General features: G+C 69.6%; 61 protein-coding genes (1 of these 61 cut by a window edge). 29 read left to right on the top strand and 32 right to left on the bottom strand.

Annotated elements, in window-relative coordinates; all coding sequences use genetic code 11:
- From ACTMTF_RS34965 to ACTMTF_RS34930, 8 genes are all read left to right on the top strand, one after another.
- Nucleotides 1–462, top strand: the end of a protein-coding gene (locus ACTMTF_RS34965; protein ID WP_441114512.1) for an ATP-binding protein. Its footprint begins 747 nt before the window's first position; the window shows 462 of its 1209 coding nt (coding positions 748–1209); the start codon falls outside the window, past its left edge; the stop codon is at nt 460–462.
- Nucleotides 459–1091, top strand: coding sequence for a response regulator (locus ACTMTF_RS34960; RefSeq protein WP_397008060.1), 633 nt, complete (start codon nt 459–461; stop codon nt 1089–1091). The genes ACTMTF_RS34965 and ACTMTF_RS34960 overlap by 4 nt, the downstream gene beginning before the upstream one ends.
- Before the next feature lie 130 nt (nt 1092–1221).
- A complete protein-coding gene (locus tag ACTMTF_RS34955) occupies nt 1222–2613 on the top strand; it encodes a hypothetical protein (RefSeq protein WP_441114511.1) in 1392 nt (463 codons plus the stop codon).
- 348 nt (nt 2614–2961) lie between these two features.
- A complete protein-coding gene (locus tag ACTMTF_RS34950) occupies nt 2962–4332 on the top strand; it encodes a glutamate--cysteine ligase (protein WP_441114510.1) in 1371 nt (456 codons plus the stop codon).
- A gap of 73 nt (nt 4333–4405) precedes the next feature.
- A complete protein-coding gene (locus ACTMTF_RS34945) occupies nt 4406–5059 on the top strand; it encodes a neutral zinc metallopeptidase (RefSeq protein WP_441114509.1) in 654 nt (217 codons plus the stop codon).
- A gap of 227 nt (nt 5060–5286) precedes the next feature.
- Nucleotides 5287–5544 carry a WhiB family transcriptional regulator gene (locus ACTMTF_RS34940; protein ID WP_397008068.1) on the top strand — a complete coding sequence of 86 codons (258 nt, stop codon included), beginning with the start codon at nt 5287–5289 and terminating at the stop codon, nt 5542–5544.
- Between the two features lie 47 nt (nt 5545–5591).
- Complete coding sequence (locus ACTMTF_RS34935) at nt 5592–6365, top strand: CPBP family glutamic-type intramembrane protease (protein WP_441114508.1); 774 nt, start codon at nt 5592–5594, stop codon at nt 6363–6365.
- A 15-nt stretch (nt 6366–6380) separates the two neighbouring features.
- Nucleotides 6381–7370, top strand: a complete 990-nt coding sequence (locus ACTMTF_RS34930) for a DUF2804 domain-containing protein (RefSeq protein WP_441114507.1) — start codon at nt 6381–6383, stop codon at nt 7368–7370.
- Here the strand turns inward: ACTMTF_RS34930 and ACTMTF_RS34925 are convergent.
- Entirely contained in the window at nt 7277–7669 is a 393-nt protein-coding gene (locus ACTMTF_RS34925) for a hypothetical protein (RefSeq protein WP_441114506.1), read from the bottom strand. The two genes, ACTMTF_RS34930 and ACTMTF_RS34925, sit on opposite strands and share 94 nt — an antisense overlap.
- 294 nt (nt 7670–7963) lie before the next feature.
- On the opposite strand from ACTMTF_RS34925, the gene ACTMTF_RS34920 reads away from it, so the two are divergent.
- Both ACTMTF_RS34920 and ACTMTF_RS34915 read left to right on the top strand, forming a co-directional pair.
- The gene (locus ACTMTF_RS34920; protein WP_441114505.1) at nt 7964–8164 is read left to right on the top strand and encodes a type II toxin-antitoxin system VapB family antitoxin; all 201 of its coding nucleotides are present in this window, start codon (nt 7964–7966) and stop codon (nt 8162–8164) included.
- An 8-nt stretch (nt 8165–8172) separates the two neighbouring features.
- Nucleotides 8173–8586 (top strand): PIN domain nuclease, encoded by a 414-nt coding sequence (locus tag ACTMTF_RS34915; protein ID WP_397008078.1) that lies wholly within the window; start codon nt 8173–8175, stop codon nt 8584–8586.
- Between the two features lie 9 nt (nt 8587–8595).
- Here ACTMTF_RS34915 and ACTMTF_RS34910 read toward each other — a convergent pair whose 3' ends face one another.
- On the bottom strand, nt 8596–9315 hold the full coding sequence (locus ACTMTF_RS34910; RefSeq protein ID WP_441114504.1) for a PIG-L deacetylase family protein: 720 nt from the start codon (nt 9313–9315) through the stop codon (nt 8596–8598).
- Nucleotides 9316–9447: 132 nt separating this feature from the next.
- Here ACTMTF_RS34910 and pcrA point away from each other — a divergent pair, with 132 nt between their 5' ends.
- A complete protein-coding gene (gene pcrA / locus ACTMTF_RS34905) occupies nt 9448–11670 on the top strand; it encodes a DNA helicase PcrA (RefSeq protein WP_441114586.1) in 2223 nt (740 codons plus the stop codon).
- Nucleotides 11671–11722: 52 nt separating this feature from the next.
- On the opposite strand, the gene ACTMTF_RS34900 is transcribed toward pcrA, so the two are convergent.
- Nucleotides 11723–12709 carry a L,D-transpeptidase gene (locus tag ACTMTF_RS34900; protein WP_441114503.1) on the bottom strand — a complete coding sequence of 329 codons (987 nt, stop codon included), beginning with the start codon at nt 12707–12709 and terminating at the stop codon, nt 11723–11725.
- 196 nt (nt 12710–12905) lie between these two features.
- Between ACTMTF_RS34900 and galE the strand changes: the two genes are divergently transcribed.
- The gene (galE, locus tag ACTMTF_RS34895; protein WP_441114502.1) at nt 12906–13892 is read left to right on the top strand and encodes a UDP-glucose 4-epimerase GalE; all 987 of its coding nucleotides are present in this window, start codon (nt 12906–12908) and stop codon (nt 13890–13892) included.
- Between the two features lie 165 nt (nt 13893–14057).
- Here the strand turns inward: galE and ACTMTF_RS34890 are convergent, their stop codons facing one another.
- Complete coding sequence (locus ACTMTF_RS34890; RefSeq protein WP_441114501.1) at nt 14058–14936, bottom strand: hypothetical protein; 879 nt, start codon at nt 14934–14936, stop codon at nt 14058–14060.
- A 161-nt stretch (nt 14937–15097) separates the two neighbouring features.
- Nucleotides 15098–15910 carry a hypothetical protein gene (locus tag ACTMTF_RS34885; protein ID WP_441114500.1) on the bottom strand — a complete coding sequence of 271 codons (813 nt, stop codon included), beginning with the start codon at nt 15908–15910 and terminating at the stop codon, nt 15098–15100.
- Between the two features lie 278 nt (nt 15911–16188).
- Here ACTMTF_RS34885 and sucC point away from each other — a divergent pair, with 278 nt between their 5' ends.
- From sucC to ACTMTF_RS34870, 3 genes are all read left to right on the top strand, one after another.
- On the top strand, nt 16189–17370 hold the full coding sequence (gene sucC, locus ACTMTF_RS34880) for an ADP-forming succinate--CoA ligase subunit beta (RefSeq protein ID WP_397008090.1): 1182 nt from the start codon (nt 16189–16191) through the stop codon (nt 17368–17370).
- A 3-nt stretch (nt 17371–17373) separates the two neighbouring features.
- Nucleotides 17374–18249 carry a succinate--CoA ligase subunit alpha gene (gene sucD / locus ACTMTF_RS34875; protein WP_441114499.1) on the top strand — a complete coding sequence of 292 codons (876 nt, stop codon included), beginning with the start codon at nt 17374–17376 and terminating at the stop codon, nt 18247–18249.
- A 217-nt stretch (nt 18250–18466) separates the two neighbouring features.
- The gene (locus ACTMTF_RS34870) at nt 18467–20095 is read left to right on the top strand and encodes a cell division protein PerM (RefSeq protein WP_397008094.1); all 1629 of its coding nucleotides are present in this window, start codon (nt 18467–18469) and stop codon (nt 20093–20095) included.
- 28 nt (nt 20096–20123) lie between these two features.
- On the opposite strand, the gene ACTMTF_RS34865 is transcribed toward ACTMTF_RS34870, so the two are convergent.
- The gene (locus ACTMTF_RS34865; protein ID WP_397008096.1) at nt 20124–20543 is read right to left on the bottom strand and encodes a hypothetical protein; all 420 of its coding nucleotides are present in this window, start codon (nt 20541–20543) and stop codon (nt 20124–20126) included.
- 74 nt (nt 20544–20617) lie between these two features.
- On the opposite strand from ACTMTF_RS34865, the gene purN reads away from it, so the two are divergent.
- From purN to ACTMTF_RS34850, 3 genes are all read left to right on the top strand, one after another.
- On the top strand, nt 20618–21247 hold the full coding sequence (gene purN, locus ACTMTF_RS34860; protein WP_397008098.1) for a phosphoribosylglycinamide formyltransferase: 630 nt from the start codon (nt 20618–20620) through the stop codon (nt 21245–21247).
- Nucleotides 21244–22785: a bifunctional phosphoribosylaminoimidazolecarboxamide formyltransferase/IMP cyclohydrolase gene (gene purH / locus ACTMTF_RS34855; protein ID WP_441114498.1), complete on the top strand. Its 1542-nt coding sequence runs from the start codon at nt 21244–21246 to the stop codon at nt 22783–22785. Before purN ends, purH begins: the two co-directional genes overlap by 4 nt.
- A 120-nt stretch (nt 22786–22905) precedes the next feature.
- A complete protein-coding gene (locus ACTMTF_RS34850) occupies nt 22906–23088 on the top strand; it encodes a hypothetical protein (RefSeq protein WP_441114497.1) in 183 nt (60 codons plus the stop codon).
- Here ACTMTF_RS34850 and ACTMTF_RS34845 read toward each other — a convergent pair.
- Nucleotides 23067–23990: an ROK family protein gene (locus ACTMTF_RS34845; protein WP_441114496.1), complete on the bottom strand. Its 924-nt coding sequence runs from the start codon at nt 23988–23990 to the stop codon at nt 23067–23069. The genes ACTMTF_RS34850 and ACTMTF_RS34845 overlap by 22 nt on opposite strands.
- Nucleotides 23991–24487: 497 nt before the next feature.
- On the opposite strand from ACTMTF_RS34845, the gene ACTMTF_RS34840 reads away from it, so the two are divergent.
- Nucleotides 24488–25342 carry a bifunctional methylenetetrahydrofolate dehydrogenase/methenyltetrahydrofolate cyclohydrolase gene (locus ACTMTF_RS34840; protein WP_441114495.1) on the top strand — a complete coding sequence of 285 codons (855 nt, stop codon included), beginning with the start codon at nt 24488–24490 and terminating at the stop codon, nt 25340–25342.
- On the opposite strand, the gene ACTMTF_RS34835 is transcribed toward ACTMTF_RS34840, so the two are convergent.
- Entirely contained in the window at nt 25333–26988 is a 1656-nt protein-coding gene (locus ACTMTF_RS34835) for a thiamine pyrophosphate-dependent enzyme (RefSeq protein WP_441114494.1), read from the bottom strand. The genes ACTMTF_RS34840 and ACTMTF_RS34835 overlap by 10 nt on opposite strands.
- 101 nt (nt 26989–27089) lie before the next feature.
- Here ACTMTF_RS34835 and ACTMTF_RS34830 point away from each other — a divergent pair, with 101 nt between their 5' ends.
- Entirely contained in the window at nt 27090–27854 is a 765-nt protein-coding gene (locus ACTMTF_RS34830) for an IclR family transcriptional regulator domain-containing protein (RefSeq protein ID WP_441114493.1), read from the top strand.
- 131 nt (nt 27855–27985) lie between these two features.
- Here the strand turns inward: ACTMTF_RS34830 and ACTMTF_RS34825 are convergent, their stop codons facing one another.
- The gene (locus tag ACTMTF_RS34825) at nt 27986–28663 is read right to left on the bottom strand and encodes a DUF6461 domain-containing protein (protein ID WP_441114492.1); all 678 of its coding nucleotides are present in this window, start codon (nt 28661–28663) and stop codon (nt 27986–27988) included.
- 345 nt (nt 28664–29008) lie between these two features.
- Here ACTMTF_RS34825 and ACTMTF_RS34820 point away from each other — a divergent pair, with 345 nt between their 5' ends.
- Both ACTMTF_RS34820 and ACTMTF_RS34815 read left to right on the top strand, forming a co-directional pair.
- Nucleotides 29009–29185 (top strand): hypothetical protein, encoded by a 177-nt coding sequence (locus ACTMTF_RS34820; RefSeq protein ID WP_441114585.1) that lies wholly within the window; start codon nt 29009–29011, stop codon nt 29183–29185.
- Nucleotides 29185–29493 carry a helix-turn-helix domain-containing protein gene (locus ACTMTF_RS34815; RefSeq protein ID WP_441114491.1) on the top strand — a complete coding sequence of 103 codons (309 nt, stop codon included), beginning with the start codon at nt 29185–29187 and terminating at the stop codon, nt 29491–29493. The genes ACTMTF_RS34820 and ACTMTF_RS34815 overlap by 1 nt, the downstream gene beginning before the upstream one ends.
- 339 nt (nt 29494–29832) lie before the next feature.
- On the opposite strand, the gene ACTMTF_RS34810 is transcribed toward ACTMTF_RS34815, so the two are convergent.
- Nucleotides 29833–30462: a TetR/AcrR family transcriptional regulator gene (locus ACTMTF_RS34810; RefSeq protein WP_441114490.1), complete on the bottom strand. Its 630-nt coding sequence runs from the start codon at nt 30460–30462 to the stop codon at nt 29833–29835.
- Between the two features lie 86 nt (nt 30463–30548).
- Here ACTMTF_RS34810 and ACTMTF_RS34805 point away from each other — a divergent pair, with 86 nt between their 5' ends.
- Nucleotides 30549–31322 (top strand): SDR family oxidoreductase, encoded by a 774-nt coding sequence (locus tag ACTMTF_RS34805; protein ID WP_441114489.1) that lies wholly within the window; start codon nt 30549–30551, stop codon nt 31320–31322.
- 28 nt (nt 31323–31350) lie between these two features.
- On the opposite strand, the gene ACTMTF_RS34800 is transcribed toward ACTMTF_RS34805, so the two are convergent.
- Entirely contained in the window at nt 31351–32223 is an 873-nt protein-coding gene (locus ACTMTF_RS34800) for a MurR/RpiR family transcriptional regulator (protein ID WP_441114488.1), read from the bottom strand.
- A complete protein-coding gene (locus tag ACTMTF_RS34795; protein WP_441114487.1) occupies nt 32208–33677 on the bottom strand; it encodes a glycoside hydrolase family 3 protein in 1470 nt (489 codons plus the stop codon). The genes ACTMTF_RS34800 and ACTMTF_RS34795 overlap by 16 nt, the downstream gene beginning before the upstream one ends.
- An 88-nt stretch (nt 33678–33765) precedes the next feature.
- Here ACTMTF_RS34795 and ACTMTF_RS34790 point away from each other — a divergent pair, with 88 nt between their 5' ends.
- Nucleotides 33766–35295, top strand: a complete 1530-nt coding sequence (locus ACTMTF_RS34790; protein WP_441114486.1) for a glycoside hydrolase family 10 protein — start codon at nt 33766–33768, stop codon at nt 35293–35295.
- Between the two features lie 10 nt (nt 35296–35305).
- Nucleotides 35306–36427, top strand: coding sequence for an anhydro-N-acetylmuramic acid kinase (locus ACTMTF_RS34785; RefSeq protein ID WP_441114485.1), 1122 nt, complete (start codon nt 35306–35308; stop codon nt 36425–36427).
- Here the strand turns inward: ACTMTF_RS34785 and ACTMTF_RS34780 are convergent.
- On the bottom strand, nt 36401–37042 hold the full coding sequence (locus ACTMTF_RS34780; RefSeq protein WP_189141119.1) for an FHA domain-containing protein: 642 nt from the start codon (nt 37040–37042) through the stop codon (nt 36401–36403). The genes ACTMTF_RS34785 and ACTMTF_RS34780 overlap by 27 nt on opposite strands.
- A 181-nt stretch (nt 37043–37223) precedes the next feature.
- On the opposite strand from ACTMTF_RS34780, the gene ACTMTF_RS34775 reads away from it, so the two are divergent.
- From ACTMTF_RS34775 to ACTMTF_RS34765, 3 genes are read left to right on the top strand one after another with little or no spacing between them, the layout of a single operon-like run.
- On the top strand, nt 37224–38345 hold the full coding sequence (locus ACTMTF_RS34775; protein ID WP_441114484.1) for a citrate/2-methylcitrate synthase: 1122 nt from the start codon (nt 37224–37226) through the stop codon (nt 38343–38345).
- A gap of 19 nt (nt 38346–38364) precedes the next feature.
- Complete coding sequence (locus tag ACTMTF_RS34770; protein WP_397008135.1) at nt 38365–38664, top strand: DUF3017 domain-containing protein; 300 nt, start codon at nt 38365–38367, stop codon at nt 38662–38664.
- Between the two features lie 51 nt (nt 38665–38715).
- Complete coding sequence (locus tag ACTMTF_RS34765; protein WP_441114483.1) at nt 38716–39933, top strand: NADP-dependent isocitrate dehydrogenase; 1218 nt, start codon at nt 38716–38718, stop codon at nt 39931–39933.
- Nucleotides 39934–40017: 84 nt separating this feature from the next.
- Here ACTMTF_RS34765 and ACTMTF_RS34760 read toward each other — a convergent pair whose 3' ends face one another.
- From ACTMTF_RS34760 to ACTMTF_RS34670, 19 genes are all read right to left on the bottom strand, one after another.
- Nucleotides 40018–41244, bottom strand: coding sequence for a tyrosine-type recombinase/integrase (locus ACTMTF_RS34760; protein ID WP_441114482.1), 1227 nt, complete (start codon nt 41242–41244; stop codon nt 40018–40020).
- A 1-nt stretch (nt 41245) separates the two neighbouring features.
- Nucleotides 41246–41443: a helix-turn-helix domain-containing protein gene (locus ACTMTF_RS34755; RefSeq protein WP_132507766.1), complete on the bottom strand. Its 198-nt coding sequence runs from the start codon at nt 41441–41443 to the stop codon at nt 41246–41248.
- A gap of 183 nt (nt 41444–41626) precedes the next feature.
- Nucleotides 41627–42814, bottom strand: coding sequence for a DUF3631 domain-containing protein (locus ACTMTF_RS34750; RefSeq protein WP_441114481.1), 1188 nt, complete (start codon nt 42812–42814; stop codon nt 41627–41629).
- A 32-nt stretch (nt 42815–42846) separates the two neighbouring features.
- Nucleotides 42847–43743: a bifunctional DNA primase/polymerase gene (locus tag ACTMTF_RS34745; RefSeq protein ID WP_441114480.1), complete on the bottom strand. Its 897-nt coding sequence runs from the start codon at nt 43741–43743 to the stop codon at nt 42847–42849.
- Complete coding sequence (locus ACTMTF_RS34740) at nt 43740–44621, bottom strand: deazapurine DNA modification protein DpdA family protein (protein ID WP_441114479.1); 882 nt, start codon at nt 44619–44621, stop codon at nt 43740–43742. The genes ACTMTF_RS34745 and ACTMTF_RS34740 overlap by 4 nt, the downstream gene beginning before the upstream one ends.
- Nucleotides 44608–45414 (bottom strand): MazG-like family protein, encoded by an 807-nt coding sequence (locus ACTMTF_RS34735; RefSeq protein ID WP_441114478.1) that lies wholly within the window; start codon nt 45412–45414, stop codon nt 44608–44610. Before ACTMTF_RS34735 ends, ACTMTF_RS34740 begins: the two co-directional genes overlap by 14 nt.
- A 172-nt stretch (nt 45415–45586) precedes the next feature.
- Nucleotides 45587–45979: a hypothetical protein gene (locus ACTMTF_RS34730; protein ID WP_441114477.1), complete on the bottom strand. Its 393-nt coding sequence runs from the start codon at nt 45977–45979 to the stop codon at nt 45587–45589.
- Nucleotides 45980–46081: 102 nt separating this feature from the next.
- The gene (locus ACTMTF_RS34725) at nt 46082–46336 is read right to left on the bottom strand and encodes a hypothetical protein (RefSeq protein ID WP_441114476.1); all 255 of its coding nucleotides are present in this window, start codon (nt 46334–46336) and stop codon (nt 46082–46084) included.
- Entirely contained in the window at nt 46333–47124 is a 792-nt protein-coding gene (locus ACTMTF_RS34720; protein WP_441114475.1) for a hypothetical protein, read from the bottom strand. Before ACTMTF_RS34720 ends, ACTMTF_RS34725 begins: the two co-directional genes overlap by 4 nt.
- On the bottom strand, nt 47121–47477 hold the full coding sequence (locus ACTMTF_RS34715) for a hypothetical protein (protein ID WP_441114474.1): 357 nt from the start codon (nt 47475–47477) through the stop codon (nt 47121–47123). Before ACTMTF_RS34715 ends, ACTMTF_RS34720 begins: the two co-directional genes overlap by 4 nt.
- Nucleotides 47478–47733: 256 nt before the next feature.
- Nucleotides 47734–49782, bottom strand: a complete 2049-nt coding sequence (locus ACTMTF_RS34710) for a hypothetical protein (protein ID WP_441114473.1) — start codon at nt 49780–49782, stop codon at nt 47734–47736.
- On the bottom strand, nt 49782–50186 hold the full coding sequence (locus tag ACTMTF_RS34705) for a hypothetical protein (protein ID WP_441114472.1): 405 nt from the start codon (nt 50184–50186) through the stop codon (nt 49782–49784). Before ACTMTF_RS34705 ends, ACTMTF_RS34710 begins: the two co-directional genes overlap by 1 nt.
- Entirely contained in the window at nt 50183–50605 is a 423-nt protein-coding gene (locus ACTMTF_RS34700) for a hypothetical protein (protein WP_441114471.1), read from the bottom strand. Before ACTMTF_RS34700 ends, ACTMTF_RS34705 begins: the two co-directional genes overlap by 4 nt.
- 5 nt (nt 50606–50610) lie before the next feature.
- Nucleotides 50611–50892: a hypothetical protein gene (locus ACTMTF_RS34695; protein WP_441114470.1), complete on the bottom strand. Its 282-nt coding sequence runs from the start codon at nt 50890–50892 to the stop codon at nt 50611–50613.
- Entirely contained in the window at nt 50889–51875 is a 987-nt protein-coding gene (locus ACTMTF_RS34690; RefSeq protein ID WP_441114469.1) for a DUF2637 domain-containing protein, read from the bottom strand. The genes ACTMTF_RS34695 and ACTMTF_RS34690 overlap by 4 nt, the downstream gene beginning before the upstream one ends.
- Complete coding sequence (locus tag ACTMTF_RS34685) at nt 51872–52135, bottom strand: hypothetical protein (protein ID WP_441114468.1); 264 nt, start codon at nt 52133–52135, stop codon at nt 51872–51874. Before ACTMTF_RS34685 ends, ACTMTF_RS34690 begins: the two co-directional genes overlap by 4 nt.
- A 1-nt stretch (nt 52136) precedes the next feature.
- Nucleotides 52137–52283 (bottom strand): hypothetical protein, encoded by a 147-nt coding sequence (locus tag ACTMTF_RS34680; RefSeq protein WP_441114467.1) that lies wholly within the window; start codon nt 52281–52283, stop codon nt 52137–52139.
- Nucleotides 52280–52996, bottom strand: coding sequence for an RRQRL motif-containing zinc-binding protein (locus ACTMTF_RS34675; RefSeq protein ID WP_441114466.1), 717 nt, complete (start codon nt 52994–52996; stop codon nt 52280–52282). Before ACTMTF_RS34675 ends, ACTMTF_RS34680 begins: the two co-directional genes overlap by 4 nt.
- Nucleotides 52993–53136, bottom strand: a complete 144-nt coding sequence (locus tag ACTMTF_RS34670) for a hypothetical protein (protein ID WP_441114465.1) — start codon at nt 53134–53136, stop codon at nt 52993–52995. The genes ACTMTF_RS34675 and ACTMTF_RS34670 overlap by 4 nt, the downstream gene beginning before the upstream one ends.
- A 437-nt stretch (nt 53137–53573) precedes the next feature.
- Here ACTMTF_RS34670 and ACTMTF_RS34665 point away from each other — a divergent pair.
- On the top strand, nt 53574–54337 hold a 764-nt coding region (locus ACTMTF_RS34665; RefSeq protein WP_441114464.1), incomplete at its 3' end, for a GntR family transcriptional regulator.

The raw sequence follows: 54337 nt of genomic DNA, 5'->3' as shown, positions 1-54337 counted from the left end.
CGCCTGGCCCGCGCCCAGGAGCGCGACCTGCGCAACTGGCTCTACCAGCCCGCCCAGGACGCCGACGCCACCCTCGCGGCAGCCGTACGCAGGATCGCCGCGGAGGAAGAGGACGCGCACGGCGTGCCGATCGAGGTGGTCTGCGTGGGCGACATCGACCTCGACGCCCAGGGCCGGCTCGCGGCGGCGCTCAAGGCGTCCAGGCAGGCGATGGTCAACGCCGCCAAATACTCTGGGAGTCCGTCCATCTCTGTGTACGCGGAGGTAGAGGGTGAAACCATCACGATTTTCGTGAAGGATCGGGGCAAGGGGTTCGACCCCGATGCGGTGCCGCTCGACAGGATGGGCATCCGGGAGTCCATCATCGGAAGGATGGAACGCCACGGAGGCACCGCCAGACTTCGCACCGAACCGGGTGAGGGCACAGAAGTGATGTTGACCATGAAGGTGGACAAGCAATGACGCGGGTGCTGATCGTCGACGACCATCGGCTGTTCCGGTCCGGCGTACGGGCCGAGCTCGGCGACTCGATCCAGGTGGTGGGCGAGGCCGAGGACGTCGACACGGCCGTCAAGGCGATCGCCGAGCTGCAGCCCGACGTGGTGCTGCTCGACGTGCACATGCCGGGCGGCGGCGGCCAGGAGGTGCTGCGCAGGGTGCTCGGCGCGGGCTCCCAGGTGCGTTTCCTCGCCCTGTCGGTCTCCGACGCGGCCGAGGACGTCATCGGCGTCATCCGGGGCGGAGCCCGCGGCTACGTCACCAAGAACATCAGCGGCAAGGAGCTCACCGACGCCATCCGCCGGGTGGCCGACGGCGACGCGGTGTTCTCGCCGCGGCTGGCGGGGTTCGTGCTCGACGCGTTCGCCTCGTCCGAGGCGCCCTCCATCGACCCCGAGCTCGATTCGCTGACGCAGCGCGAGCGCGAGGTGCTCAGGCTGATCGCGCGCGGCTACGCGTACAAGGAGATCGCGAAGGAGCTGTTCATCTCGGTCAAGACGGTCGAGACGCACGTGTCCTCGGTGCTGCGCAAGCTGCAGCTGTCCAACCGGCACGAGCTGTCCCGCTGGGCCACGGCCCGCAGGCTGGTGTGAAGCGCTGGGAACGGCTCCTGAGGACCGAGGCGCGAAGGGGCCCGATCCAGGCCGTCGCCGATGATCATTTTGAGGCTGTCGGCCGCTAGGCTACTTCTTCCCTCTCCCAAGAGTCCGGGAAGTCCCCTCGATGCGCGTCATGAAGGTCTTCTGGTCGGCAGCGGTGGCGCTGTCGCTGTGGGAACTGCTGGTCGAGCCGCTGTTCGCCGAGACGGTGATGATCACCTGCAGCAGTGCCGGGCCGCTGGACTGGCCGCAGCCCGTTCCGGCGGCCCAGGTGGCGGGCTTCCTCGGCGACTGGCTCGCCCGGCTCCAGCCCGTCCTGCTGGCGCTGGCCGCCTTCTGGGCGATCCGGTCGCGGCCCGGGGGCGGTTCCTCGCTCCCCGCCACGCTGGGACTGACGGTGGCCCTGCTCCCGGCCGCGGTGGCCGAGGCCGAGGAGCGGCTGTCTCCCGACATGCCCTTCATGTGGCAGGAGTGCATGCACGCGCAGGTGGCGCCGCCGTCCTTCGTGGTGCCGCGCGTCATCCTGGCCTGGCTGCTCTCCCCGGCCACCATGGTCCTGCTGGCCGGGATCGCGGGCGCGGGGATCCGGCCGCGCCCGGCTGAGCTGCGTGCGGCCGGGCTGGCCGTGGCGGGCGTCCTCCTGGCCGTGTTCCTGCCCGCCGCGCTGATCGGGCTGCCGGTCAACGCCGATGGCACCCCGCGTTACGCGGTGGCCGGCATGGGCCGGCCGTACGTGCTCGACCTGCAGTCCGGAGAGCCGATGAGCCTGCTGCCACAGGCGACGCGCACCTACGCGCAGTACGATCTCATCGTCCGCGACACCGAACCCGGCCACTACGTGGCGGCGCTCACCGACCCGTCAGGCCGTCACTTCCGCCTCTACCGGCTGTCCATGGGCGAAGACGGGCGGATCACCGTCGGCGAGCGGCTCACCCCCACTCTCAAGGGCATGGTCAACGGCCTGGCCGTCTCCGCCGAGGGTCGGATCGCCTACGGGCGGATGACCGACGAAGGCCGCTTCGCGGGAACCCTGGAACGCGAATGGCCGGTCAGCGGATTTCGTCTCCAGTGGCTGGACGACCGGAGTCTCGCGCTCCCCGAGCACAGCGTCGCGGCCGGCGCCCTGGCCACCCTCGACGTGGCCACGGGCGCGATCGGTGAGCTCGCCGCCCCCGCCGAGCACGAGTTCGCCGGCCCGGTCCTGACCCTGCCCGGTGGGCGGCAACTGCGCGCGCTCGGCCGGCCGACCCGCACGCTCGTCCTGCACGAGGGGACACGGCTGGTCAGGAAGGTCCTGGCGTTGGACTGCGGCCACATCGAATCGCTGGCGCTCGACCCCACCGGCCGCTACGTGCTGGCCGGCGTCGACCGGGAGGCCGCCGAGATGGACCGCTCGCCCCTGGCCGGGCTGCCTCCGTGCGGCGGCGCCCGCGCAGAGCTGCTGCGCGTCGACCTTGGGACCGGGCACCGCCAGGTGGTGCCCGGCGAGCAGGACTCCCTGGTCCAGGCTTGGTGACAGCGTGCGCGGCCGGGTCCGGGCGGGGAGGCGGACCGTCGGCGCCGCACACACGGAGAAGCTGGGTCGGCTGTGCCGGAGACCTGGTCGTACCGGGCGGACCGGCGCGGACCGACGAGGCCCGACGTGGACCGGCGCGGACCCGGCGCGGACCGGCGTGGACCGGTTATGTGGGCGGTCAGGAGCGGGCAAGGATCGGGCTCGGGGCGGGTTTTGGGCTGGTCTTGGGGAGCTTGGCGTGCGACATTTCCTGGTATGGGCAGGGATGTGCCAGTCGTCGCGTTCAGTCGGGATGATCGCCGGAAATATCGGGAAAAAGTACGACGGTGCCTGGATGTCTTCGCCCAGATGCTGCGGGAGTCCCGATTCGAGGATGACCGGTCGCTGGCGGGACTGGAGATCGAGCTCAACATCGTGGACTCGGACGGCGAGGCGTGCATGCGCAACGCCGAGGTGCTGGCCGCCATCGCGCGCCCCGACTGGGCCACCGAGCTCGGCCAGTTCAACGTCGAGATCAACGTCGAGCCCAAGGATCTCAGCGACCACGGCGCCCTCCACCTGGAGAACGACGTCCGCGCCCGGCTCAACTACGCCGAGGAGCGGGCCAGGTCCCAAGGCGGCCACCTGGTCATGATCGGCATCCTGCCCACGCTGCGCGAGCAGGACATCGGCGAGGGCACGCTCTCGGCCAACCCCCGCTACCGCCTGCTCAACGAGCAGATCTTCGCCGCCAGGGGCGAGGATCTGCACCTGTCGATCGAGGGGGTCGAACGCCTCGACACGCACGCCGACAGCCTCGCCCCGGAGGCCGCCTGCACCAGCCTCCAGCTCCACCTCCAGGTCAGCCCGCCGGCGTTCGCCGCGCACTGGAACGCGGCCCAGGCCATCGCCGGCCCCCAGGTCGCCGTCTCGGCGAACGCGCCGTACCTCTTCGGCAAGGAGCTGCACCGGGAGACCAGGATCACCCTGTTCGAGCAGGCCACCGACACCCGCCCGCACGAGCTGAAGGCGCAGGGCGTGCGCCCGCGCGTGTGGTTCGGGGAGCGCTGGATCACCAGCGTCTTCGACCTGTTCGAGGAGAACGTCCGCTACTTCCCGGCGCTGCTGCCCCTGTGCGAGGAGGAGGACCCCCGGGCCGAGCTGGAGCGCGGGCGCACCCCGGAGCTTCCCGAGCTGACCCTGCACAACGGCACCATCTACCGCTGGAACCGCCCGGTCTACGCGGTGGTGGACGGCAGCCCGCACCTGCGCGTGGAGAACCGGGTGCTCCCCGCCGGCCCGTCGGTGCTGGACGTCGCCGCCAACGCCGCCTTCTACTACGGCCTGATGAGCGTCCTGCCGCACGCCGAGCGGCCGATCTGGAGCCAGATGTCGTTCGCCGCAGCCGAGGAGAACCTCGCCACCGCGGCCCGCCACGGCCTGGACGCCCGCCTGTACTGGCCGGGCCTGGGGGAGGTCCCCGCCGCCGAGCTGATCCTGCGCCGCCTGCTGCCCATGGCCCACGAGGGTCTCGCCCGCTGGGGCGTGGACGGGGCCGTCGCCGACAGGCTGCTCGGCGTCATCGAGGGCCGCTGCCTGACCGGCCGCACCGGGGCGACCTGGCAGGTGGACAAGGTCCGCGCGCTCGGCGGCGACCGGCACGAGGCGCTGCGCGCGATGACGCTGGAGTACATCGAACGCATGCACACGAATGAGCCGGTGCACACGTGGGCAGTCTGAACTCGTGACCCGACCCCCGGCGCCCCCGTCAGACGTGCCGTCCTCTCCTCGCTCCGCCACGCCGTTTCCGCGCGTGACGCTGCTCGTCGCGGTGCTCCCGGTCCTTGCCGCGCTGCTCGTGGTGCTGCTCGGCGGGTGCGGGATCGTCCAGGCGCCGTCCAGGGACGTGCGCGGCGCCGACTCGTTCGAGGACGACGTCCAGGGGGCCAGGACCCTGACGGAGGAGTTCTGGAAGCAGCAGTTCGCTGCACTGGGCCGGACTTATCAGCCTATTTCCCGCTTCGTCCCCTACTCGGGAGACTCCGGCCCCAGCTGCGGCGGCGAGCCCGCCGTCCCTAACAACGCCTTCTACTGTCCCGTCGGCCACTTCATCGCCTACGACCGGACCTGGATGGAAGGGCTGTGGAGCGAGATGGGTGACGGCTCCGTCTACCTGATCATCCCCCACGAGTTCGGCCACGCCGTGCAGTCCCAACTCCAGACCAGCTTCCGGTTCAACGTCCAGATCGAACTCCAGGCCGACTGCTATGCGGGCGGCACCCTCAAGGCCCTGATCGACTCCGGCGCCCTGACCGCCGAGCCGGGGGACGAGGACGAACTCCTGCTCAACCTGGCAGCCGCCGGCGACCCCACGGACGACTGGCTGAACCCCGCCGCCCACGGCACCGCCGACCAACGCCAGCGTTCGTTCGCCATGGGCTACACCCGCGGCGTGACCGCCTGCTGACCCGGCTCTGCTGATCTGACCTGCTGATCCGACCGTCGGCCTGCGCGCGTGCGTCCGGCCGCCGACGGTGTCGAACCTCCTCCTGTCGTCCATACGCCGCCATGACGGTGTACGAGTGCCTGCCGAGGATGACGTACGGACGCCGCTCGCCTCCCCGCAGGGGATGTATATGCGTGTCAACCCACAGGATGATGCGACTGATCATGTGCGCGTCGTAGCGTTGGCGCATGCCTTTGGAGGAGATCGGTTGGCTGCGGAGGGGCGCCTGCAAGTCCAGCGACCCCGAGCTTTTCTTCCCGCTCGCGCCCTCGCCCGTCCAGGAAGCCCAGGCCAAGGCCGTCTGCGCCACCTGCCAGGTCCTGACCGAATGCCGCTCCTATGCGTTGAAGGCCGGTGAGACAGACGGCATCTGGGGCGGCCTGACAGCGGAGGAGCGCCGCCGCTCCCGCTTTCCAGCAGGCTGGCGTAACTCCGCTGCCTCATGACCGGGCTCGGGGCGCCGGTTGGCGGCAGGGCGACGTAGCGTGCAGGCATGCTGCTCCGCTCGATCGCCGTGCTCGTCGCGGCCAACGTGCTCAACAACAAGGTCGCGCCGAGGCTCGGGCCGCTCACGTCCGCCGCCGCGACTGCGGCCCTGGTCGCGATGGCCCGGCGGTCGGGGCTGTCGTGGGAGGAGCTGGGGTTCGAGCATGGGCGTAAGGGCGCGGTGGTCGGTGGGGCGCTGGTCGCAGGGGTGGCGGCGGTCTACACCGTGGGCATCAACATGTCACGCACCCGGCCCCTGTTCCAGGATGAGCGGGCGCTGTCGCTGACGCGGGCACGGGTGCTGGAGGAGGCGCTGGTCCAGGTGCCGTTCGGGACGGTGCTGCTGGAGGAGGTCGGTTTCCGGGGGGCGCTGTACGGCATGGTGCGTCAGACCCACGGCACCGCCGCCGCCACGGCCGTGTCGTCGGCGCTGTTCGGACTGTGGCACATCCTGCCCGCCATCGACATGGCCCGCGCCAACCCGGCGCTCGGGGCACTCACGGCGGGGGAGTCACCGGCGCACCTGGACACCGCACGGGTGGTGGCGGGCAGCGTGGTGTCCACGGCGGTGGCCGGCGTGCTGTTCTGTGAGCTCCGCCGTCACCGCGGCCTCCTGGCGCCCTCCATGCTCCACCTGGCGACCAACTCCCTGGGCTACCTGTTCGCCCGCCTCGCGGCAACGAAGCCCAATGAAGCCCCCGTCCGGGGCGACGAACTGATGAAGCCCCGTCCGGGGGCGGATCGAGCGAGTTGCCGTCCCCGGTGCGGTGGCGAGGACTGATGGGGGCCGTGCCCAGTGAGTTGCCGAACGTCTGAGCCCGAGGTCACCGCGCCCGTCGATCTGTGCCTGCCCGACGGGCGGCTCAATCCGGAGGCGGTCGGGTGGACGCGGCGGCCGCTGCATCGGGCCAACCTGCGTGGCTGGGGGCGGACCAAGCGGTGGGAGTACTGGGGTGTCGTCACCCCCGCGCACGTGATCGGCATCGTGGCGTCCTCCATCGACTACGCGGGCGTGCACGGCGTCTACGTGCTCGACCGCGCCACCGGGGCGGAGGTGTCGCAGGACGCCGTGGTGCCGCTGGCGCGGGGCACGGTGATGCCGGACCGCAGTGGCGAGGGCACGGTCCGCGCGCGCGGCGGCAGGCTGGCCGTCGACATCCGGCAGAGCCCCGGCGGCACTTCCCTGCGGGCGGTGGCGCCGGGTGTCGAGGTGGACCTGGAGATCCCGCTGCCTGAGGGGCACGAGTCGCTGGGGGTGGTGGTGCCGTGGGGGCCGCGCCTGTTCCAGTACACGGTCAAGGATGTCGGGCGGCCGGTGCACGGGCGGCTGGTGCTGGGGTCGGGGGAGCACCTGGTGCGCGAGGAGGACTCGTTCGCGGTGCTCGACCACGGCCGGGGGCGCTGGCCGTACAGGATGGTGTGGAACTGGGCGGCGGGCAGCGCGCCCGGGAGAGCGATCCAGCTCGGCGGGAAGTGGACCGACGGGACCGGCATGACGGAGAACGCGCTCTTCGTCGACGGGCGGCTGCACAAGATCGGCGAAGAGCTGGCGTGGCACTACGACCGCGCGGACTGGCTGCGGCCGTGGCGGATCACCGGGGAGCGGGTGGAGGCGGAGTTCACCCCGTTCCACGAGAAGATCTCACGCACCGAGCTGGGCGTCGTGGGGTCCGAGACGCACCAGTGCTTCGGTCACTTCAGCGGCCGGGCGCGGGCCGACGACGGCGCCTGGATCGAGCTCGACGGCCTGACCGGGTGGGCCGAGGAGGCCCGGCAGCGCTGGTGATGAGGGGTCCGGTAGCGCTGGAGACGGCGAGGCGCGGCGGCGCTGGTAACGGCGAGGCGCGGCGGGGCCGGACGCGAACACCCGCCGCCGGCCCACCCGTCCGACAGCGCCCCGACCAGCAGCATCGCCGGCGTCGCGCTCGCCGCGCTGAGGGCGACCATGGTGGCGACGGCGACGGCGACGGCGACGGCGCCGGGGCCGTCGGTGATCGGGTCGTAGACGAAGACGTTGGGGCACATGTTCTCGACGGCCCAGGCGACCTGGCCGGCGAAGGCCAGCACGATCAGCGCTGTCCACACGCGCGAGCCAGCCAAGGGCGTGCTGCCGTTGTCACCCGCCGGAGCCTATAAGGCGAGCACGCCTCATATTAAGTCCCGATTGTCGGGCTTGACCGGCGCGAAATCCCCCGCGACATGGATGATGTCTACCTGGGGTAGAGATCGTCCCCACCCTCCTGGAGATACCCGTCTTTACGGGCTTCCGGCTGCCTCTAGCGTCTTCCCTGCGCCTCTTCGTGGTGAGAAGATTACGAAGAGTGCGTATATCAAGATCACGACTGGTGATATACGCTGAAGGTACGGAGGTGGTGTCCCATGCGGACCGTTATCGACATCGACAAGGAGCTCTTGCAGGTGGCCCAGGAGGAGTTGGGGACGAGCAACATGAAGGAGACGGTCCACGTCGCTCTGACGGAGGTCGCCGAGCGGGCAAGGCGTCGAGAAGCGTTCGAGTACTGGACCTCGCGGGACAATACGGATCTGCTGGATCCGGACCGTATGAAGGACGCGTACTAGCAGCGGGCGTGGTCTACCTCATCGACAAGAGCGCTCTGGCGCGGATGCCCCATCCCAGCGTCGCTCGGGCGCTCGAGCCACTCATGCTCGACAAGATGCTGGCCATCTGCACGATGACGCGCCTCGAAGTCCTCTACAGCGCGCGTGACCCGGAAGGGTATGAGCTCGATGCTCACCACCTGCGACAGGACTTCCGCCAACTGCCGGTGAACGCCGAGGCCCAAGAGCGGGCGCTCGATGTTCAGGCGCTGCTGGCAGGCAAGTCGCAGCATCGTGGCATCGGCGGTTTTGATCTGCTGATCGCCGCCTGCGCCGAAGTGCACGGCGCCACGGTCCTCCACTACGACCGGGACTTCGACCGCATCTCCGAGGTCACCGGGCAGCCGTCGCTGTGGGTGGTGCCGCCAGGATCCGTGCCCTGACCGGCGGCGTCAGGCCGTGGGGACGACCTGGAAGCCCTCGGCGTAGCGGCCCTCGTCGAAGCCCGCCTGCTCGGCCCAGGCGGCCGAGCGGCCCCTGACGAACTCGGCGAACCCCTCAACATGCGCCACCTGACTGACGTGCGACCGCAGCGCCGCCAGCTTGCGGTCGATGGCGTCGGTGATGTCCACATAGTGGTTCGGCGTCGAGCCGCCCGTCAGCCAGACCTCGCGTACGGTCCATTCCGCAAGACTCTCCTCCCGCAGCAGCTCGGGGAAGGCGTAGGGGTTGCGGGCGTCGGGGTAGACGGCGTCCAGGGCGGAGCCGCCGACCGCGCGGTGGTCGGGGTGGCTGGGGGCGACGAACTGGTAGTTGCGGTCGGGGTGGTGGGTGATGACCACGTCCGGCCGTACCTGCCTGATGACCCTCGCGATCGCCTTGCGCAGGTCGAGCGAGGGGACCACGGTGCCGTCGGAATAGCCGAGGAAGCGCAGGTCGGTGACGCCGACGCACTTGGCCGCCGCGGTCTGCTCCGCCCTGCGGAGCTCGGCCATGCCGGAGTGGTCGAGCGTGCGTTCGTTGCCGCCCGCGTCGCCGTCCGTGACCACCAGGTACGTCACCTCGACGCCTCTGTCGCCGAAGAGCGCGACGCTGCCCGCGGCTCCGAAGTCGGCGTCGTCCGGGTGCGCGGTCACGACGAGGACCCTGTTGATCTCATTCTCGGGCAGCATGGGCAGCAGGCCTTCCCTTCTTGATGTTCGATGGGCACAACCAGCGGGCCGCTGTCGGCATTCCGGGCGCCGTTTGTCGGTGGGGGGTCATAACCTAGGGACGTGCCGACCCGAGTCTCTGTTGACCACCCCTTGCTCGATGGCCTCAACCCGCAGCAGCGCGAGGCCGTGATCCACCATGGCAGCCCGTTGCTGATCGTGGCGGGGGCGGGCTCGGGAAAGACGCGGGTGCTCACCCACCGCATCGCCTACCTCCTGGCCGAGCGGGAGGTGCATCCGGGCGAGATCCTGGCGATCACGTTCACCAACAAGGCCGCCCGCGAGATGAAGGACCGCATCGACAGGCTCGTCGGGCCGCGCTCCAAGGCGATGTGGGTGATGACGTTCCACAGCGCCTGCATGCGGATCCTGCGGCGCGAGGCCAAGCGGCTCGGCTTCCCCTCCAGCTTCTCCATCTACGACCAGGCCGACTCGCAGCGGCTGATGGCGATGGTCTGCCGCGAGATGGAGCTCGACCCGAAGCGCTATCCGCCCAGGTCGTTCTCCGCCCAGGTGAGCAATTTCAAGAATGAGCTGATCGACTACGAAACCGCCATGGACCGGGCGGGCTCCCACCTGGAGAAGACGCTCGCCCAGGCCTACAAGAGCTACCAGCTCAAGCTCACCGAGGCCGGCGCGATGGACTTCGACGACATCATCATGAACACGGTGACGTTGTTCCAGCTCTTCCCCGAGGTGGCCGAGCACTACCGGCTGCGCTTCAGGCACGTCCTCGTCGACGAATACCAGGACACCAACCACGCCCAGTACATCCTGATCAGGGAGCTGGTGGGCCGTCCCGAGCTGCGCACCTCCGACGGCGAGCTGGTCCGCTCCGGCGCCGACCAGTCGCAGCTGTGCGTGGTCGGCGACGCCGACCAGTCGATCTACGCCTTCCGTGGCGCGACGATCCGCAACATCCTGGAGTTCGAGCGCGACTACCCCGACGCGCGCACCATCCTGCTGGAGCAGAACTACCGCTCCACCCAGAACATCCTGGCCGCCGCCAACGCGGTCATCTCGCGCAACGAGTCGCGCAAGCCGAAGAACCTCTGGTCCGACCAGGGCGACGGGCCCAAGATCATCGGGTACGTGGCCGACAACGAGCACGACGAGGCCATGTTCGTCGCGCAGGAGGTCGACCGGCTCAGCGACGAGGAGGACGTCAAGGCGGGCGACGTCGCGGTCTTCTACCGCACCAACGCCGCCTCCCGGGTGTTCGAGGAGATCTTCATCCGCACCGGTCTGCCCTACAAGGTGGTCGGGGGCGTGCGCTTCTACGAGCGCAAGGAGGTTAAGGACCTGCTGGCCTACCTGCGGCTGCTGGCCAACCCGCTCGACGTGGTGTCGCTGCGGCGCATCCTCAATGTGCCCAAGCGCGGCATCGGCGACCGGGCCGAGGCGATGGTCGAGGCGTTCGCGACCCGCGAGCGGATCCCGTTCTGGGAGGGGCTGCGGCGCGCCGACGAGGCGCACGGCATGGCGACCCGCTCGCTCAACGCGATCAAGGAGTTCGTCGCGCTGGTCGAGGAGTTGATCGCCAAGGGCGAGGGCATGCCGCCGTCCGCGCTGGCCGAGGAGGTGCTGATCGCCACCGGCTACCGCGCCGAGCTGGAGGCGTCGGAGGACCCGCAGGACGAGTCGCGGCTGGAAAACCTCAACGAGCTGATCTCGGTGGCCTCGGAGTTCGAGGACGCCAACCCCGAGGGCACGCTGGTGGAGTTCCTGGAGCAGGTGTCGCTGGTGGCCGACGCCGACCAGATCCCCGACGCCGACGGCGGCCAGGGCGTGGTGACGCTGATGACCCTGCACACCGCCAAGGGCCTGGAGTTCCCGGTCGTCTTCCTGACGGCCATGGAGGACGGCGTCTTCCCGCACGTCCGCTCGCTGGGCGAGCCGAAGGAGCTGGAGGAGGAGCGCCGCCTGGCCTACGTCGGCATCACCAGGGCCCAGAAGCGCCTCTACCTCACCCGCGCGGCGGTGCGCAGCTCCTGGGGCTCCCCGTCGTTCAACCCCGCCTCAAGGTTCGTCAGCGAGGTGCCGGGGTCACTCATCGACTGGCGTACGGACCCGAGCAAGTCCGCCTGGAGCGCCGCCACGCGCCGTGAGCCCGCGCCCGCGGCGGCGGCCAGGAAGAGCGGCGGCCGGACCATCCCCACGCTCAATCCAGGGGATCGGGTCTCGCACGACGCGTTCGGCCTGGGCACGGTGGTGTCGGTGGACGGGGTGGCGGAGAAGACCAAGGTCAAGATCGACTTCGGGTCCGGGGGAGAGAAGGTCCTGCTGCTGGCGTACGCGCCGGTGGAGAAGCTCTGACCCTGAGGGGGCGGCGCACTCCGGTGTGCGGGAGTGCGCCCGCCGCGGGGCGTCAGGTCTGGGGGGTGCGCAGGGCGCTGCCCTTCTTCCACTGGGTCCAGTTGAGCTGCCAGTAGCTCCAGCCGTTGCGCCAGTCGAGCTTGCGCTTGGTCCCTACGATCTTGACCACGTCACCGCGCTGGGCGATGTTGTAGAACCACTTGGCGCCGGCCGGGGTGGCGCGGACGCAGCCGTGGCTCTGGTTGGAGCGGCCGAGATACTGGTAGTCGCCGTAGCTCTGGTGGACGTACTCACCGCTGTCGGAGATGCGGACCGCCCACGGGATCTGCTCCTTGTAGTAGCGCGGGTCCTTGGGGTCGGTGACGCCCATCCACGACGAGGTCATGGTCTCCACGGCCTTCTTGCCCATCGTCAGGTGGACGCCGCTGGTGGTCAGATAGACGTCGACGCCGTTCCTGACGAAACCGCCGCGACCGGCGCTGATCGCGATCTTCTTGGCCAGCTTGCCGTTCCGGTAGACCTTCATCACGTGCTTACGGGTGTCGACGAGCGAGATGTTGGCCGGGCCGACGGCGAAGCGGCGACTGACGTTCTTGGCGGCCTCGTTGCCGGGGATCTCGTTGAGCAGGGCCTTGAACAGCACCTTCTGGTTCGGCTTCCAATAGGTCTTGGTGCGGTAGACGACCTTGCGCGCCGACACCCACCGCCAGGCTCCCTCGACGGGCTTGTCGGCCTCGACGCGCAGCACCGCCTCGGCGGCCGCCCGGTGGCGCACGTCGCGGTCGAAGGTCACGATGATCGGGAAGCCGACGCCCACCTTCTCGGTCTTCTCCCCCATGGGGGTGATGTCGGCGATGCCCAGCTTGGGCTTCTTCGGGGCGGTACGGAATGTCGCCGACGCGGCTCCGGCGGCCCGGCCGTCCGGCGCCTCAACGGTCTGGGGCTGAGCGGGGTTCAGCGTTACGGAGGTGCCTTCCGCCGTACAGGCCGTCACGGTGATCAGGGCGGCCATGGTCAGTAGCCGGGGGAAGCGGTTCACGGGTGGTACTCCTGGACTGGGTGTTCATGCGACGCGTTCTGCACAGATGGGACAGGTGAGTCAGGAGTTTCGTGTACGTGGACCGCGTCACGATGGCGTAACGGTCCAATTCATGAAATGTCCTGCATGGCGGGGGTGCCGGGCCGGTTTCGCGCCGTACGAGATCTCCTTGGTGTGAGGTGGATAAGGTGCTCGGGTGCGTGTACTGATCTCGGGTGGGGCGGGTTATATCGGCAGCACGATCGCGTCGGCGTGCCTGGACGCGGGGATCACTCCGGTGATCCTCGACAGCCTGGTGACCGGGCGGCGGGAGTTCGTCGAAGGGCGGGTGTTCTACGAGGGGGGCATCGGGGACGGGGCACTGATTGACCAGATATATACCGAAAATCCGGATATCGCGGCTGTTGTGCACTGTGCGGCGTTGATCGTGGTGCCCGACTCCGTGGCCGACCCGGTCCGCTACTACCGGGCGAACGTGGCCAAGAGCCTGGAGTTCGTCGGCCATCTGCTGCGTAACGGGTGCACGCGGATGATCTTCAGCTCCTCCGCGTCCATCTACCGGGCCGGCGACGACCACACCGTGGACGAGGAGTCACCGGTCGACCCGCAGAGCCCGTACGCCCGGACCAAGGCGGTGTGCGAGGCGATGTTCGCCGACATCGCCGCGACCCAGCCGATTGACGTGCTGTCGCTGCGCTACTTCAACCCGATCGGCGCGGACCCCCGGATGCGCACCGGGTTGCAGCTCAGGCGGCCCAGCCACGCGCTCGGCAAGATGATCGAGGCGTCCGAGGAGGGCGTGTCGTTCCAGGTCACCGGCACTGACTACCCGACCCGCGACGGGTCGGGCATCCGCGACTACGTGCACGTATGGGACCTGGCCACGGCGCATGTGGCGGCGCTGGAGCGGTTCGACTCGCTGGTCCCGGAGACGTCCGTGATCAACCTCGGCACCGGCTCGGGCACCACCGTCCGCGAGCTGGCCGACGCGTTCAACCGGGTCGTGGACCGGCCGATCTCGGTCGTGGAGACCGGGCCACGGCCTGGCGACGTGGTCGGGGCCTACACCCGCAGCGACCGCGCCGAACGGCTGCTGGGCTGGCGGGCGCGGTACTCGGTCGAGGAAGGGATCGGGCACTCCCTGGAATGGGCCCGTCTCCGGGACTCCCGCCTGAAGGGGTGATCGTCTTCCCGAACGACCGATCCCCCTGCCGCTTCACGAAGGCAAGGGGACCGGGTGATCGTCGATCAGGCCGGGTGGCCGTCACGGTGACTGTCGGTCGGGCCAGGTAACCGCCGCGGTGACCCTTGGGCAGGTCACCGCGGCGGCGGCCGGAAATATCCGGTTTTACTTGAGCAGGTTGAACAGATCCAGGTTCTCGACGCTCTCCTGCTCGGTGCCGCCGTCACCCTCCAGCTTGGTCGTGACCTCGTCGGCGGGCGGAGCCTTGATGGAGACCTTGTTGCCCCAGCCGCTGTAGCGGGTGTCGACGATCATCTTCTCGCGACTGCTCTCGCTTATGGCCATGACGCTTCCGGGGACGGTGGTCACCAGCCGCGTCGGCAGCCCCTTGGCGTCCACGCTGAGCTTCCAGGTGAGCTGGGCCTTCAGCGCCTTGGCGGAGGTGGTGGCGGGCGACGAGGCGCGGTAGTACGCGGAGACCTTCCGCAGGTCACGGACGGAGATCTTGCCCGTGTAGCCACCGGTGGCCGGCTTGGCGTTCTTGAACAGGGTCTTGAGGGTGGCCGGCTCGATGATGTTCAGCGGCTGACCCAACATGCCGGTGAAGCCGGCGGGAGGGCCGTGGGGCGCCTTGTACCAGTACTTGCCGCTGGGCAGCAGCTCGGACCAGATGCTGCCCGAAAGGTAGGAGGTGGTGCCGATCCTGACCGTGCGCTCGGGCTTGGTGAGCGACTTGAACAGCGACCCTTCGCTGAGCTCGCCCAGGTCGCTGGCCTTGATGTTGAGCTTGCCCGTGATGGCCGACGCGGCGATTCCGGACTTGCTGAACTGGAAGGTGCCGCTGCTCCGGACGAAGATCGCGCGCATCCGGCCGTTGTCGATGGTGGTGCGCTCCGTGAACGTCACTCCCTTACCGGGGACGAGCTGCTTCTTCACGGCGGTCACCGGCTTGGCCGGCGCCTGTGTGATGGCGGCCTGCGCGGGGGTGGCCGCCATGAGCGCGGCGGCCGAAGCCAGGGCCAGGCCGGCGAGCATGCGATTCATTGGGTGGTTTCTCATTTCAGGAGGGGTGGTGAGGTCGCGGCCCGAACGGGCTGGGGGAAATATGGTCATATTTCCCCCAAAAGTTGACCTCGGGGGAAACCGGCATCGGGTGAACGCCGGCGTTACCGCCTGAGCCTTCACACTGATGACGGGAGAAAGATCTACCGGTTCTGGCCGAGCAAGTCGATCGGGTTATTCGCCGGGTCCTGCGGGGCGTCCGCGAGATCCTTGGCGTCGATCCACTGGGATTCGGGCGGTGCCTTGATCTTGACCTTGGCGCCCCAGCCGGTGAAACGCGTTTCCATGTGATTCCTCGACGAGCCGAGCACGCCGTAGTTCAGGGTGTACTCGCTGACCGTCCGGCTCACCAGGCCTTTGGAGTCGGTGTCCAGGAGGTAGCCGACCTTGACCTTGGCCACACGATCGTCGACCTTCTGTCCCCGCGACTTGGCCAGGTCCTTGATGGTGATCGTGCCCCGGTAGTCGCCGTTGACCTGTTTCGCGCCCGCCACCAGTTTCTTCAGCAGTTCGGCGTCGAAGATGTCGATCAACGGGTAGAGATCGGCGGCGTGACGAGCGGGGGAGCGAAGCCACTTCTTGCCCTCGGGCAGGTACTCGGAGTGGAGGCCCCCTCGGACGTAGGCCTGCTCGCCGATGACGATGGTGCGGGAGGAGTGCAGTGAGGCGATGAGGTCCTTGTCTGACTTCTTCGTGCCTTTTCCGGACGTGTAGCGCACCGACAAGTCGGAGGCGACGACCCCGGATCGCCCGAACGCCATTGACCCGGTGACCCGGGTGACGACGTTGGGTTTGCCGTCGGTGAACGAGCGGCTGATCATGGAGATTCGCACTCCGTGTCCGGGCGCTAACTGCTTTTTCACGGATTCGACCGGGCTGATGGGCGCGGCCTGCGCTGGTGCCACCGTGACCAGCGTCGACGCGCCCAACGCCAGCCCGGCGATGATTCGCTTCATGCGGATCCTTTTACGATGAAAGACGACGAACCTGGATCATGCCAATCGAAGATCACGACCATATATCGGGAGTCGCCGTATTTTTCGGCAAATAGGTGCACTTTCCGTGCAGACGGCACCTCCCCGAAGTGAGATCACCGTCACATCGCGGCATATCGGCTACCCGATGACCTGGGAGGGTCAAGCTTGGGGCTAGGCTTCACTGGCGGAAACGCCCGGCACGCGCGGGGTTGCCCGGGCCGTCGAACATCAGTCGGATTAAGCAAGGACGGACCCTCGTGGACCTGTTCGAACATCAGGCGAAGGAGCTCTTCGCGGACTACGGCATTCCGGTGCCACGCGGCATCGTCGCCCACACCGTGGAGGAGGTGCGAGCGGCGGCGCAGGAGCTGACAGGGCGCGTTGTCGTCAAGGCTCAGGTGAAGACCGGCGGCCGCGGCAAGGCCGGCGGCGTCAAGGTGGCCGATGACGCGGCCGACGCCGTCGAGAAGGCGACCGCCATCCTCGGTATGGACATCAAGGGCCACACGGTGCACAAGGTGCTCGTGGAGGAGGCCAGCGCGATCGAGGAGGAGTACTACTTCTCCTTCCTGCTCGACCGCGCGAACCGCACGTTCCTCGCGATCTGCTCGGCGGCCGGTGGCATGGACATCGAAGAGGTGGCCCACAGCGCTCCCGAGAAGGTCGCCAAGGTGCCCGTCTCGGCGCTGACCGGCGTGGACCGGGCCAAGGGGCGCGAGATCGCCCAGGCCGGCGGGCTGCCGGAGAAGTCGCTCGACGGCGCGGCCGAGCTCATCGAGAAGCTCTGGTGCGCCTTCGTGGACGAGGACGCCACGCTGGTCGAGGTCAATCCCATGATCCTGGCGGCCGACGGCGAGGTGAAGGCGCTCGACGGCAAGGTCACCCTTGACGACAACGCCGTCTTCCGCCAGCCCGACCACGAGGGTTTCGCCGACAAGTCGGCCGAGGACCCCCTGGAGGCCGCGGCCAAGGCGAAGGACCTCAACTACGTCAAGCTCGACGGCGACGTCGGCATCATCGGCAACGGCGCGGGCCTGGTCATGTCCACGCTCGACGTGGTCGCCTACGCCGGCGAGGCCTTCCCGGGCAAGCCGTCCCCGGCCAACTTCCTCGACATCGGCGGCGGCGCCTCGGCCGAGGTGATGGCCGCGGGCCTGGAGATCATCATCTCCGACCCGTCGGTCAAGTCGATCTTCGTGAACGTCTTCGGCGGGATCACCGCCTGCGACGCCGTGGCCAACGGCATCGTCTCGGCGTTCAAGCTGCTGGAGAGTCGCGGCGAGGCGGTGACCCACCCGCTGGTGGTCCGCCTCGACGGCAACAACGCCCAGCTCGGGCGGCAGATTCTGGCCGACGCCGCACTCCCGCGGGTCGAGCTGGTGGACACGATGGACGACGCGGCCAAGCGGGTCGCCGAGCTCGCTTCGGTAGGTGTGTGAGTCATGGCCATCTGGCTGACGGAAAACAGCAAGATCATCGTCCAGGGCATGACCGGTGGCGAGGGCACCAAGCACACTCGCCGCATGCTCGCCTCCGGAGCCCGCGTGGTCGGCGGCGTCAACGCGCGCAAGGCCGGCACCACGCACGAGGGCCTGCCCGTGTTCGGCACGGTCAAGGAGGCCATCGAGAAGACGCGCGCCGACGTGTCGGTGGTGTTCGTGCCGCCGGCGTTCACCAAGGACGCCGTCAAGGAGGCCATCGACGCGGAGATCCCGCTCTGCGTGGTGATCACCGAGGGTGTGCCGGTCCACGACTCGACCGAGTTCTGGGCGTACGCGGTGGCCAAGGGCAACAAGACCCGCATCATCGGCCCCAACTGCCCCGGCATCGCCTCGCCCGGCGCGTCCAACGCCGGCATCATCCCCGCCGACATCACCACGGCCGGCCGCATCGGCCTGGTGTCCAAGTCCGGCACGCTGACCTACCAGCTCATGTACGAGCTGCGTGACTTCGGCTTCTCCACCGCCGTCGGCATCGGCGGCGACCCGGTCATCGGCACCACGCACATCGACGCCCTGCAGGCCTTCCAGGAGGACCCGGGCACCGACGCGATCGTGATGATCGGCGAGATCGGCGGCGACGCCGAGGAGCGGGCCGCCGCCTACATCGAGCAGTACGTCACCAAGCCGGTCGTCGCCTACGTCGCGGGCTTCACCGCCCCCGAGGGCAAGACCATGGGCCACGCGGGCGCGATCGTGTCGGGCTCCGCCGGCACCGCCCAGGCCAAGAAGGAGGCCCTGGAGAAGGTCGGCGTCCGCGTCGGCAAGACCCCCTCCGAGACGGCCCGGCTGATGCGCGAGGTCATGCAGTCGCGCTGACCCACACGCGTCGGGTGAAGGCCCCGCCGGTGATCTCCTCTCACCGCGCGGGGCCTTCCCTTTGCCGCCGAAGCGGTCCCGTACGGAGTCCGTACGGTGATTTGAGCTTCCTTAACCGTCGCCAGAGCGAGCTTTGATCTTGAAACGGCCCACAAAGTGGTCCGGGGCGGCGCGTCAACCAAGCGGTGGTCGGGAAAGATTGAGAAAATCACTTGTTGTGACGGCGATACTCGACCAGCTGCGGGCCGCCCCCCGTTCGGTTCTCAGCAAGCTCCCCGGGGTCTCGAGTGACGATGACGAGACGCGCCGGCCACTGCCCGTGTCCGGGATGCTCGCCGCCGCCTGCACGCTGGGCGTCGGGCTCGCCGTGCTCACCACGCTCACCTTGGTCGGCTGGATCGCCGCGCCGCGTGGTGCGCTGGGGTCCGGGCTGCCCGAGGTGTTCAGGACGGCCGCGCAGATCTGGCTGGCGGCGCACCACGCCGGGTTCGAGATGCCCGGCGGCCGGGTCGGGTTGCTGCCGATCGGGTTGATGATCCTGCCGGCGCTGCTGCTGTACAAGGCGGGCCGGTGGATGGCCCGCGACGCCGACCTGCGGCTGCGGCTGCCCGCCAGGCTGCCCAAGAACAGCCCGCGGGAGAAGGCGAACGCCCGGCGGCGGGCGCAGCTCGTCCTGGTGGGCCAGGCCGGCGTCTCGCTGGCCGCGCCGTACGCGCTGCTGGCCGGTCTGATCGCGCTGGTGGCCAGCAATGAGATCACCCAGCCCTACATCGGTGAGGCGCTGCTCAGCCACTTCCTGCTGGCGTTCGTGGCGGGTGTGCTGGCCACCGCGCGGACGATCGGGCCCTGGCGGGCGATGCTGCGGCTGCTGCCGGAGCGGGTGCGTGCGCTGACCGTCGGCACGGCCATGGCCACCATGATCCTGATCGCGGCCGGGCTGGTGCTCGTGCTGGTGGCCGTGGTGATCCACTTCGACCAGGTGCGCGAGCTGACCGACGTGCTGGCGCCCGGGTTCGTCGGTGGCGTGCTGCTCGTGCTGGTGCAGGCCCTCTATCTGTTCAACGGGGTCATCTGGGCCTCGTCCTACATCGCCGGTCCGGGGTTCGCCGTCGGGGCCGACACCCTGGTCGCGCCCACGGGCGTGCAGCTCGGCACGGTGCCGAGCCTGCCGCTGCTGGGGGCGCTGCCCGAGAGCGGTCCGGTGTCCGGCTGGATGATGGCGGTGATCGCGCTGCCGTTCGCGGCGGGGATCGTGGCGGGCATCGTCGTCGCCAGGATGTCGCCCTCGCCCTCGTACGAAGCCGCGCCGCTGTGGGGTTTCCTGACCGGCGTCACGACGGGCCTGGTGACGGGGCTGCTCGCGGCGCTGTCCGGCGGCCCGATCGGCGGCGGGCGGCTGACGGCCGTCGGGCCGTCGCCGTGGGAGGTGGCCCTGTCGGTCGCTCTGGAGGTGGGCGTGGCCGCGGGCATCTCCGCCGGGGTGACGAACCTGCTGCTGCTCAACAAGCGGGCCAGGGTGCCGCTGGACAAGGCCGCGGTCCCGGTCCGCAAGGCGGGGGCGGCGATCGCCAGGGCGGCGAGCAAAGTGGGGCTGGCCGAGGCCGACGCCCGGCCGCTGCCGGGCCACTGGATGGACGCCACCGAGGCCGACACTCAGGCGATCCCGGTCATCCGCGACGACTGGCAGGACGAGCACGCCTCGGCCGCGGCCGAGACGCTCTCACAGGCCCGTCCGCGCCTGCCGCTGGACGAGTCCGTCCCCGTGCGCAAGGACATCGTGGACGAGTCCGACGATCGGGGCGGTCACGTCATCTACGTCGACCCCTACGCCTGGGACCGCGACTAGGCCGGGTCTGAGCCGGTCTGAGCCGCGTCTAAGGCCGGGTCGCCCCGATGAGCTCCAGCACGTCCGGGGGCAGCTTCTTCTGGGCCGCCTCCCTGAACTGCACGAAGCACTCGCCCTGGGAGGACACCGTGCCCGCGCTCTTCATGCACTCCTGGTAGGCGGAGTTCTCGTCCATGAGATAGAGCTGCATGCCCGTGGTCGCGGCGGACAGCACCAGCGCGACGGTCGCGACGGCGATGCCGCCCGCGGTCACGCCGGTGGGCTTGCCCGCGGATCTCAGCAGCGGGACCGCGCGAATCCCCGCCACGAGCGCGAACAACGCCATCACCAGCCCGGCAGCGGGCAGCATGAACGTCATGGCCAGCGCTGCGATGGACAACCAGATCGCTCGGCGGCCCGCGGACTCCGCGGGCTGCTGACCGGCCGGTGCTTGCACCGGTGTCGACACCTGACCTCCTCTGCGTCACCAGGCGAGGAACAGATACGCTGGCAGCCCCACCACGGATCCCCATTGGAGTGCGCGTGTCTAAGGCTGGGCGGCTCGTCGTTCTCGTCTCCGGCTCTGGAACAAACCTACAGGCCCTGCTGGACGCTTCCGCCGACTCTTCCTACGGCGCCCGGGTGGTGGCCGTGGGGGCGGACCGGGAGGGCATCGAAGGATTGGCCAGAGCCGAACGCGCAGGCGTGCCCACTTTCGTCCACAAACTGGGCGATTATCCGTCTCGGCAGGCGTGGGACGCCGCGATCGCGGAAGAGATCGCGTCCTACAAGCCGGACCTCGTGGTCTCGGCCGGATTCATGAAAATTCTCGGCGCCCCGACGCTCGACGCCTTCCCCGTGCTCAACACCCACCCCGCGCTGCTGCCGTCCTTCCCCGGCGCCCATGGAGTGCGCGACGCGCTGGCCCACGGGGTCAAGGTGACCGGCTGCACCGTGATGCTGGCCGACGCTGGGGTCGACAGCGGCCCGATCGTCGCCCAGGAGGCCGTGCCCGTGCTGCCCGGCGACGACGAGGCGGGGCTGCACGAGCGCATCAAGACCGTCGAGCGCCGCCTGCTCGTCGACATCGTCGGCCGGATGGCCCGGGAGGGCTGGACGGTCAGCGGACGCCACGTCCGCATCGGCAACCCATCAGGAGGGGAAAGCAAGTGACTCGCATCGCCATCCGGCGCGCGTTGATCGCCGTGTACGACAAGTCGGGGCTGGAGGAGCTGGCCAGGGCCCTCGACGGCGCGGGCGTGGAGATCGTGTCGACGGGCGGCACGGCGGCCGCCATCGCGTCCTACGGCATCCCGGTGACCAAGGTCGAGCAGCTCACCGGCTTCCCGGAGTGCCTCGACGGGCGGGTCAAGACCCTGCACCCGCGCGTGCACGCCGGGCTGCTGGCCGATCTCACCAAGCCGCACCACGTGGCGCAGCTCGACGAGCTGGAGATCGACCCGTTCCAGCTCGTCGTGGTCAATCTCTATCCCTTCGAGGAGACGGTGGCCTCGGGCGCGTCCGACGCGGAGTGCGTCGAGCAGATCGACATCGGCGGGCCCGCGATGATCCGCGGCGCCGCCAAGAACCACAGCACCTGCGCCGTCGTGGTCGACCCCGCCGGCTACGACGGCGTGCTGACCGCCCTCGACCAGGGCGGCTTCACGCTGACCGAGCGCAGGCGCCTGGCCGGCGTCGCCTTCGCCCACAGCGCCTCCTACGACGTGGCCGTGGCGTCCTGGTTCGCCGGTGCGTACGCCACCGAAGAGACGTGGCCGGGCTTCATGGGCGCCTCCTGGCAGCGCAAGGCAGAGCTGCGTTACGGCGAGAACCCGCACCAGAGCGCCGCCCTCTACAGCTCCGGCGACGACGGCTTGGCCAACGCCGAGCAGCTGCACGGCAAGGAGATGTCCTACAACAACTACCTCGACGCCGACGCGGCGTGGCGGGCGGCCTGGGACTTCGCCGACCCGTGCGTGGCGATCATCAAGCACCAGAACCCATGCGGCATCGCCGTCGGCGCCGACGTGGCCGAGGCCCACCGCAAGGCGCACGCCTGCGACCCGGTCTCCGCCTACGGCGGCGTGATCGCGGTCAACGGCGCGGTCACCGCCGAGCTGGCCACCCAGATCGCCGAGGTGTTCACCGAAGTGGTGGTGGCCCCCTCCTACGATCCGGAGGCGCTGGCCGTACTCACCCAGAAGAAGAACCTCCGCCTCCTGGTCTGCCCGAGCGGGCCGGCCAACGCCGCCGAGTTCCGCAGGATCGACGGCGGGCTGCTCGTGCAGCAGGTGGACCGGCTGCAGGCGCCGGGCGACTCGCCCGAGAACTGGAGCCTCAAGGCGGGCGAGCCGGCCTCGCCGGAGCTGCTGGCCGATCTGGCCTTCGCCTGGCGGGCGGCCCGTTCGGTGAAGTCCAACGCCATCCTGCTGGCCGCCGACCGGGCCACGGTGGGCGTCGGCATGGGGCAGGTCAACCGGGTCGACTCCTGCCGCCTGGCGATCACCCGGGCGGGCGAGCGGGCGGTGGGCTCGGTGGCGGCGTCCGACGCGTTCTTCCCGTTCCCGGACGGGCCGCAGGTGCTGGTCGAGGCAGGGGTCAAGGCCATCGTCCAGCCGGGCGGCTCGGTGCGCGACCAGGAGGTCATCGAGGCCTTGGAGAAGGCGGGGGTCACCCTCTACTTCACCGGCACGCGCCACTTCTTCCACTGATCAGGTGCGGGTGACCCATACGTCTCCGGGTCACCCGCCCATAGGGAAAACGCGGCGAGCATCCGTTCTGCGGGGTTACTCTTAACCGGCCGTTGCGCGTTTCTTCCCTCGGAGTCCTTTATGACGCTGCTTGACGCAATCCTGCACGCCATGCTCGCGGTGAACGGGTTCGCCACCAGTCCCTTCGTGCTCATCCTGCTGGCCTTCGCCGGGGCCTACCTCGGCGGACGCGTCGTGGAGTACATCCCGTTCACCCGCAGGATCATCGAGCGGCGCGAGGCTCAGGTCGCCGAGCGCGAGTAGTCCCAGGCCAGCTTGGCGGCTCCGGCGAGGCCGGCTCGCACCCCCAGCGTGGTCTGCTCCACCCGCACCGCCCTGACGAACGGCAGGCCGCCGATGTCGTCCAGGGCCCGCTCCAGCGGCCCGAACAGCACCGGCCCGGCCCCCGAGACGCCGCCACCGATGACCACCGTGGTCACCTCCGTGGCGGCGGCCGTGGCGGCGATCATCCCGGCCAGGGCCGTCGCGCCTCGCTCGAACGCGGCCACCGCGACCCGGCTCCCGGCCGCCGCGTCCCGCGCGAGCTCGCGGGCGTCCGGTTTCCCCGTGACGTGCTCCTCAGCCGGGGTCCAGCCGTTCTCTAAGGCCCAGCGGACCATGTTCGGGCCGCTGGAGTACCGTTCCACGCAGCCGCGCCCGCCGCACTCGCAGCGCTCGCCGTACGGGTCGACCGTCATGTGACCCACATGGCCGGCGTTTCCGGTGGGGCCCAGCAGCGGCCGGCCGTCGATCACCAGGCCGCCGCCGATGCCCGTGGACACCACGATGCCGAGCAGCGCGGCGCTGCCCCGGCCGGCGCCGAGCCAGTGCTCGCCGAGCGCCATGCACTGGGCGTCGCCGGCGAGGACGGTGGGCAGGCCGGTCAGCTCGTGTACCTCGTCACGCAGGGGGAAGCCGCGCCAGCTCGGCATGTTCACCGGGCTGACCGTGCCGGCGGCCAGGTCCAGCGGCCCGGCGCAGCCGATCCCGGCGGCGCTCGGCTCGGGGCCGCCCTCGGACACCTCCTTGATCAGCGTGGCGAGCGAGGCCATGACGTCCTCACGCGGGGTGGGGCGGGTGGCGGAGCGCAGTACGGAACCGTTCTCGTCCACCAGGGCGGCGGCGAGCTTGGTTCCTCCGATGTCAATGGCGAGTACGTGAGTCATCAGCGTTCGTGGTGGTCGTCGGGCCGGCGGGGGGCGCCAGGGTGGTCCAGTCCGGGCACGAGCTCTACCTTCGCGGCGCGCGTTTCATCGAGCCGCCGCGCGAACGCCAGGCGCCGGGCGGCGGGGAGCGGCGGCGCCGCGGGCAACAGGCGAGCGGACAAAGGTCACCCCTCGATGAGCGCGATGCTGGCGTTCGTCACACTATGCCGTCTCAAGACCGATGACAACGATGTCATTTTGTGACGCCGACCACGCCCCAGGACCCCTTGACCGGCCGACCGAGCGCACGTTACGGCGCCGCGCCCGCTCCACCGGAGAACCGTTCCCCTGGACAGACCCCGGCCACGTACGGTGACCGGGCCTTCCCGGGGCCGGCCGTAAAGATCGAAACCGTGAACGGTGGGGCGGCGATCACACGGATCACCTCCTACGGCGGGCGGCGATCACAGGGCGGGGCGCTTGCAGGCAGCCGTGGGAGGTCATGAAAGGATCGGCACATGAGCGCAGTGATACTCGACGGCAAGGCGACCGCCGCAAAGACCAAGGCAGACCTAGCGACCCGGGTGGCCGCGCTCAAGGAGCGGGGCATCACGCCGGGCCTGGGCACCGTGCTGGTGGGCGAAGACCCCGGCAGCCAGATCTACGTGGCGGGCAAGCACCGCGACTGCGCCGAGGTGGGCATCTCCTCGATCCGCGTCGACCTGCCGGAGACCGCCTCGCAGGCCGACGTCGAGGCCGCCATCGACGAGCTCAACGCCTCCCCCGAGTGCACCGGCTACATCGTCCAGCTTCCGCTGCCCAGGCACCTCGACACCATGGCCCTGCTGGAGCGGATGGACCCGGCCAAGGACGCCGACGGCCTCCACCCGATCAACCTCGGCCGCCTCGTCCACATGGTCGACGCGCCGCTGCCGTGCACGCCGCACGGGATCGTGCTGCTCCTGCAGGAGTACGGCGTGCCGATCAAGGGCGCGGAGGTGGCCGTGGTCGGGCGCGGCATCACCGTGGGCCGCTCCCTCGGCCTGCTGCTCACCCGGCGCAGCGAGAACGCCACCGTGACCCTCTGCCACACCGGCACCCAGGACCTGGCCGGCCACGTTCGCCGCGCCGACATCGTGGTGGCGGCGGCGGGTGTGCCCGGCCTGATCACCCCCGAGATGGTCAAGCCCGGCGCGGCCGTGCTCGACGTCGGCGTCTCCCGCGTCGACGGCAAGATCGCCGGTGACGTCGCGCCCGGGGTGGAGAAGGTGGCGGGCTTCCTCACGCCCAACCCCGGTGGCGTCGGCCCGATGACCCGCGCCCTGCTGCTCTCCAACGTGGTCGAGGCCGCCGAGCGGGGTCCTCAGGCCTGAAAATCCGGATCCACGCTCACGCTGACGTCGAGCAGCAGGGGTTCGCGGCGGGCGGCCAGCGTGGGCAGCACATCGTCCAGCGCGGCGGTCAGCTCGCGGTGATCGTCGATCCGGATGGCCTCGCAGCCCAGCGCCCTGGCCATCCCGGCCATGCTCACCTCGTCGAACGCCGGCCAGGGCGCCTTGCCGCCGTGCTGCTCCGCCAGCCGGTCCATCACCGCGTAACGCCCGTTCGCCAGCACCACGAACAGCGTTCCGACGCGGTAGTGGGCCGCGCTCCACAGGGCCTGCACCCCGCAGAGCGCGGCCCCGTCGCCCACCACCGCCACCACCGGCCGGCCGGGCAGCGCCATCCGCAAGCCCACGGCCGCGGGCAGCGCGAACCCCAGCCCGCCCATCGCCGCGGACACGAACCCGAGCGGGTTGCGGGCGGGCAGCAGCCTGTGCAGATCGGGCCGGGAGGACGGCGTCTCCTCGACGAGCACCACGTCTCCGGGCAGCCGCGCGGCCAGCTCCCGCAGCACCCGCACGGGCCGCAACGGCCCGTCCGTCACGGGTTCGTCGCGGGGCGCGGCGGCTCCGGGCTCGCGCAACGGGACGGGCGCGGCGGGTGCAGGTTCCCGCAACGGGGCGGGCGCGGCGGGCGCGGGACCTGGTCCGGGCGCACGAGAGGGCAGGAGTACGGCCAGCCGCGCGCACACCTGGTCAGGCCGGGCGAGGTAGGCCAGCTCGGCCGGGCTCCGATGCGCCTCGGCGGGGTCGTCGGTCACCAGCGCGACCGTGGTGCCGGGCTCGACCAGCGGGCCGGGTTCGTACCCGTACTGCCGGAAGACCGGCGCGCCCACCGTCAGCACCACGTCATGCGCCGCCAGCGCCGCCCGCAGCCGCGGCCGGTCGGCGGGCAGCACGCCCGCGTACAGCTGATGATCCTGCGGGAACCCGGCCCGCGCCCCGAAACTCTCCTGCCAGACCGGGCACCCCAGCCGCTCGGCCAGCGCCACCAGCGAGTCCCAGCCGTGGCTGGCGCCCGCACCGCTGACGATCGCGGGGGTGCGGGCGCCCGCCAGAAGCTCGACCAGCGGCGTCAGGTCGGCGTCCGTGACCGACACCGGGCGGAGCAGTCTGGCGGGCGCGGTCACGGTCTCGCCTTCGTACGGCGCCGCCCAGTCGTCCATCGGCACCACCACCAGGGCCGGGCCGCGGAAGGTGACGGCCTGGTGGAAGGCGCGGGCGACGGCGCCGGGGACGTCCTGGGCGCGCACCGGATGGTCGGTGTGGACGGGATAGTCGCCGGCCAGGCCCGCCAGCCGCCCGGCGAGGAACGGCTCCTGCGCCAGGTGCCTGCGGTCCTGTTGGCCCACCAGGATCACCATCGGCACCCGGTTCGCCCGGGCGGTGGCGATCGCCCCGACCGCGTTGCCGAGTCCGGCGGTGGTGTGCAGCACGGCGAGCGCGGGCGCGTCGTGGCCGATGGCCCAGCCGGTGGCCATCCCGACCACCGAACCCTCGTGCAGGGCGAGCACGAAGTCGAGGTCGTCGGGCAGCCCCATCAGCAGGCTGATCTCGGTGGAGCCCGGGTTGCAGAAGATCGTGGTCATCCCGGTCTGTCTGAGCACCTCGAACGTCGCGTCCTTGACCGTGTTCACGGCGTCCCCTTGTTCACTATGCGTACACCTATTCACATGCCGAACAATCCCGTATGGTAAGGAATCTATGTCTTTGTCGGCCTATGTTGTCAAGGATTCCCATGGTTGATCACGTCCAGTCGCTCGCCCGGGGTCTGGCCGTGATCCGCGCGTTCAGCGCCACCGCGCCGGCCCTGACCTTGAGCGAGGTGGCCCGCGAGACCGGCCTCACCCGCGCGACGGCCAGGCGGTTCCTGCTGACGCTGGTCGAGCTGGGGTACATGCGCAGCGACGGGCGACTGTTCACGCTCACGCCACGCGTCCTGGAGCTCGGGTACGCCTACCTGTCCAGCCTGTCGCTGCCCGAGGTCGCCGCCCCGCACCTGGAACGCCTGGCCGCCGAGGTCCACGAGTCGGCCTCGGTGGCGGTGCTCGACGGCGAGGACGTGGTGTACGTGGCCCGCGTGGCGACGGCCCGGGTCATGCGGGTGACGATCAGCATCGGCACCCGGTTCCCCGCGTACTGCACCTCCATGGGCCGCGTCCTGCTCGCCGCCCTCCCCCCGGCCGACCTGGACCACTACCTGTCCCGGGCCACCCTGCGCCCCTTCACCTCCCGCACCCTCACCTCCCCGACGGCGCTGCGCGCCGAGCTCGACCAGGTACGCGGGCGCGGCTGGGCGATGGTGGACCAGGAACTGGAGGAGGGGTTGCGGTCCTTGGCGGTACGCATCCGGAACCGCTCCGGCACGACGGTGGCGGCGGTGAACGTCTCGACGCATGCCAGCCGTACGACCTTGCAGCATGTCAGGCGTGAGCTGCTGCCCCTGCTCCAGGCGACGGCTGCCCGCATCGAATCGGACCTGTCCGCCCAGACCCGCACCTGACGACGTGGCCGTCGTGAGCAGGCTCCGGCGTCATCCGCGCGCTCGGCGGCGTTCTTCGAGGCGTACCACTCAGCCGGGCGGGTTGAGGTGCGCGGCCAGGTCGTCGAGCGTGGCGTTGGTGCGAGGCAGGGTCAGCGGGTCGCGTCGGGCATGCGGACCGTCACGTAGGGATGCGGCTGCTCCAGCCACTCGCCGGTCAGCCGCGCCCCGGTGGTGCGGTCGATGACCGCGAGGCAGGCGGCCCTCCAGTCGTAGTCGGCGCGGTCATCGAGGTCGTCCTCGTCCTCATCCTCGTCGAGGTCCTCGGGCAGGGGCCCCGCGAAGAAATCCGTCATCGCCTGCAGCTCAGGCCATCGCGCCAGTCCGGCATGATGTTCCTGCCGCCCGGGGAAGAGCGCGTCGATCGCCAGGAGGTGCTCGCCGCCGGCCGCGAAGCTCAGCAGATTGTTGGCGTTGACATTCCACCAGGCGCTGTAGACACGCGCTCTTTCACTGAGTCGCCGGAGCACGGCGGGGCTCGCCCCGAGGTAGTCCCACTCGAAGAGAACGGTGGTCGAGCCGTACCGGTCGACGAGCACGGGGTAGGCGTCGCGTTTGGGTGGCCCGATGGCGCCGAGCGGCGCCGGCTCGTACAGCCGGTAGGACGTGTCCCCGGCGAGGCGGGCGGCGACCTGGTCCAGGGTGAGAGCTCGCCCGTCGTCGGGGACCACCACCGTCCAGCACATGCCCACGCCGGGCCATTGCGTGCTGTTCATCAGTTGCCGGTAACGCTCGCGCAGGTCGACGATTGGCAGCCGTTCGGTGTTCAAGCAGGGCCCGTCGCTCGGCGGAAACAGATCGTCGAGATCATCCCATAGGCGCGGCGGAACCGAGCTGCCGTGGTGGCCAAGCAGCTGACATGAACTCCGCTCGCGGCATTGTAGTTATATGACTACATTACGTGATGGTCGGGATAGGAGGACCATCGCGTGCTTGATTTGCACGGTTCGAAATAGAACGAGAAGTCCGTGAGTGGCTCGAAAATCTGAGCGCCAGCGACTACAAACGAGTCGAGGAGGTGGCCGGTTTGTTGGCGGAGAAGGGCACTGAACTAGGGCCCATGGTCCCTTCACCTGGAAGGGCCGGTCTGGGAGCTGCGCGTCCGGTTGCGTGACGTGGCGGCGAGGGTTACATGCTGGTGTGCTACGGATAGGACGATCGTGTTGCTCACGGTTTTCCGTAAGACGAGGCAGCATGATCAGCGGCAGGTCGACCGGGCGGTTCGGGCGCAGAAGATCTGTGAACGCGACCACTGGAGACCGGCCACCGAGACGTATGAGAGGCAGGTGTGATGGCTGGTTACCACACCCGCTGGGTGCGCCCAGAGTCTGAGGTCGATGACCCTGAGCGGATCGCGATCCGTGAGGCGCTCGCTTTCGGCAAGGCCTTGTACGACAGGCGTACTGATCTTGGGTTGAGCACTGCGGAACTGGCTCGGCGGGCAGGGATGACGCAGGACGAGATCGAATGCATCGAGGAAGGCGGTACCACGCCCACGATCGCTTTGCTGCGGAGACTTGCGGCGGCGTTGAACGCGGACGTGCGGTTGACCTCGGGTCATGATCTCGGCTCGATGTGGTTCGAGGCGCACGCCGCCTGAATGGCCACGACCCCGTAGGGGGCGTTCACGGCTCTACGGCATGATCGTCTCAGCCACAAGCTTGAGGGTGAAGGCGCGTAGTCAGCTCCATCGCCCTGTTCGTATCGGATGCTCAACGGTTGATGGACGGGCGACAGCGCCGACCCGGCGGAATCCGTCTCACACCCGGGGGTCTGGGGGCGGGGACCGCCGGCAAGAGGGTGCGGGGGAGCTCGGCTTCCCCGAAACAGTAGCCCTAGGCTGCTTTGCGCGAGGATTCGACGGTGGGGACGTGGTGTACGTGACCCGCGTGGCGACAGCCCGGGTCATCTTTGACCGCCGAACCCACGCCGCGGTTGCTCAGCTCGGTCGGTCTGGGTGGCGTCCCGGCCAGGCGGCCAGTGCCATTTCGGCGATCTGGGCCAGCTCCGCCGCGTCGGCACCGTCCCGGGCGCGCTGTGACATTCCTTGGATGGTGACGGCGAAGTAGCCGGCCAGCGCGGCGGGGTCGGCGTCGGCGTGGAGTTCGCCTTCCTGCCGGGCGGTGCTCAGGCGCTCGCGCAGGGCCGCGAGGTTGGCGTTGCGCAGGTCGCGCAGGAAGTCCGCGATGTCGGCGTCCTGGACGGTGACGTTGGTGGCGGCGCTGATGGTCAGGCAGCCGGCCGGGTGGGAGGGATCAGGGTAGATCGCCGCCGCCTCGCGCAGCATGCGGGCGACCGCCCGGTAGGCCGTGGGCTCCTCACGCAGCGCGGCGCCGGCGAACGCGCCGGCGGGCGAGTGGGCGTAGACCTGTACCGCCTCTTTGAACAGCGCCTTCTTGTCGCCGAAGGCGGCGTACAGGCTGCCCGGCCGGATGCCCATCGCCTCGGTGAGCTCGTTGAGCGAGGTCGCCTCATAGCCGCGTGCCCAGAACAGCCGGATGGCCGCGGCGAGTGCGGCGTCGCGATCGAACGTGCGCGGACGTCCTCGTGTCGTACCTGCCTGACTCATGACCTCATTCTAGAGCGCTCACTCAAGAATCCGTGTTAGCCTCTTTCTTGAGTAATCGCTCAACAAATAAGAGGTGGACGAGCATCATGGGCGCACGCGCACTCGACAACAAGGTGGCGCTGGTCACCGGCGGCAGCAGGGGAATCGGCCGGGCCATCGCCGAGCGCTTCGGGCGGGACGGTGCAGTCGTGGCCGTGGGCTTCGCCCGCGACCAGGCCGCGGCCGACGAGGTCGTCGAAAAGATCGGCAAGGACGGCGGCCGGGCGTTCGCGATCCGGGCCGAGCTGGGCCGGCACGGCGACGCGGCCGCGCTCTGGGCCTCGTTCGACGATCAGATCGAACTGCACTCTCCCCAGGCAGGCGTCGACGTCATCGTCAACAACGCCGGCATCGACGGCGGCGCGGACCTGGCCTCCCTCACCGAAGAAGGATTCGACGACGTCTTCGCGGTCAACGTCCGGGCGCCGTTCTTCATCGTGCAGCACGGGCTCAAGCGGCTGCGCGACGGCGGGCGCATCATCAACATCTCCAGCGGCGCGGCCCGGATGGCCCTGCCGCAGAGCATCGCTTACGGCTCCACCAAGGGCGCCCTGGACACCTTCACCCTCAACCTGGCCAAACAACTGGGCCCGCGAGGTATCACGGCCAACTCGGTGTCCGCCGGGATCACCGACACCGACATGAACGCGGAATGGCTGCGCGGCGACCCGCAGGCGCACGCCCACGCCGCCTCACTGGCCGCCCTCGGCCGGGTCGGGCAGCCCGAGGACATCGCCGGCATCGTGGCCTTCCTCGCCTCTGACGATGCCCGCTGGGTGACCGGCAGAGCGATCGACGCCACCGGCGGCGCTGGACTGTGATCTCTGGCGGGCAGCGGCGCGACAACCGTCAGGTGCGGCGGCGGTAGCGGTCGGTGGCTTCGCGGGTGGCTCGGATGGCCGCGTCCGCCCGGTCGTACGTGCGCTGGGCCAGCCCCACGAAGATGCAGTCCACGATCAGCAGCTGGCTGATCCGGCTGGCCAGCGCCCCGGGCCGGAACGCCGTCTCCCGCCCGGCCGACACCAGCGTGTGGTCGGCCATCCCGGCCAGCGACGACCGGGGGTTGTTGGTGATGGCCACCACCAGCGCCCCCGCCTCGGCCGCCGTGCGGGCCGGGACGAGCACGTCGGGGGTCTCGCCGCTGCAACTGATCGCCACCACCACGTCACCGTCCCTGAGCAGCGCCGCACTGGTCAGCGCCAGGTGGGCGTCGCTGAACGGGTTGGTGTACAGCCCGATCCGCAGCAGTTTCTGCGACATGTCGGTGGCCACCAGCCCGGAGGCGGCCACGCCGTACACGTCCACCCGGCGCGCGTCCGCGATGGCCGTGACGACCTCGCCCAGCTGGTCGGGGTCGAGCTGGGCGGCGGTGTCGGCGAGCGCCTCCGACTCGGCCCGCGCCACCTTGGCGATCACGTCGGTGAGCGGGTCGTCGGGGCCGAGGTCGCCGGGGACCAGCCGTTCGGGCTCCTTGGCGACGGCGGCGGCCAGGGCGAAGCGCATCTGTGAGTAGCCGCCGAAGCCGAGTGCCCTGGCGGTGCGCACGATGGTCGCCTCGCTGGTGCCGGACACCACGCTGAACTCGGTGATCGTGCTGCGGACGATCAGGCCGGGGTCGGCGAGGATGATGCGGGCGATGGACTGCGCCGCCGGGGTGAGCGACGGCAGCACGGCTCGTACGGCCGCGACGGGGTTGGAGCTGGACGTCACGACGTCAGCCACTCGGCCGCCGCTTGGGCGGAGACGCGGGAGATGCCGTGGGTGGCGAGGTGCGCGGCGCCGGAGGGGGCGTCCGGGATGCCGGTGTCGACGATGATCACGTCCGGTCGCGTCTTCACGGCCTGCGCCACCCGGTCCTGGACCCAGGGGTGGCGGGCGGCGTCGTGCACCACGAGCACGACGGGCCGCTGCTCGGCTCCCGATCCGCGTCCGGCGCTCGCCGCGAGTCCGGGGCCGAGGCGGGGGAGCGGGCCTCCGGGCTCCAGCTGTACGCGTGCGGTGTCGGGGAGCAGGGCGGTCAGCGCGGCGGTGATGCCGGCCGGTGTCGCGGGGTCCACGGCCTGGTTGAGGCGGGTGTTGACCTCCACCACGAGCGGCCCCCTGGTCAGGGTGGCCGCGCCGGTCGCGGTCAGCGCGGCGCGGGCGGCGTCCAGGCCGACGTCCGGATCGTCGGTGTCGTCGTCGAGGCGCAGGGCCGCCTGCTCGTCGTACCAGCTCGCCAGTGCGCGCACCCGCGCGCCCGCTTCCGCGAGGCGCTCCTCGGGCAGGCTGCCGGACCGGACGGCGGCCACGACGGCGTCGCGGATCTCGTACAGGCTCTGTTCGGTGGTCAGGCCGACGCAGACGGCGTCGACGCCGGCGGCGAGCGCGCGTGCGGTGATCTCGCCGGGAGTGAACCTGGCGGCCACCGCCCGCATCTCGATGGCGTCCGTGACGAGCATCCCGTCGAAGCCGAGCTCGCCCCTGAGGAGCTCGGTCAGGATGGTACGGCTCAGCGTCGCGGGCAGGTCCGGATCCAGGGCGGGGACGAGGAGGTGGCCGCACATGATCGAGCGCACGCCGGCCGAGATGGCGGCCCGGAACGGCGGCAGGTCGCGCTCGACGAGTACCTCGCGGGAGGCGTGCACGGTGGGCAGCTCCAGGTGGGAGTCGGTGACCGTGTCGCCGTGGCCGGGGAAGTGCTTGGCGCAGGCCGCGACGCCGGCGCCCTGGACGCCCTTGACGTAGGCGACGGTGTGGCGGGCCACCAGGTCGGCGGTGGGGCCGAAGGAGCGGACGCCGATGACCGGGTTCGCGGGATTGGCGTTCACGTCGGCGGCCGGGGCGTAGTCGAGGGTGACGTCGGCCCGCGCGAGCATGCGGCCGATCTGGCGGGCCACCCGTTCGGTCAGCGCGACGTCGTCGACCACGCCGAGTGCGCGGTTGCCGGGGAAGGAGCTGCCGGAGGCGACCTCGAAGCGGGTGACCACGCCTCCTTCCTCGTCGACGGCGACGACGGCGCCGGGATTCTCGGCTCTGATCTGCTGGACGACCTGCGCACTCGGCGCATTGCGGGCGAACAGCACGACACCGCCGAGTCCCTGGCCGAGCGCTCCGCGCATCCAGTCGGGGACCGAGGTCCCCGCGTAGCCTGGCTGGAGCACTGCCATGGCCAGTCGGTACAGGTCAGCGGTCATTCGGCATTTTCCTTCACGGTTGTTGATCTGAAGGTAATTTTCTGTCATCGTCGCCCTCGACACAACCTCTTCCGAGGAGCCACCCCCCATGCACAGCCGAAGGACCCTCCTCAAAGGTCTCGCACTGGCCGCAGCCGCCTCAGCGGTCCCCCTGCCCGCGTTCGCGGCCACCGACCACGTGCCCCCGCTGCGCCAGATGCGCGGCATGTGGATCGCGTCAGTGGTGAACATCAACTGGCCGTCCAAGCAGGGCCTGAGCGCCGACGAGCAGAAGGCCGAATACCTCGCCTGGCTGGACCTGGCCGTCGAGCGCAAGCTCAACTCGGTGTTCGTGCAGATCAGGCCCACCGCGGACGCCTTCTGGCCGTCACCGTTCGAGCCCTGGTCGCACTGGCTGACGGGCACCCAGGGGCAGGACCCCGGCTACGACCCGCTCGGCTTCGCCGTGGCCGAGACGCACAAGCGCGGCCTGGCCTTCCATGCCTGGTTCAACCCGTACCGCGTCTCCATGCAGGCGGACCCGGCCCAGCTCCACCCGGACCACCCCGGGCGCAAGCATCCCGACTGGATCCTGCCGTTCGGCGGCAAGCTCTACTACAACCCGGGCATGCCGGAGGTCCGCAGGTTCTGCCAGGACGCGATGCTGGACGCGCTGGCCCGCTACGACATCGACGGCCTGCACTTCGACGACTACTTCTACCCGACCAACAGCGCGGCCTTCGACGACAGCGCCGCCTTCGCCCAGCACGGCGGCGGCTTCCCCGACCTGGCCACCTGGCGGCGGCACAACGTCGACCTGATGGTCTCGGAGATGCAGCAGCGGGTGCGCGAGGTCAAGCCGGAGACCGCCTGGGGCATCAGCCCGTCCGGCATCTGGCGCAACAAGGGCACCGACCCGCTCGGCTCCGACACCAACGGCGGGCAGTCCTACGACAACCTGCACGCCGACACCCGCGGCTGGGTGCGGAAGGGCTGGCTGGACTACATCGCGCCGCAGCTCTACTGGTACATCGGGCAGCCGCCCGCCGACTACTCCAAACTGGTGCCGTGGTGGTCGGACGTGGCCGACGGCACCGGCACCCTGCTGTGGATCGGCCAGGCCGCGTACAAGGCGGGTGATCCCGCCCAGGCGCCCGAATGGCAGGACCCTGCCGAGCTGTCCGACCACCTCACGCTCAATCGCGACCACCCGCAGATCGGCGGCGACATCTGGTACAACGCCAACGACCTGCGCGCCGACCGGATCGGCTCGATCAGCACCGCCGTCAACGACCACTACACGCGACCGGCGCTCGCGCCGGTGCTGCCCAGGCTGGCGAAGGGCCGGCCGCCGCGCAAGCCGGTGCTGGCCTACGCGCTGCGCCGGCACGGCGGGGTGGAGGTGCGCGCGGTGGCCGCCGGACGGGACGAGCCGTTCCAGTTCGCCGTCTTCCGCTTCCCGCGCCGGGCGTCGGCGGCGGGCTTCCGCGACGCCCGCCACCTGGTCGCCGTCCTGCCCGGTGACCGGCAGGTGCGCTGGCGGGACGCGGACGGCCGACGTGGGGACCATTACTACGTGGTGGCGGTGGACCGGGCCAACCGGACCAGCGAGCCGAGCAACGGCTTCAGGGTCATCTAGGGGGAGTGCGATGCGGGTTCTCGGCCTCATCTCGGGCACCTCGCACGACGGTGTCGACAGCGCTGTGGTGGACTGGTCGCTCGACGGCGGCGTGCTGACCGGCACGCTGCTGCATCTGGGGGAGCAGCCGTACGAGCCTGGGCTGAGAGCCCGCATCGTGGCGGCGCTGCCGCCGCACCGGATCGACCTGGGCGAGGTCTGCGCCCTGGACACGCTCATCGGCCAGGCGTTCGCGGACGTGGCGGCCGGCGCGCCGGCCGCCGACCTGATCTGCTCCCACGGCCAGACGCTCTTCCACTGGGTGGAGGACGGGCGGGTGCTGGGCACCCTGCAGCTCGGCCAGCCGGCCTGGATCGCCGAGCGCACCGGGCTGCCGGTGGTGTCGGACGTACGGGCGCGCGACGTGGCGGCGGGCGGGCAGGGGGCGCCGCTGGTGTCCTACCTCGACCTGCTGCTCATGGCGGGCATGCCGGGCCGCACCGGGGCACTGAATCTGGGCGGGATCGCCAACCTGACCGTGCGGGAGCCGGTCGTGGCCTACGACACCGGGCCGGCCTGCGCGCTCATCGACGCCGCCGCGCCGCCGTACGACCGGGACGGGGAGCTGGCGGCGGCGGGCACGATCGACACCGGGCTCATGGAGGAGCTGCTGGCCGAGCCGTACTACCGCCAGGAACCACCCAAATCCACCGGTAAGGAGCTTTTCACGCCCGACTACGTGAAGGCGGACCTGCCGCAGGCGGACCTGGTCGCCACGCTGACCGCGCTCACGGCCGAGACGGTGGCGGCGGAGATCCGCAGGCACCGCCTCGACACGGTGATCGTCTCAGGCGGCGGGGCGCGTAACCCGACGTTGATGAGCATGCTGCGCCTGCGAGCGTCACCGGCGACGTTCGTGACCAGTGACGAGCTCGGCGTGCCGGCCGACGGCAAGGAGGCGATCGCCTTCTCGCTGTTCGGCTGGCTCACCGCACACGGCCTGCCCGCCACCGTGCCCAGGTGTACAGGCGCCTCAGGCGCCCGGGTCCTGGGCACGATAACGCCGGGTTCCGATCCGCTGACGCTGCCGGAACCCCTCGCCGAAGCCCCGGTCGCGATCCGTCTCTCAGGAAGCCCTGCGCCCCGCCGCTGACGGCTCGGCAGGAGCCCCCGACCGCTGTGGTGGCACCACAGGTGTCGGACGCACCAGGCCCAGTGCGACCACCTCGTTGGCCAGCCGCGTGCGCCGGTTGGTGCCTTCGGGAATCCTGAACTTCTGATACAGCCGCAGCAGGTGCTGCTTGACCGCGGCTTCGGTCACGACCAGGTCGTCGGCGATTTCCCGTGCGGTAGCCGGGGCGACGAACGCCTCGTCCGACAGCGCCGGCCTGCAGAGCGAGGTCAGCACATCGACCTCGCGTCTGGTCAGCTCGGGCGCCGCGGCCCTGCGGAGTTCGACCTCGGGGGTGAAGTCCTCACGGGGGACTCCACCGATGCGACCGCGTGCCGCGCCGAAGGAGACGACGTCGCCGTCGTCGAGCACCCTCCGTGCGATCGGCCTGCCGTTCACCCGTGTGCCGTTGCGGGACAGGCCCAGGTCAACGACATACAGGTAGGGTCCTCGCCTGACGAACTCGGCATGGAGCCGAGACACGCTGGGATCGCTGAGCCGGATATCCGCGCCCCGGCCCCTTCCCACCGTTGTGATCTCGGGGCGCAACGGGACCACCTCGCCGGTGTCCTCGATGCGTATGAACGGCCCCTCCACGGCAGTTCCTCCCCAGGTAGCCCGCCGTAACTATTACTACAGCTGCGGCTTACCCAAACGTGGGGATGCGGAATCGCCTTTGCCGAAACGAGAATCGTGCTTGAAATTGATCTGACCCCTTGAGACTGGTTTTGCCTGCTCACAGGTAGACTTCCACGGGAGATAAGCGGAGGAAGTACTCATGGCGGACAAGCCCACAAAAGGCCTGGCAGATGTCGTCGCAGCGTCCACAGCGCTCAGCGACATCGACGGGAAGGCCGGTCGCCTGTTCTATCGTGGATACGACATCCACGACCTGGCCGGCCGCGCGACGTTCGAAGAGACCGCACACCTGCTGCAGCGCGGGAAGCTGCCCGACCGGGCCGAGCTCGCCGCCTACGGTGAGGAGCTGGTGCGTGGCCGGGAACTGGGCGCGCTCGTCTCGGCGAACATCTCCGAGATCGCCGAGAAGCAGAAACCGATGGAGGCGCTGCGCACCCTCGTGTCGCTCGCCGGTGCGGACGACCCGGACAAGGACGCCAACTCGCGCGAGGCCAACCTGGCCAAGGCGGCCCGCCTCACCGCGCAGCAGCCCCTGCTGGTCGCCCGCTTCCACGCCGCCCGCAGCGGCGGCCAGGCGCCCGAGCCGGATCCGTCGCTCAGCGTCGCCGCCAACTTCCTGCTCCAGGTCACCGGCCGCAGCCCCGCGCAGCGCCAGGTCGAGATCTTCGACGCCTGCCTGGTCCTGCACGCCGACCACACCATGAACGCCTCCACCTTCGCCGCCCGAGTCTGCGCCGCGACCCTGTCGGACATGCACTCCGCCATCGTCGCCGCCATCGGCACGCTCAAGGGCCCGCTGCACGGCGGCGCGAACGAGCAGGTCATGAAGACGCTCGAGTCGATCTCACCGACGGGCGTCGCCCAGGCCGTGCGCGACAAGCTCGCCGCCGGCGAGAAGATCATGGGCTTCGGCCACCGCGTCTACAAGACCGAGGACCCGCGCGCCACCCACCTGCGCAGGATGTCGCAGGAGCTGGCCGAGGCGGCCGGGGACGACACCTACTACCGGATGTCCAAGGAGATGGAGGAGGTCGTCTTCGAGACCAAGGGGCTCTATCCGAACGTCGACTTCTACGCGGCGTCCGTCTACCACTACCTTGGGATCCCGACCGACCTGTTCACCCCCGTCTTCTCGATCAGTCGCATGTCCGGCTGGACCGCGCACGTGATCGAGCAGCACGCGGACAACCGCCTGATTCGCCCCGACAGCGAATACATCGGCGAGACGGACCAGAAGTGGAAGCCGATCGACGAACGATGAGCCTTTGAACGATGAGCCCGTGAGCGAGAGCCACGAACGTGCGAGCTGGGGGCCGTACCCGCTGATCCTGGCGGGTGCGGCCGTCGGCGTGGGGCTGATCTTCCTGATCGACGTGCGGTGGGGCGGCTTCGCGGTGGGCGCCGTCCTCATGATCGGCGCCGCGCTGCGCTTCGCCGGCTACGGCGGCCCGCTCGCCGTGCGCAGCAGGAGAGCCGACGTCACCACGCTCGGCCTGTCCGGCTTCGTGCTGGTGCTGAGCTCGCTGCTGCTCTACAACAACGCGTTGAAGGCGCTCATCCAGTCCCTTTTCTCCGGCTGAGGGGCGTCCGATAGCCTCAACGTATCCATTCATTGAAGGGGAACCATTCGCATGCCCAAGATCAAGGTGGAGGGTTCGGTCGTCGAGCTTGACGGCGACGAGATGACCCGGATCATCTGGCAGTTCATCAAGGACCAGCTGATCCTTCCCTACCTCGACGTCGACCTGAAGTACTACGACCTCGGCATCGAGCGACGCGACGCCACGGACGACCAGATCACGATCGACGCCGCCAACGCCATCAAAAAGTACGGCGTCGGTGTGAAGTGCGCCACCATCACCCCGGACGAGGCGCGGGTGGAGGAGTTCGGGCTCAAGAAGATGTGGAAGTCCCCGAACGGGACCATCCGCAACATCCTCGGCGGTGTCATCTTCCGCGAGCCGATCATCATGTCCAACGTGCCGAGGCTCGTCCCCGGCTGGACCAAGCCGATCGTCGTCGGCCGTCACGCCTTCGGCGACCAGTACCGCGCCACCGACCTCAAGATCCCCGGCGAGGGTTCGCTCACCCTCACGTACACGCCGAAGGACGGCTCCGAGCCGATCGAGCTCGACGTGTACGACTTCCCGGGCCCCGGCATCGCGATGGCCATGTACAACCTGGACGAGTCGATCCGCGACTTCGCCCGCGCGTCCATGCGCTACGGCCTCAACCGCAACTACCCGGTCTACCTCTCGACGAAGAACACCATCCTCAAGGCGTACGACGGCCGCTTCAAGGACATCTTCGCCGAGGTCTTCGAGACCGAGTTCAAGGACGAGTTCGCCGCCGCCGGCATCACCTACGAGCACCGCCTCATCGACGACATGGTCGCCGCGGCCATGAAGTGGGAGGGCGGCTACGTCTGGGCGGCGAAGAACTACGACGGCGACGTCCAGTCCGACACCGTCGCGCAGGGCTTCGGCTCGCTCGGCCTGATGACCTCGGTGCTGATGACCCCCGACGGCCGCACCGTCGAGGCCGAGGCCGCGCACGGCACGGTGACCCGCCACTACCGCGAGCACCAGAAGGGCAACGCCACTTCCACGAACCCGATCGCCTCGATCTTCGCGTGGACCCGTGGCCTGGCACACCGCGGCAAGCTCGACAACACGCCCGCGGTGACCGCGTTCGCCGACACGCTGGAGCAGGTCTGCGTCGAGACGGTCGAGAGCGGCCAGATGACCAAGGACCTGGCGCTGCTGGTCGGCGGCGACGCCAAGTGGCTGACCACCCAGGACTTCCTGGGCGCGCTCGACGAGAACCTGAAGAAGAAGATGGCTGTTTAATCAAAAATGACCCCTACCTGCGGAAACTCCACAAGGTAGGGGCCATTTTTCCGCTCTGGGCCGTCTGTGGGCCGTCACGCCTTTCTACGGTGCCTCGAAGATGGCCGCCACTGCCTTCCTCGTGCGCTCCTGGCTGCTCGGCATGAGGTGGGTGTACGTCCGGAGGGTGAACCCCGGGTCATGGTGCCCTAGGTACTCGCTCAGGGCCTTGATGTTCTCGCCGGCGTCCAGGAGCACGGAGGCGTAGAAGTGGCGGAGGGCGTGCATGCCATGCTCGCGCGCTTGTGCGTGCCGCTCTCCGCGTTGCCGCTCCGGCAGGACTCCGGCCTCCACGAGAGCCGTCTTCCAGTGGACGTTGTTGAAGCTCGGGCGACGAACCGGATCACCGTTCACCTGCGTAAAGAGCAGGCGCTTGGTGACCAACTCGCCGTTTGGCGTCCCCCAGGGGAGGGTGACGGCTACGGGTGGAAACTCCTTCATATGGGCTTGAACCGCATCAGCGATCGGGCCAGGTAGGGGAACGTCTCGGAGTTTGCCGCCCTTCGGGGGCGCGAAGACGAGCCTGTACTCGCTGTACTTCAACTGTTGAACCACGTGCAGCGTGTCGGAATCGAAGTCCAGTTGATCCACGTCTATGGCGAAGATCTCGCCTTGACGTAGCCCACAACCGCCGCCGACGTCCACCATGCGCTGAAATCTGCCAGGCAGAGCGGCTCGGACCGCGAAGACACGCTCGATGGTCCAGGGCGCGACGCGCTTCGTCTCGATCTTCGGTGCCTTCACCGAGCGGGCCGAGCATGGGTTGCGGGTGAGGTGACCATCATCCACGGCCGCGCTGAGTACGCTCCGCACGTTCGAGTAGATGGTCTTCGCGTACGAACCACGAACGCCGTTCTCTTCGAGCTGTTTGATCCAGGTGCGGATGTGTCCAGGCTGGAACGAGCCGAGAGGGCGAGCACCAAGGTATGGGAACGCGTGAATCCGCAGTTGAGACCCTATAGACGCTCGGGTGTTGGGGTCTCCGCTCCGTTCTTGAAGCCACTTCTCGGCGAACTGACGGAAGGTCACGCGGGCGGCGCGCGGGTCGATGTAGCGCCCCCGGGACATATCGGCGGCAGTCTGTGCCAGCCATTCCTCTGCCTGGCGTTTCTGCCGGTCGGGGAAGGATTGGCTCTTCTCGGTGCCGTCCGGCCCGACGTAGCGAGCGCGGTATCGCATGCCTTTCCCGTACCTGTCGGTGCGTACGCGCTTGGTCTTGCCGTCGGGGCCGGCCTCGGTCTTATACCAACGGTCTTGAACGTGTCCAGCCACGTCAGCCCTCCTCTCGCTGAGTCTGCTTTGCGACCCACGCGAGTACCGCCGTCAGGTCGTAGCGGAGGTGGCGGCCGACGCGGAATCCGGGCGGGCCGGTGCGCTTGCGCCGCCATTGGTAGACGGTCTCCTTCGGCACGTTGAACATCTCGGCCAGATCCTCGGGGGTGAGAAAGTGCGGCGCTGCTGTCGTTGGCATGATGGTGGTGCCTCTCTGATGGGGTGCGGCCCCTGCCGGTTCTGCTTTGCCGGCGCTTCCGGCGGGGTCGCTTCAGGTGCCATTCGCAGGTGGTCATGGGCGTTTTCTGGAGGGGTAGCCGTCCCAGCCGTCCCAGCCTCATTTGTGCTGGTCAGGCTGGGACGGCTTGTTTTGCTGGGACGGCTAAGCCGTCCCACGGTCCGAAGCCGTCCCGCGCTGACCTGCGATGACAAGGCTGGGACGGCTGGGACGGCTACCCCCCTCGAACAGCGGGATTTCGGCGTGCGGCGGGGCGTCCGGAGGTGCCGGCGTGGGGCAGTAGCGAGCCCAGGCGTCGAGGAAGTCGGCTCGCTGGTAGCCCTTGGCCTGGGTGCCGTCGGTGAAGCGGATGTTGGCTGAGCGGATTTCGTACTCGCGCAGGATGACGCCGAGCTTCATGGCGGTCAGCCCAGTGGGTCCGTAGTCGGCCCAAGGCGCTTCGGGGTCGGCCTTGAGCCGTTCCAGCAGGGTCGCGGTGGGCAGGGCGGGATCAGTGCCGAAGGCGGTGCGGCAGTCGGCCAGCAGACGTACCCGGGCAGAGGTCTGGCCGTTGTCGTCGGCTTCGGCGGTGAGGGCGAGGACGGCGGCGCGGGCGCGGTCGGGCCAGTGGCCGCCGGCGTGGTCGGCCACGGCGATGAGAGGTTCCCAGGTATCGGCGGCGCGGTCTTCCACGGGCATGGCGGGTTCGGCCTGCTCCAGGGCGGCCAGGTCGGGGCGGAGCCAGGCGCGGAGGTCTTCGGCCAGCTGGCGCAGGGCGGGCCGGTCGCGCTTGTGGCGGTAGGGGGCGACGGGTTCGCCGGGGGCGCGGCGGCGCATGCGGATGACGACGGCGCGGTCTTCGATGGTGTCGGGCATGGCGCCGATGCCGGCGAGTGCGGCCATGGCGAAGGTGGGGATGCTCTCTACGCGGTGGGTATTAGCGTCGTAGCGTTTGGCCGGCCGGTTGCGCTGGTGTCCGGCGTTGAGCAGCCCACGTAGGTCTTCGTTGCCATCGGCTTTGGGGCCGAAGATGGTGTCGGCTTCGTCCACGAGCATGGTGGGCGGGTCGTCGCTGATCGAGCGGTAGACCGCGGCGCTGGATGAGTTGACCGTGATGAACGGCTCGTGGCAGGTAGCCTCCACCACGTCCAGCAGCCGCGACTTGCCGCAGCGCTTCTCGGGGCCTCGGATGACCATGCGCGGTGCGTGTGCCCAGGCGGGTTGCGCGTGGGTGGCGGCGATCCACAGCACGACAGCGTTGGCGGCCTCGGGCGTGGGGAGGATGACGTATCGGGTGAGCGCGGCCAGCAGCGCGTCCAGCAGGGTCGCGCCGTGGGCGATGGGTTTGTTCACGAGATCAGTGCTCCCAGAGTGCGGTGGTGCGGTCATGCGGCGAGCGTGCGGGGGCGTTTGGCCCCGGCTTTGAGCCCGGCGGTGATGGTGTAGGTGATTTCGCGGTGGGTCTGGCCTACGGCTGCCCCTTGTTGGTTCAGCAGGGTTGTGACCTCGGCTTCGGTCAGGGCGCCACCGGCCACGAGTTGGCCCAGGGCGACGGCGGCTATCCACAGGGCTTGGTTGCGCTGGCGTGGTGGGGCGCTGGCGATCCGGTCGGCTTCGCGCTGCATTGCGGCGGTGAGGTAGGCGCTACGGCGTCCTTGCGGGGCGGGGATGGGTACGGGCGGCTGGGGTGGGTGCATCTGGGGGACAAGCGGCTGAACCAACAAGGGGGGGAGCGGGGCCGGGGTGGTGTTGTGGATCACCTGGTAGGGGCCGGTGCCGTCGGGCAGGTCCACGAAGCTGCCGGGTCCGAGTACGTAGCCGCCGTGGGCGCGGGTGTCGATCAGCCAGCCGAGCTTTCCTTTGGTGCTGCCCAGGCGGATGCCGTCCGGGGCGGTGTAGTACAGGTGGGTGCCGCCGCTCCGGGTGCGGACGGTGAACGTTTCGAGGGGCAGGGGTTGGCCGGCGCGTTCGCACAGCAGCGCTAGGACGTCGGCGCCTTCGGTGACGCCGGGCAGGTCCCAGGGGGGCGAGGGGCGAAGCCCCTCCATTCCGGGTTTCGGCTTGTCCAGGTCCACCACAACCAGACCGGAGGGGCCGCACGCGATGCCGACGTTGTACGACGCCCGCGACCACCAGCGGCGGATCAGCTCGGGATCGGTGGTGGCGTTGGCCTCCCAGTCGGTGAAGCCCCTGATCGGGGGCTTGTCGCCGATGGCGGCGGGGAAGACATGCCAGCCGCGGGCGGCGGCGGCCAGGGCGTAGCGGAGTATGGGCGTGCTCATGCGGCCTCCGTTCCGGCAGGGTGAGATGGTGCGGCATGGTCGTCTTGCCGCTGGTTGTGGTGCTGGACGTGGAGCTTGGTCATTAGTCGGCTGCGCCACTGGATGGCGTAGCGCAGGCAGTTGGCGCAGTTGCGGTGGGTACAGCCGGGCAACGGTGGGCTGTGGAAGGCGTCCTTGCTCCAGGCCATGGAGTCCGCTGAGATCAGGTAGCGGCCGTAGCGCTGCAATCCCAGGGTCTTGACCCCGAACCCGTGCAGGCGCAGCCCCAGTCCGGCAAGGGTGGTCACGATCTGCCCAATCTCAGCCGTGGATTGGCGCCGGCAGACAGAGCCGACTCCGACCAGTGGCAGGGCGGTCAGATCGACGCCGGCGGCGGTGTAGAGCTCGACGCATCGCACGTAGTCGTCCAGTTCCCAGCCCTGCACCACGGGGAAGATATTCAGGTCCGGGGCTAGCTGGCGCAGTGTGAGGTAGTTGTCCACGGTGCGCTGTTGGTGCTCGGGCACGCTGAGGTGGGTGCCGACGAAGGTCTGCCGTCCGTAGCGTCCGCCGTGGATGATGGCGGGCTCGCACATCCAGTCTTGCGGGGCTGCCCACCGTAGGTTGATCTGTTCGCGGTGGCGGCGTAGCCAGTTGACGTACTCGTGTGGGGTGACGGTCCACCGGCCGTGGTTTTGCAGTTCGGTGAAGCCGCGTGAATCCACGTAGGTGGGGCAGCGCGCGGCCAGCTGGCGGGGTAGCGGTCGGCGTGCGAGCCTGCCGTAACTGATCATCGCGGGGAAAGTGACGCGCGCCAGCCATGACGGTTCAGGGAGCCCCGTCACGAACACAGGAACGTCAGCGGTGCCGCGGTCGGCAACGGCCTCAACGCCCTCCACTGGACGCCTTCCTTCCGGAGCCGTCGATGACCTGTTGGCGGGTGAGTGCGCGCAGGCGGGGTCCGCGTTCGGTGAGGTGGCGGTCCAGGGCGGCCTGTGCGGTGTCGGTGTCGCCGGTGATGGTGGCCAGGGCGACCAGGGCGGTGATGAGGACGTCGCACAGCTCGCCGGACAGATCGTGCAGGGTGTGGGTGACGCCTTTGCGGGGGTTTTGGCCGGTCATGCCGATGTAGGCGCTGGCTACTTCGCCGGCCTCTTCGGTGATTTTGAGGATCCGCATGGAGATCTCGTGGTCGGTGCGGGGGTTAGCCGCGTCCAGCCAGGCCAGCGCGGCGGCCAGGTGGTCCCACAGGGCCGCTGGGTTGAGCGTCGGGTGGGTGTGGGCGGGCTGGTCAGCGCGTTGGGGGCAGGCGCCGCGGGGCGAGGTGTCGGATTTGGGTTCTCCTTCGAGGTGTGGCCGGTGGGTGGCGGTGGGGCGTGTCAGGTCGGCGTATCGGATGATCTGGGTGGCCAGGACCGCGACCGCGGCCAGTTCGGTGAGGGAGATGGCCAGCACGGCCGGGGTGTGGGGACCGGTGGTCCACAGCACGGTCAGGGCGGCCAGCGGAGGCAGGCAGAACGCCGTCAGGTCCGCGCCGAGTTGCAGCCGTTTCCGAGACAGGCGGCGGCGGTCGCGGCGGTGTGCGTGCTCCCAGCCGAACAAGGTGACGGGCGTGGCGAGCAGGCCGGTCAGCCGCGGCTGCAGGTCGGTTCGCACGTAGCGGCCGATGGCGGAGATGGCGTGGTCGTTCATCAGGTAGGTCCACCCGAGCACCAGGCAGGCCAGCGGCAGCAGCGTGAGCAGTTCGGTCCGGTGGGCGGTGGCGGTCAGGGCGGCGAGGGCGGCGGTGGCGGTGAGGGTGGCGTACAGCAGGTTGTCGCTTCGCCGTCGGCGGGCACGGTGGGCGCGGGCGTCGGGGTAGTGGTCATGCGGCTTCCTTGTCTGAGCGGGTGAGGAGATCAGCGGTGATGGCCTGCTCCAGGCAGGCCTTGTGTGTGGGGCGGCCGTCGTCGTCGCGGAAGTGGGCGGTGTTGCCGCAGGACCAGCACGGGTCCGGGCGTGGGCCGGCGTAGTGCAGGCAGTTGGTGCAGTTCTTCGGGTGGCGCGGTGGGGAGCCGGGTCCGCGCTGGACACGGACGTCGCAGCACAGCACGCAGCCGACCCGGTGACGCAGCACCGGGTGTGCGGGCTTGTGCCAATTCAGCAGAATTCGCCCCTGGACAAGCCGGTAGGTGCGGCCTTGATAGGTGAGGAGCGGTTCCTTGCCTGGCGGGTACTGGGGTAGCTCGCCTTCGCCGTGAAGCGGGCTGTAGGTCATGATGAGCTCACCTCGTGCTCGTTGTGGGTGTCGGGGTGACGGGGCGCGGCCACTGTTCTTGGCGGAGTGGAGGCCGCGCCCTCATCGCGTAGTGCTCGGAGGTCAGCGGACGTTGAGCAGGCGAGCTCCGAGGCGGGGCTTGTTGCCGGTGCCGGTGCAGTCGGGGCAGTAGCCGAAGGAGTTTGCGAACAGGCGGCTACGGCGTTCGCCGGTGCCCTTGCAGCGGCGGCAGTCGGTGTAGGGGTGGCGCTTGAGGCTGGCTCGGTAGGAGGCCAGAAGGATGAGCGCGGTCACTGCCACGGCGGTCAGGCAGAGGGCGATGGTGGCGAGCGTGGTGAGGATGGAGGGGCCGGTCATGACCGGTTCTCCGAGGCGCGCTGCCGGCGGGTGACCGTCTGGGTGTAGCCGGGGCCGGGTGGCCAGGCGAAGAACCCGTGGCGTTTGCCGTCGTCGCCCATGATGGTGAAGCCGTAGGCGGAGTTGTCGAGGACGGTTCCGGACCATTCGGCCAGGCGGTGGCCGGTGGTGGGATGCGGTCGTGGATGGAACTGTCGACGGATGTGAATGTGGTCGCCTTTGGCCATGTCGTGCCAGGTGGACACCTCATGCGTGTGCGTCTGGGAGGGGTCGGCGTGCTCGGGCGCGCGTTTCGCGGGCCGGGAGCCGGTCTGTTCCTGGGCGTAAGGCTCGGCGTATGGGTCGCCGATACGGGTGAGGGCCAGTAAAGGCCCGGCGATGGTGTAGATGAGGCCGTGCCGGTCGAGTTGAGTCAGGGTGTCGTCTCCGATGCCGGCGTCGTGCAGGGTGTGGGCGGGATGGGGGCCGTAGGCGCGCAGATGGACCAGCGCGCGGTAGGCCGTATCGATAGTTGCTGCGGCGCTCTTGCCGGCGGGGGTGAGGTGGATGCGCAGTTTCCGGTGGGCGCGGGCGGTGTGCACGGTGCTCGGGGAAGGAGCGTCGGCGCTGCCGTGCAGGCGGCCGACGATGTGGCCGAGATCGGCGAGAGCGGTCAAGTCGGCCTCGGTGGCGCCGGTGGCGGCACGTAGCTGTTTGGTCAGGAAGCCGACGCGGGTAGCGGTGGCGTAGTAGGTGCCCAGGTAGCGCAGGACGCGCCATTGGGGCGGGGTGAGCTTCAGCGGGCTCATGACGTGGGCTCTCCTGTCCCGTCAGGCGCTACTGGCGGCGGGGGTGGGGCGGGTGCGGGCTCGCGTTCACCGGCGTGGCAGCGCTCGCAGGAGCGGAAGCGGAACCGCAGGCCGGTGCTGGTGACGCCGGGCTGCCAGTCGCGCCACAGGTGGCCGTCGCGCTCGCAGGCGAGGTCGGCCACGCAGCCGGGGCAGAATTCGGGGGTGTCGGGGCCGCTCCATTCCCAGTCCGTGAGCCAGTCGCGGAGCTGGTCGATGGTGTCGGCGTGCAGGGTTTCGTAACCCTCGTCGGGATCGACCTGACCACAGCGGGTGCAGGTGACGACCAGACAGGTTCGGGTGGTGATGCTCACGGCGGTGATGTCCCTTCCGGGAGGGGGCGGGCAGGCTCGCGCGCACGGCTGCGCGTGGGATGCATCCGCGAACGTTTTTGATCTTGGTTTGAGGGGCCACGAAGGGGGCCACGCCTCAACCTCAGGGGGGCCACGCAGGGGCCACGACAGGGGGCCACGGTGGGGGCCACGCGCCGTGGCCCCTGCTTTGACCTGTATCTCTCTCCCCCAGCCCCCGCCCGTGGCCCCGCACGGGGGGCCACGGGATCTTGCGGGGTCAGGGCAGCTCGGGGCGGTGCTCCATCAGGTAGCGCTGCCGGTCGTCGTCGTAGGCACCGAGCACGCCCGCCTCCGACAGGCGCCGCATCTGCTTTTGGAACCAGGCGCGGCTGATGTCGGTGGTCTCCCACAGCACTTTGAAGTCGCCGGTGCCGACGTCGCGGGCGCCGTCGTCCCACAGTTCGTGCAGGCGGTCCATGAGCGCCGCGCCGCGCTGTTCCGGGGTCATCTTGGGCTCGGGCGGGGCGAAGGTCAGCGGCGGTTCCCCTTCGGGGAAGTCGGTGATCTCGTCGTCCAGGTCGACGGTGACTTCGGGGTCGGGGTCGTCGGTGTTCAGGTACTCGGTGGCGACGTTGCGCACCTCCTCATCGTCGTCGGGGTCGTCGTCACCAGCGGTGCCGTCGTGGACGGCGGGGAGCGGGGCGGGGTTGGCCAGCGCGGCGGCCGACAGCCGGGACAGGGCGGCGGTCATGGGGTCGATCTGCTTGTGGATGGCGGGGAAGGCGGCAGCGTGGGCGCGCATCTGCCCGTTGGCGCGTTCGTCATCGAAGGCGCCGGTGGCGGTCAGGCCCCAGGCGTAGGTACGCATCGGCATCGTGATCCGGTCATCGGGGATGGACGGGGCGTCCAGGTAGGCCATGCCGGGCTGCTTGTTGCTCCACAGCTCCGGCCGACACCCGGCATCTTCTTGGGCCTCGGACAGGCCGAAGGTGGCATCGGCAGCCGAGTCGACGCCGAAGCACATCTTGGCCAGTTGGCCGCGGGCGATGGTGGGCATCTGGGTCCAGTCGCTGCGCTGCAGGGACAGCACCACGGTGCCGCCCGCGCTGCGGATCGCCTTGATCAGCGACAGGAACTGTTCTTGCTGCTTGTCGGTCAGGGCGTCGAAGATGTCGGGGAACTCCTCCAGCCACAGCACCCAGTAGGTCAGCCCGCACCCTTCGGCCCACTTCTGCAGGCCCTTGCCCGACAGCAGGTCGGTGCGCGGCTTGACGTTGGCCTGCATCTCGCTCAGCAGAGCCTTGGCGCCCTCTTTGGTGGTCTCCAGCCGGTGCAGGGCAGCCTTGAGCGGGCCGAGCGTCTGCTCACCCTTGGTGATGTCGATGGCGAACACGGCCACGTCGTGGCGGGTGACGATCTCACCCAGCAGGTTCCAGGCGCCGCCGATGGACTTGCCCGCGCCGGTCTTGTCCATGATCTGCACGTGGTGGCCGACGATGACGTATTCGACGTCGTCCAGGTCCTGCCACAGGCCGGGCCGTACCGGGGCTGCGATCGAGGCGCCGACGCGCGACGGGCCGGGCCAGACGATCGGCTGCTTCATCACGCGCGGGTCGGAGATGACCACCTTGGCCTTGCTCGCGTCGTCGGGATCGACGCTGGTGACGATGGAACCGGGCGGCAGCCCGATCCCCGACTCGACGTAGGGAACCTTCTTTTGCAGGTCATCGGCCACCTGACGCCCCTCGGCGAGTTGGACTTCGCCGGTCACCTTGTGCGCGGATGCTTGGATGGTGCGGGCCTGCACCTGCGGCATGCCGGCCTTTTCGGCGCCGCGGCCGAACAGGAACCCCAGCGGGTCGGCGACCGCGCCGCCCACGTCGATCTGCTTGGTCCGGATGACGGTGCGGATGTTGAACGACAGCGCGAACGCCACCCCGCCGATCAGGATCAGCCGGCCGGTGACGGTGGTGGCGGGGCCGTTGATGGTGGCCGCGCACACCCACAGCCCGCCGGCCAGCGTGGTCAGCGTGGTGTGCGCGCGTCCGGTCAGGCTGCGGGCGTGCGACTGACGCCAGGTCAGCGCGGTCAGCGCCAGCACGCAGGTGATGATCAGAGCGGTGGTCCACGCCACGGTCTGCGGGTCGTCGCTGCGCAGCGTGAAGTGAAAGGCGGCGCCGAGGCCGAACAGCAGCACACCGACCAGCCAGGGCGGGAAGTACAGCAGCGCCTTGGACACCTCACGCGTGGCCACTTGCTCCCAGGATGAGGAGTCCGGGACCGCGGGCAGCGTCGCGGGCTGGGGCGGGGTGGTGGTGCGGGCCATCAGGCTTCCTCCTTCCAGTTGAACTCCTGCCGCCGGTTTTCGGGCTTGGCCTGCGGCAGCACCTCCACGAACTCCTTGCGGAACTGGGCGTGGAACTTCACCAGCTCCACCCCGGCGCCGCGCTGCAGTTCGGCGGCGCGCTTGAGCCGCTTGACCACCCGGCGGGCGCGGCGGCGCACGTCCGGCGCGCCGAACACGCTCAGCACCGGGTGGCCCTTGAAGCTGCGGATCAGCACCGCATACAGCTCATCGCTGCCGAGCGCGAACTCTTCGCCGAGGTCGCGGGCCAGGTTGCGGCCGACCTGGGCGTAGCGGGTGATCGCCGAGGGGCCTTCCCACGGGATCGAGGACAGCTCGGGGATCCGGCTCCGGCCGGGCTTGGCGGTGTTGTCGGGAGTGCTCACGAAGGATCTCCTTCACCAGAAGAGGCAGCGTCGTCGTCTCGGCCGGCGTCGTCGCCGGGCCGGGGAGAGGTGCGGGTGTCACGTACGGCCTGGCGCAGCAGTGCGGCCAGATAGACCAGGCGGCGGGTGCCGAGCATGGCCGCCAGCAGCGCATCCAGCGCGCCGAACAGCAGGGCGGCGAACGCCCGTATACGGGCCAGCGACGGCCAGACCAGCCAGCCGAGCACCGCGCCGTACAGCCACCAGCGGCAGCCGTACACGTCCGGGATCAGCCCGGACACCAGCAGCAGGGCGGCCACCGCCACGACCGCACGCGCCAGCACACCAGCCCGCCGTACGGGACGGGCGTGCACGGGGCCGGGGGTGTCCGTACGGTGCGGCGCGTCGGTGATGACGTACACCGTGTGCGGCTCAGTCATGACCATCACCGCCCCTCGCGCCGCGTACGGCCACCCGCCCGGGTGGCCGTACGGGTCCCGTTCGTACGGGCAGAGGCGGGACGCGACAGCCGTACGGCCAGCACGGCGAGACAGGTCCGGATCAGTGGGGCGGCGATCAGCCCGGCGGTGAAACCGGACAGCCACACCGCCACCGAGGGCGGCCACGGGGTCAGATGAGCGGCCGACAGGCCGACCGTGGCAGATAGCACGGCGAGGGTGACCAGGTTCCCGACCAGCAGGTCCAGGGCGTTACGGCGGCGGCTCACCGGGCCACCTCCCCTTCAGCGATGCCGTGGCCGGTGTGCTCGTCAGCGTCGCCGGTATCGGCGTCGAGAGAGGTGGTCAGGGTTTCAGCGGTGGGCGGCTCGTCATCGGCGGCCAGTGCCCGCGCATCCCGTACGGCCTTCTCACACCACGAGCGGCGATATCCCGAACGGGCCTCAAGCTCGTCGTAGTCCGGCTCCCACCGACCGCCATCGGCTTCGGCCGTACGGATCCGCCACGCCAGTTCGGCGATGAAGGCCGTACGGTCCACACGCTCTGTCTTGCCGGTGGGTGCGGTGTCCTGCTTGGCCGTACGGTCGGCCCGTACGGTGGCCAGCGCCACCACGCCCGTACGGGCCGTACGGGCGGCGGCCACCGCACGCGGCGCCGGACCCGTACGGGGAGAGTGCGGCACGCGGGTGGGTTCGTCTGCCCGTACGGATTCCTGCCACACCGGCGCCGGACGTGACGGCGCCACCGTAGGCGCGTCGTCCGTACGGGCCGGAGGCGGGACGGGCGCCGGTTCAGACGGGGCGGGTTCGGTGGTGTCGTCGCGGGCGCACAGCGCCATCAGGTGAGCCAGCGCGCCGAGCGCCACCGGCGGGACCATGCTGACCGCCACCACCAGCACCCACCGGGAGGTGCCCAGCACCAGCACGTCGGCTTCCAGCGCGTGGTAGATGGCGTTACCGATGATGGACACCACCACCGCGCCGACCGCGTGGATCAGCGCATGCCGGCGGGTCTCCGCGCTGTACTTGGCGTTGACGGTGATCCGGGTGGCCACCGCGCCGTAGGCGTCCACACACAACGGCAGCAGCCACGACAGCGAGATCTCGATACCGCCGGGCAGGGCCAGGGCGGCATCCCAGCCGGCCAGGCGTCCCAATCCCGCTTGGGCGGTGAAGGAGGCGATGACCGCGGCGGCGGCCACGACGCCGACACCGCCGATCGTCCACCAGTCGCGCCGGCCGGTGGTCTTCATGTGACCACCGCCGGGTGAACGGAGTAGTGCAGCACGACGCAGTTGCCGCGCAGGTGCTCGGGGATGCGCTCGTTGAGCAGGTGCATCAGTAGGTCACAGTGGCGCATGCCGACCGGGACGACCAGGTCATGGCTGCTGGTCGACACGTTCCCACGGTCGTCCTGCGCAGTGATGATGATGAGCAGATCGCGGGTGGCCCGCTCGGGGCTCGTGCCGTTGGCAGACGGGGCGTTGCCCGGCATGTTGGTCGGGGCGGTCATGTCAGGAGTCCCTTTCGCAGGGTGCTTCAGGTCGGGTCAGGGAGGCGGGCTCGGTGCGCGCCTGGTAGGGCGTGCGGCGGCCGGTCGGGATGCCCTTGGCCGCGTTGCGCAGGCCCTTGCGCCACACCCGGGCGTCCTCGGGCTTCATGCCGCCGCCTCCTCAGCGCAGTCGTTGCAGATGCCGAGGCGACGGGCCAGCACATAGCCCACGTCCCGCGCGCAGTCGGGGCAGGTACGGCGGGCGGCCAGGGCCTTACCCAGCGCGTCACGCTGCCGGGCGGTCGGGGTGCGCTTGGGCAGCGCCAGCCGGACGTCGTACAGGAAGGCGGCACGCACCCCACCGCGGGCGCGGTAGCGGCGCGAGGCCCACAGGATCTGCCCCTGCACCTCCTGACCACCGGGGCGAAGCCCCCGCGCGGTCAGTTGGCGCATGGTGAGCAGGTGCGCGGGCGCCATCTGCCACGGCCACGACGGCAACCCGTGCTTCCGGCCTGTCGGGTCGAAGAATCGGCCCCGGATACGGCTCATCACGCCACCCCCCGCGTCGAGCTGGGGGACACCGGCGTGGACATCGCTCGGAGTTCTTCGGGCGTCAGTCCGGCCCAGATCCCCGACGCCGGACGCACGTCCAGCGGAGAACAGGCACGAGGCCCACACCGGGCAGCCTGCGCACACCTCACGGGCCACCTGCTCACGCGCTGCCCGCTCGTCGGCGGGCTCGTCGGTGAAGGCGTCCGGGCCGGTGTGCAACTCGGGGTCGAACCGGCACGCGGCCTCATCGGCCAGCTGGCGCGGCGTCCCCTCGGTGAGGGCGGCCAGTAGTGCCAGCGCCGGATGCGTCACCGGCAGGTCGGCGCTCATTTGCCGGCCTTCACGGCGCCGTTGTTGCCCTGGCAGATCGGGCACGGATATGGGCCGGAACTGGGGTTCCAGATCTGGCCGTTGCGGCAGTCGGACGGGCAGTAGTTGGACTTGGTCATGCCGCTGAAGCGGGTCATCATGATGGAGCTCCTTTGCAGGGAGTGAGGGGGCGGCTCGTGTCTTGGCGGATTCGGAGCCGCCCCCGCTGAGAGGACGGAGAAGTGCAGACGCGGGTCCTTTGTCCCGCGTGGGCAGCCTTTTCGGGGAGGCAATGACCATGACCCCATGGAGTTGTCAGGTGTCGAGTGCGTTCGGCCCGTCGGTCGAAGCGGCTTTCCTCGGTGCTGGCGCGCGATCCCGTCGGATCGCCTTCCGGGTGCTCTTGGTCCTGCGAGCAAGGTGAGGCAAGCCACACCCCGGCTCATCGACTTGGTCTGACCTGGCAGGTATGCTGCGATACTGAAACGCCAAACGTTTGTCGATGGCTCCGATGATGAACTCTCTGAAGCCCCGCTGTCAACAAACATCAAACGTTTAATGTTTCGAGTTGGGCGACCAAACGACCAAAGGGGGAGAAATGGGCACACCAAGCAAGTTGGGCTTCCGTCAGATCGCAGCGCAGATCAGGCAAGAGATCGCCGATGGCGTCTATCCAACGGCTTCGGTCCTCCCGCCTGAGCCGGTGCTTGCGGAGAGGTACGGCGCGTCACGAAGCCTGGTCAACAGGGCAATGCAGGTACTCGCGGCAGAGGGCATGATCCGCCCTCGTCAAGGAAGGGGAACGATGGTGACCTACATCCCGCCGATGCTCCACTCAGCAGCGCGCTACTCCCGCGAAGCACGCGAGAGTGGCGCGGCTCGTGGAGCCTTCGATGCAGAGGTTCGGGCGTTGGGGCTCGAACCGCAGCACGAGATCACAGTGGAGCGCGCCGTACCGCCAGACGACGTTTCCGACGCTCTTGGCTTGCCTCGCGGTGAGGAGAACGCCCTCGTTCGCCGTCGGCGGCTTCTGGCTTCTGGTATCCCCGTACGGCTCAACGCCTCATGGTTCCCGCTCTCGATTGCGGAGGGCACCGACCTTGAGGCCGAAGGGCCGAATATCCGGGGCGGCATCAAGTCCGCGCTCGCCGAACTCGGCTACGTCCAGACTGAAGCGACAGAGCGCATCCATGTCCGCCCTCCGACGGAGGAGGAGTCGGACGCTTTGGAGATCAGCCCCGAGCGCACGGTTCTCGACATCTTCCATGTAGGCAAGACGGAATCGGGCCAGGCTGTCGAGGTGACCACGACGGTGACGCCCGCTCACTACTTGGTGATCGAGCACACGTTCCCGCTGAGCTG

The organism is Nonomuraea sp. ZG12, assembly GCF_052068115.1.
Classification (GTDB): Bacteria; Actinomycetota; Actinomycetes; order Streptosporangiales; family Streptosporangiaceae; genus Nonomuraea.
Note: the sequence above shows the minus strand (reverse complement) of the source record. Positions and strands in the feature narration are given on the sequence as shown.

Excerpts from the sequence above, each read along its gene's own strand:
- ACTMTF_RS34960 (WP_397008060.1), top strand. The coding sequence starts at position 459 with ATGACGCGGGTGCTGATCGTCGACGACCATCGGCTGTTCCGGTCCGGC.
- ACTMTF_RS34955 (WP_441114511.1), top strand. The coding sequence starts at position 1,222 with ATGCGCGTCATGAAGGTCTTCTGGTCGGCAGCGGTGGCGCTGTCGCTG.
- ACTMTF_RS34950 (WP_441114510.1), top strand. The coding sequence starts at position 2,962 with ATGCTGCGGGAGTCCCGATTCGAGGATGACCGGTCGCTGGCGGGACTG.
- ACTMTF_RS34940 (WP_397008068.1), top strand. The coding sequence starts at position 5,287 with ATGCCTTTGGAGGAGATCGGTTGGCTGCGGAGGGGCGCCTGCAAGTCC.
- ACTMTF_RS34935 (WP_441114508.1), top strand. The coding sequence starts at position 5,592 with ATGCTGCTCCGCTCGATCGCCGTGCTCGTCGCGGCCAACGTGCTCAAC.
- ACTMTF_RS34920 (WP_441114505.1), top strand. The coding sequence starts at position 7,964 with ATGCGGACCGTTATCGACATCGACAAGGAGCTCTTGCAGGTGGCCCAG.
- ACTMTF_RS34910 (WP_441114504.1), bottom strand. The coding sequence starts at position 9,315 with ATGCTGCCCGAGAATGAGATCAACAGGGTCCTCGTCGTGACCGCGCAC.
- ACTMTF_RS34890 (WP_441114501.1), bottom strand. The coding sequence starts at position 14,936 with ATGAATCGCATGCTCGCCGGCCTGGCCCTGGCTTCGGCCGCCGCGCTC.
- ACTMTF_RS34885 (WP_441114500.1), bottom strand. The coding sequence starts at position 15,910 with ATGAAGCGAATCATCGCCGGGCTGGCGTTGGGCGCGTCGACGCTGGTC.
- sucD (WP_441114499.1), top strand. The coding sequence starts at position 17,374 with ATGGCCATCTGGCTGACGGAAAACAGCAAGATCATCGTCCAGGGCATG.
- ACTMTF_RS34850 (WP_441114497.1), top strand. The coding sequence starts at position 22,906 with ATGACGCTGCTTGACGCAATCCTGCACGCCATGCTCGCGGTGAACGGG.
- ACTMTF_RS34845 (WP_441114496.1), bottom strand. The coding sequence starts at position 23,990 with ATGACTCACGTACTCGCCATTGACATCGGAGGAACCAAGCTCGCCGCC.
- ACTMTF_RS34840 (WP_441114495.1), top strand. The coding sequence starts at position 24,488 with ATGAGCGCAGTGATACTCGACGGCAAGGCGACCGCCGCAAAGACCAAG.
- ACTMTF_RS34830 (WP_441114493.1), top strand. The coding sequence starts at position 27,090 with ATGGTTGATCACGTCCAGTCGCTCGCCCGGGGTCTGGCCGTGATCCGC.
- ACTMTF_RS34815 (WP_441114491.1), top strand. The coding sequence starts at position 29,185 with ATGGCTGGTTACCACACCCGCTGGGTGCGCCCAGAGTCTGAGGTCGAT.
- ACTMTF_RS34810 (WP_441114490.1), bottom strand. The coding sequence starts at position 30,462 with ATGAGTCAGGCAGGTACGACACGAGGACGTCCGCGCACGTTCGATCGC.
- ACTMTF_RS34805 (WP_441114489.1), top strand. The coding sequence starts at position 30,549 with ATGGGCGCACGCGCACTCGACAACAAGGTGGCGCTGGTCACCGGCGGC.
- ACTMTF_RS34795 (WP_441114487.1), bottom strand. The coding sequence starts at position 33,677 with ATGACCGCTGACCTGTACCGACTGGCCATGGCAGTGCTCCAGCCAGGC.
- ACTMTF_RS34790 (WP_441114486.1), top strand. The coding sequence starts at position 33,766 with ATGCACAGCCGAAGGACCCTCCTCAAAGGTCTCGCACTGGCCGCAGCC.
- ACTMTF_RS34785 (WP_441114485.1), top strand. The coding sequence starts at position 35,306 with ATGCGGGTTCTCGGCCTCATCTCGGGCACCTCGCACGACGGTGTCGAC.
- ACTMTF_RS34775 (WP_441114484.1), top strand. The coding sequence starts at position 37,224 with ATGGCGGACAAGCCCACAAAAGGCCTGGCAGATGTCGTCGCAGCGTCC.
- ACTMTF_RS34765 (WP_441114483.1), top strand. The coding sequence starts at position 38,716 with ATGCCCAAGATCAAGGTGGAGGGTTCGGTCGTCGAGCTTGACGGCGAC.
- ACTMTF_RS34755 (WP_132507766.1), bottom strand. The coding sequence starts at position 41,443 with ATGCCAACGACAGCAGCGCCGCACTTTCTCACCCCCGAGGATCTGGCC.
- ACTMTF_RS34745 (WP_441114480.1), bottom strand. The coding sequence starts at position 43,743 with ATGAGCACGCCCATACTCCGCTACGCCCTGGCCGCCGCCGCCCGCGGC.
- ACTMTF_RS34735 (WP_441114478.1), bottom strand. The coding sequence starts at position 45,414 with ATGAACGACCACGCCATCTCCGCCATCGGCCGCTACGTGCGAACCGAC.
- ACTMTF_RS34730 (WP_441114477.1), bottom strand. The coding sequence starts at position 45,979 with ATGACCTACAGCCCGCTTCACGGCGAAGGCGAGCTACCCCAGTACCCG.
- ACTMTF_RS34725 (WP_441114476.1), bottom strand. The coding sequence starts at position 46,336 with ATGACCGGCCCCTCCATCCTCACCACGCTCGCCACCATCGCCCTCTGC.
- ACTMTF_RS34720 (WP_441114475.1), bottom strand. The coding sequence starts at position 47,124 with ATGAGCCCGCTGAAGCTCACCCCGCCCCAATGGCGCGTCCTGCGCTAC.
- ACTMTF_RS34710 (WP_441114473.1), bottom strand. The coding sequence starts at position 49,782 with ATGGCCCGCACCACCACCCCGCCCCAGCCCGCGACGCTGCCCGCGGTC.
- ACTMTF_RS34700 (WP_441114471.1), bottom strand. The coding sequence starts at position 50,605 with ATGACTGAGCCGCACACGGTGTACGTCATCACCGACGCGCCGCACCGT.
- ACTMTF_RS34690 (WP_441114469.1), bottom strand. The coding sequence starts at position 51,875 with ATGAAGACCACCGGCCGGCGCGACTGGTGGACGATCGGCGGTGTCGGC.
- ACTMTF_RS34685 (WP_441114468.1), bottom strand. The coding sequence starts at position 52,135 with ATGACCGCCCCGACCAACATGCCGGGCAACGCCCCGTCTGCCAACGGC.
- ACTMTF_RS34680 (WP_441114467.1), bottom strand. The coding sequence starts at position 52,283 with ATGAAGCCCGAGGACGCCCGGGTGTGGCGCAAGGGCCTGCGCAACGCG.
- ACTMTF_RS34675 (WP_441114466.1), bottom strand. The coding sequence starts at position 52,996 with ATGAGCGCCGACCTGCCGGTGACGCATCCGGCGCTGGCACTACTGGCC.
- ACTMTF_RS34670 (WP_441114465.1), bottom strand. The coding sequence starts at position 53,136 with ATGATGACCCGCTTCAGCGGCATGACCAAGTCCAACTACTGCCCGTCC.